General features: G+C 60.7%; 58 protein-coding genes and 1 pseudogene (2 of these 59 running past the window's edge). 32 read left to right on the top strand and 27 right to left on the bottom strand.

Annotation, left to right across the window (positions count from 1 at the left end; genetic code table 11):
• The 3 genes from rluB to arfB form a co-directional block, all read left to right on the top strand.
• Positions 1–14: the end of a 23S rRNA pseudouridine(2605) synthase RluB gene (gene rluB / locus ACO77H_RS21215; RefSeq protein WP_057960500.1), read on the top strand. Its footprint begins 1,225 nt before the window's first position; 14 of the gene's 1,239 nt are visible here — the last part of the coding sequence; its start codon lies off the left edge, out of view; the stop codon is at positions 12–14.
• 937 nt (positions 15–951) lie between these two features.
• Positions 952–2,373 (top strand): amino acid permease, encoded by a 1,422-nt coding sequence (locus ACO77H_RS21210; RefSeq protein WP_170041911.1) that lies wholly within the window; start codon positions 952–954, stop codon positions 2,371–2,373.
• 57 nt (positions 2,374–2,430) lie between these two features.
• On the top strand, positions 2,431–2,844 hold the full coding sequence (gene arfB / locus ACO77H_RS21205) for an alternative ribosome rescue aminoacyl-tRNA hydrolase ArfB (protein WP_057439984.1): 414 nt from the start codon (positions 2,431–2,433) through the stop codon (positions 2,842–2,844).
• Here the strand turns inward: arfB and ACO77H_RS21200 are convergent.
• From ACO77H_RS21200 to ACO77H_RS21180, 5 genes are all read right to left on the bottom strand, one after another.
• Positions 2,841–4,040 (bottom strand): MFS transporter, encoded by a 1,200-nt coding sequence (locus ACO77H_RS21200; RefSeq protein ID WP_169955368.1) that lies wholly within the window; start codon positions 4,038–4,040, stop codon positions 2,841–2,843. The genes arfB and ACO77H_RS21200 overlap by 4 nt on opposite strands.
• Before the next feature lie 118 nt (positions 4,041–4,158).
• Positions 4,159–4,341 carry a hypothetical protein gene (locus tag ACO77H_RS21195; RefSeq protein ID WP_169955367.1) on the bottom strand — a complete coding sequence of 61 codons (183 nt, stop codon included), beginning with the start codon at positions 4,339–4,341 and terminating at the stop codon, positions 4,159–4,161.
• Positions 4,342–4,415: 74 nt separating this feature from the next.
• Positions 4,416–4,544 (bottom strand): hypothetical protein, encoded by a 129-nt coding sequence (locus ACO77H_RS21190; protein WP_262376940.1) that lies wholly within the window; start codon positions 4,542–4,544, stop codon positions 4,416–4,418.
• Between the two features lie 151 nt (positions 4,545–4,695).
• Positions 4,696–5,286 (bottom strand): HD domain-containing protein, encoded by a 591-nt coding sequence (locus tag ACO77H_RS21185; protein WP_169955366.1) that lies wholly within the window; start codon positions 5,284–5,286, stop codon positions 4,696–4,698.
• Positions 5,287–5,313: 27 nt separating this feature from the next.
• Complete coding sequence (locus ACO77H_RS21180; protein ID WP_169955365.1) at positions 5,314–5,625, bottom strand: Mpo1-like protein; 312 nt, start codon at positions 5,623–5,625, stop codon at positions 5,314–5,316.
• A 172-nt stretch (positions 5,626–5,797) separates the two neighbouring features.
• On the opposite strand from ACO77H_RS21180, the gene ACO77H_RS21175 reads away from it, so the two are divergent.
• On the top strand, positions 5,798–6,859 hold the full coding sequence (locus ACO77H_RS21175; protein WP_169955364.1) for an AraC family transcriptional regulator: 1,062 nt from the start codon (positions 5,798–5,800) through the stop codon (positions 6,857–6,859).
• Here ACO77H_RS21175 and ACO77H_RS21170 read toward each other — a convergent pair.
• From ACO77H_RS21170 to ACO77H_RS21140, 7 genes are all read right to left on the bottom strand, one after another.
• Positions 6,816–8,270 (bottom strand): TrkH family potassium uptake protein, encoded by a 1,455-nt coding sequence (locus ACO77H_RS21170; RefSeq protein WP_169955363.1) that lies wholly within the window; start codon positions 8,268–8,270, stop codon positions 6,816–6,818. The genes ACO77H_RS21175 and ACO77H_RS21170 overlap by 44 nt on opposite strands.
• Before the next feature lie 262 nt (positions 8,271–8,532).
• Positions 8,533–9,876, bottom strand: coding sequence for an imelysin family protein (locus tag ACO77H_RS21165; protein ID WP_169955362.1), 1,344 nt, complete (start codon positions 9,874–9,876; stop codon positions 8,533–8,535).
• A gap of 161 nt (positions 9,877–10,037) precedes the next feature.
• A complete protein-coding gene (locus ACO77H_RS21160; RefSeq protein ID WP_169955361.1) occupies positions 10,038–12,089 on the bottom strand; it encodes a putative bifunctional diguanylate cyclase/phosphodiesterase in 2,052 nt (683 codons plus the stop codon).
• Positions 12,090–12,313: 224 nt separating this feature from the next.
• Positions 12,314–12,505, bottom strand: a complete 192-nt coding sequence (locus ACO77H_RS21155) for a hypothetical protein (protein WP_169955360.1) — start codon at positions 12,503–12,505, stop codon at positions 12,314–12,316.
• 154 nt (positions 12,506–12,659) lie between these two features.
• Positions 12,660–13,256, bottom strand: coding sequence for a superoxide dismutase (locus tag ACO77H_RS21150; protein WP_017125974.1), 597 nt, complete (start codon positions 13,254–13,256; stop codon positions 12,660–12,662).
• Positions 13,257–13,434: 178 nt separating this feature from the next.
• Entirely contained in the window at positions 13,435–14,034 is a 600-nt protein-coding gene (locus ACO77H_RS21145; RefSeq protein WP_432754532.1) for a LysE/ArgO family amino acid transporter, read from the bottom strand.
• Between the two features lie 5 nt (positions 14,035–14,039).
• Positions 14,040–14,438 carry an ACT domain-containing protein gene (locus ACO77H_RS21140; RefSeq protein ID WP_169955358.1) on the bottom strand — a complete coding sequence of 133 codons (399 nt, stop codon included), beginning with the start codon at positions 14,436–14,438 and terminating at the stop codon, positions 14,040–14,042.
• Positions 14,439–14,540: 102 nt separating this feature from the next.
• On the opposite strand from ACO77H_RS21140, the gene ACO77H_RS21135 reads away from it, so the two are divergent.
• The 10 genes from ACO77H_RS21135 to ACO77H_RS21090 all read left to right on the top strand — a co-directional run bounded on the left by ACO77H_RS21135 (position 14,541) and on the right by ACO77H_RS21090 (position 25,833).
• Positions 14,541–15,434, top strand: coding sequence for a LysR family transcriptional regulator ArgP (locus ACO77H_RS21135; RefSeq protein ID WP_170041915.1), 894 nt, complete (start codon positions 14,541–14,543; stop codon positions 15,432–15,434).
• A gap of 52 nt (positions 15,435–15,486) precedes the next feature.
• Positions 15,487–16,485, top strand: coding sequence for an NAD-dependent epimerase/dehydratase family protein (locus ACO77H_RS21130; RefSeq protein ID WP_169955356.1), 999 nt, complete (start codon positions 15,487–15,489; stop codon positions 16,483–16,485).
• Positions 16,486–16,590: 105 nt separating this feature from the next.
• The gene (locus ACO77H_RS21125; protein ID WP_169955355.1) at positions 16,591–17,433 is read left to right on the top strand and encodes an ATPase; all 843 of its coding nucleotides are present in this window, start codon (positions 16,591–16,593) and stop codon (positions 17,431–17,433) included.
• 141 nt (positions 17,434–17,574) lie between these two features.
• Positions 17,575–18,834, top strand: a complete 1,260-nt coding sequence (locus ACO77H_RS21120) for an AGE family epimerase/isomerase (protein WP_432754531.1) — start codon at positions 17,575–17,577, stop codon at positions 18,832–18,834.
• Between the two features lie 106 nt (positions 18,835–18,940).
• Positions 18,941–20,227, top strand: a complete 1,287-nt coding sequence (locus tag ACO77H_RS21115; RefSeq protein ID WP_169955353.1) for an ABC transporter substrate-binding protein — start codon at positions 18,941–18,943, stop codon at positions 20,225–20,227.
• A gap of 170 nt (positions 20,228–20,397) precedes the next feature.
• Positions 20,398–21,306 (top strand): carbohydrate ABC transporter permease, encoded by a 909-nt coding sequence (locus tag ACO77H_RS21110; RefSeq protein WP_029296391.1) that lies wholly within the window; start codon positions 20,398–20,400, stop codon positions 21,304–21,306.
• Positions 21,299–22,141 carry a carbohydrate ABC transporter permease gene (locus ACO77H_RS21105; RefSeq protein WP_432754530.1) on the top strand — a complete coding sequence of 281 codons (843 nt, stop codon included), beginning with the start codon at positions 21,299–21,301 and terminating at the stop codon, positions 22,139–22,141. The genes ACO77H_RS21110 and ACO77H_RS21105 overlap by 8 nt, the downstream gene beginning before the upstream one ends.
• A gap of 2 nt (positions 22,142–22,143) precedes the next feature.
• Complete coding sequence (locus tag ACO77H_RS21100) at positions 22,144–23,301, top strand: ABC transporter ATP-binding protein (protein WP_432754529.1); 1,158 nt, start codon at positions 22,144–22,146, stop codon at positions 23,299–23,301.
• Between the two features lie 178 nt (positions 23,302–23,479).
• On the top strand, positions 23,480–24,826 hold the full coding sequence (locus ACO77H_RS21095; protein ID WP_170041918.1) for a carbohydrate porin: 1,347 nt from the start codon (positions 23,480–23,482) through the stop codon (positions 24,824–24,826).
• A gap of 161 nt (positions 24,827–24,987) precedes the next feature.
• On the top strand, positions 24,988–25,833 hold the full coding sequence (locus tag ACO77H_RS21090) for a D-hexose-6-phosphate mutarotase (protein ID WP_170041919.1): 846 nt from the start codon (positions 24,988–24,990) through the stop codon (positions 25,831–25,833).
• A 132-nt stretch (positions 25,834–25,965) separates the two neighbouring features.
• On the opposite strand, the gene ACO77H_RS21085 is transcribed toward ACO77H_RS21090, so the two are convergent.
• The gene (locus tag ACO77H_RS21085) at positions 25,966–26,826 is read right to left on the bottom strand and encodes a MurR/RpiR family transcriptional regulator (protein WP_169851198.1); all 861 of its coding nucleotides are present in this window, start codon (positions 26,824–26,826) and stop codon (positions 25,966–25,968) included.
• 219 nt (positions 26,827–27,045) lie between these two features.
• Here ACO77H_RS21085 and zwf point away from each other — a divergent pair, with 219 nt between their 5' ends.
• The 3 genes from zwf to ACO77H_RS21070 are packed head-to-tail and all read left to right on the top strand — an operon-like array spanning position 27,046 to position 29,895.
• The gene (gene zwf, locus ACO77H_RS21080) at positions 27,046–28,512 is read left to right on the top strand and encodes a glucose-6-phosphate dehydrogenase (RefSeq protein WP_432754528.1); all 1,467 of its coding nucleotides are present in this window, start codon (positions 27,046–27,048) and stop codon (positions 28,510–28,512) included.
• Positions 28,499–29,212: a 6-phosphogluconolactonase gene (pgl, locus tag ACO77H_RS21075; protein WP_432754527.1), complete on the top strand. Its 714-nt coding sequence runs from the start codon at positions 28,499–28,501 to the stop codon at positions 29,210–29,212. Before zwf ends, pgl begins: the two co-directional genes overlap by 14 nt.
• Positions 29,213–29,229: 17 nt before the next feature.
• Positions 29,230–29,895 (top strand): bifunctional 4-hydroxy-2-oxoglutarate aldolase/2-dehydro-3-deoxy-phosphogluconate aldolase, encoded by a 666-nt coding sequence (locus ACO77H_RS21070; RefSeq protein ID WP_169955346.1) that lies wholly within the window; start codon positions 29,230–29,232, stop codon positions 29,893–29,895.
• Positions 29,896–30,499: 604 nt separating this feature from the next.
• On the opposite strand, the gene ACO77H_RS21065 is transcribed toward ACO77H_RS21070, so the two are convergent.
• Both ACO77H_RS21065 and ACO77H_RS21060 read right to left on the bottom strand, forming a co-directional pair.
• A complete protein-coding gene (locus tag ACO77H_RS21065; protein ID WP_170056873.1) occupies positions 30,500–31,672 on the bottom strand; it encodes an aminotransferase class V-fold PLP-dependent enzyme in 1,173 nt (390 codons plus the stop codon).
• A 12-nt stretch (positions 31,673–31,684) separates the two neighbouring features.
• Positions 31,685–31,921 (bottom strand): DUF3820 family protein, encoded by a 237-nt coding sequence (locus ACO77H_RS21060; RefSeq protein WP_170056874.1) that lies wholly within the window; start codon positions 31,919–31,921, stop codon positions 31,685–31,687.
• A 206-nt stretch (positions 31,922–32,127) separates the two neighbouring features.
• On the opposite strand from ACO77H_RS21060, the gene ACO77H_RS21055 reads away from it, so the two are divergent.
• Positions 32,128–32,595 carry a ferritin-like domain-containing protein gene (locus ACO77H_RS21055; RefSeq protein ID WP_170056875.1) on the top strand — a complete coding sequence of 156 codons (468 nt, stop codon included), beginning with the start codon at positions 32,128–32,130 and terminating at the stop codon, positions 32,593–32,595.
• A gap of 202 nt (positions 32,596–32,797) precedes the next feature.
• On the opposite strand, the gene ACO77H_RS21050 is transcribed toward ACO77H_RS21055, so the two are convergent.
• Together ACO77H_RS21050 and ACO77H_RS21045 are read right to left on the bottom strand one after the other, a co-directional pair.
• Positions 32,798–33,268, bottom strand: a complete 471-nt coding sequence (locus ACO77H_RS21050; protein ID WP_169955344.1) for a MaoC family dehydratase — start codon at positions 33,266–33,268, stop codon at positions 32,798–32,800.
• 68 nt (positions 33,269–33,336) lie between these two features.
• Positions 33,337–34,281: an alpha/beta hydrolase gene (locus ACO77H_RS21045; RefSeq protein ID WP_170056876.1), complete on the bottom strand. Its 945-nt coding sequence runs from the start codon at positions 34,279–34,281 to the stop codon at positions 33,337–33,339.
• Positions 34,282–34,491: 210 nt separating this feature from the next.
• On the opposite strand from ACO77H_RS21045, the gene fadD2 reads away from it, so the two are divergent.
• Together fadD2 and fadD1 are read left to right on the top strand one after the other, a co-directional pair.
• Complete coding sequence (gene fadD2, locus ACO77H_RS21040; RefSeq protein ID WP_170056877.1) at positions 34,492–36,180, top strand: long-chain-fatty-acid--CoA ligase FadD2; 1,689 nt, start codon at positions 34,492–34,494, stop codon at positions 36,178–36,180.
• Between the two features lie 378 nt (positions 36,181–36,558).
• On the top strand, positions 36,559–38,250 hold the full coding sequence (gene fadD1, locus ACO77H_RS21035) for a long-chain-fatty-acid--CoA ligase FadD1 (protein ID WP_170041926.1): 1,692 nt from the start codon (positions 36,559–36,561) through the stop codon (positions 38,248–38,250).
• Positions 38,251–38,554: 304 nt separating this feature from the next.
• On the opposite strand, the gene ACO77H_RS21030 is transcribed toward fadD1, so the two are convergent.
• Complete coding sequence (locus ACO77H_RS21030) at positions 38,555–38,932, bottom strand: hypothetical protein (RefSeq protein WP_169955340.1); 378 nt, start codon at positions 38,930–38,932, stop codon at positions 38,555–38,557.
• Positions 38,933–39,131: 199 nt separating this feature from the next.
• Between ACO77H_RS21030 and ACO77H_RS21025 the strand changes: the two genes are divergently transcribed.
• From ACO77H_RS21025 to def, 3 genes are all read left to right on the top strand, one after another.
• A complete protein-coding gene (locus ACO77H_RS21025; RefSeq protein WP_029296443.1) occupies positions 39,132–39,323 on the top strand; it encodes a CsbD family protein in 192 nt (63 codons plus the stop codon).
• Positions 39,324–39,497: 174 nt separating this feature from the next.
• A complete protein-coding gene (locus ACO77H_RS21020; protein ID WP_029296445.1) occupies positions 39,498–40,451 on the top strand; it encodes a YihY/virulence factor BrkB family protein in 954 nt (317 codons plus the stop codon).
• 3 nt (positions 40,452–40,454) lie between these two features.
• Positions 40,455–40,994 carry a peptide deformylase gene (def, locus tag ACO77H_RS21015; protein ID WP_432754526.1) on the top strand — a complete coding sequence of 180 codons (540 nt, stop codon included), beginning with the start codon at positions 40,455–40,457 and terminating at the stop codon, positions 40,992–40,994.
• Here def and ACO77H_RS21010 read toward each other — a convergent pair.
• Complete coding sequence (locus ACO77H_RS21010; RefSeq protein ID WP_169955339.1) at positions 40,991–41,407, bottom strand: GNAT family N-acetyltransferase; 417 nt, start codon at positions 41,405–41,407, stop codon at positions 40,991–40,993. The two genes, def and ACO77H_RS21010, sit on opposite strands and share 4 nt — an antisense overlap.
• Before the next feature lie 739 nt (positions 41,408–42,146).
• Between ACO77H_RS21010 and ACO77H_RS21005 the strand changes: the two are divergent.
• Both ACO77H_RS21005 and ACO77H_RS21000 read left to right on the top strand, forming a co-directional pair.
• Positions 42,147–42,875 (top strand): annotated as a pseudogene (locus ACO77H_RS21005) (PAS domain-containing protein); the annotation flags it as partial.
• A gap of 21 nt (positions 42,876–42,896) precedes the next feature.
• Positions 42,897–43,466, top strand: coding sequence for a methyl-accepting chemotaxis protein (locus tag ACO77H_RS21000; protein WP_407073433.1), 570 nt, complete (start codon positions 42,897–42,899; stop codon positions 43,464–43,466).
• 37 nt (positions 43,467–43,503) lie between these two features.
• Here the strand turns inward: ACO77H_RS21000 and ACO77H_RS20995 are convergent, their stop codons facing one another.
• From ACO77H_RS20995 to ACO77H_RS20975, 5 genes are all read right to left on the bottom strand, one after another.
• Positions 43,504–44,004, bottom strand: a complete 501-nt coding sequence (locus ACO77H_RS20995; RefSeq protein ID WP_169955337.1) for a hypothetical protein — start codon at positions 44,002–44,004, stop codon at positions 43,504–43,506.
• Positions 44,005–44,153: 149 nt separating this feature from the next.
• Positions 44,154–44,891: an NAD-dependent epimerase/dehydratase family protein gene (locus tag ACO77H_RS20990; RefSeq protein ID WP_432754525.1), complete on the bottom strand. Its 738-nt coding sequence runs from the start codon at positions 44,889–44,891 to the stop codon at positions 44,154–44,156.
• Between the two features lie 10 nt (positions 44,892–44,901).
• Complete coding sequence (locus ACO77H_RS20985) at positions 44,902–45,534, bottom strand: glutathione S-transferase family protein (protein ID WP_432754524.1); 633 nt, start codon at positions 45,532–45,534, stop codon at positions 44,902–44,904.
• Positions 45,535–45,646: 112 nt separating this feature from the next.
• On the bottom strand, positions 45,647–45,970 hold the full coding sequence (locus ACO77H_RS20980) for a DUF6124 family protein (protein WP_432754523.1): 324 nt from the start codon (positions 45,968–45,970) through the stop codon (positions 45,647–45,649).
• Between the two features lie 337 nt (positions 45,971–46,307).
• Complete coding sequence (locus ACO77H_RS20975) at positions 46,308–47,339, bottom strand: LacI family DNA-binding transcriptional regulator (RefSeq protein WP_169955372.1); 1,032 nt, start codon at positions 47,337–47,339, stop codon at positions 46,308–46,310.
• Between the two features lie 213 nt (positions 47,340–47,552).
• On the opposite strand from ACO77H_RS20975, the gene ACO77H_RS20970 reads away from it, so the two are divergent.
• On the top strand, positions 47,553–48,086 hold the full coding sequence (locus ACO77H_RS20970; RefSeq protein WP_432754522.1) for a gluconokinase: 534 nt from the start codon (positions 47,553–47,555) through the stop codon (positions 48,084–48,086).
• An 84-nt stretch (positions 48,087–48,170) separates the two neighbouring features.
• Positions 48,171–49,523, top strand: a complete 1,353-nt coding sequence (locus tag ACO77H_RS20965; RefSeq protein ID WP_169955332.1) for a GntP family permease — start codon at positions 48,171–48,173, stop codon at positions 49,521–49,523.
• A 128-nt stretch (positions 49,524–49,651) separates the two neighbouring features.
• On the opposite strand, the gene alaC is transcribed toward ACO77H_RS20965, so the two are convergent.
• A complete protein-coding gene (gene alaC / locus ACO77H_RS20960) occupies positions 49,652–50,863 on the bottom strand; it encodes an alanine transaminase (protein WP_029296464.1) in 1,212 nt (403 codons plus the stop codon).
• Between the two features lie 195 nt (positions 50,864–51,058).
• Here alaC and ACO77H_RS20955 point away from each other — a divergent pair, with 195 nt between their 5' ends.
• On the top strand, positions 51,059–51,541 hold the full coding sequence (locus ACO77H_RS20955; RefSeq protein WP_170041932.1) for a GyrI-like domain-containing protein: 483 nt from the start codon (positions 51,059–51,061) through the stop codon (positions 51,539–51,541).
• 150 nt (positions 51,542–51,691) lie between these two features.
• Here ACO77H_RS20955 and ACO77H_RS20950 read toward each other — a convergent pair whose 3' ends face one another.
• Positions 51,692–52,297, bottom strand: a complete 606-nt coding sequence (locus tag ACO77H_RS20950; RefSeq protein WP_170041933.1) for a pyridoxamine 5'-phosphate oxidase family protein — start codon at positions 52,295–52,297, stop codon at positions 51,692–51,694.
• A 20-nt stretch (positions 52,298–52,317) separates the two neighbouring features.
• A complete protein-coding gene (locus ACO77H_RS20945; RefSeq protein WP_432754521.1) occupies positions 52,318–52,803 on the bottom strand; it encodes a GNAT family N-acetyltransferase in 486 nt (161 codons plus the stop codon).
• Between the two features lie 148 nt (positions 52,804–52,951).
• On the opposite strand from ACO77H_RS20945, the gene ACO77H_RS20940 reads away from it, so the two are divergent.
• The 4 genes in view from ACO77H_RS20940 to ACO77H_RS20925 are tightly spaced (at most 42 nt apart) and all read left to right on the top strand, a layout consistent with a single transcriptional unit that may run on beyond the window.
• Positions 52,952–53,371: a YybH family protein gene (locus ACO77H_RS20940; protein ID WP_170056880.1), complete on the top strand. Its 420-nt coding sequence runs from the start codon at positions 52,952–52,954 to the stop codon at positions 53,369–53,371.
• A 42-nt stretch (positions 53,372–53,413) separates the two neighbouring features.
• Entirely contained in the window at positions 53,414–53,758 is a 345-nt protein-coding gene (locus tag ACO77H_RS20935) for a YciI family protein (RefSeq protein WP_169955326.1), read from the top strand.
• A gap of 33 nt (positions 53,759–53,791) precedes the next feature.
• Positions 53,792–54,268: an SRPBCC family protein gene (locus ACO77H_RS20930; RefSeq protein ID WP_169955325.1), complete on the top strand. Its 477-nt coding sequence runs from the start codon at positions 53,792–53,794 to the stop codon at positions 54,266–54,268.
• Positions 54,265–54,960: the 5' portion of an RNA polymerase sigma factor gene (locus ACO77H_RS20925; RefSeq protein ID WP_432754520.1), read on the top strand. Its footprint extends 534 nt past the window's final position; 696 of the gene's 1,230 nt are visible here — the first part of the coding sequence; its start codon is at positions 54,265–54,267; its stop codon lies beyond the right edge, outside the window. The genes ACO77H_RS20930 and ACO77H_RS20925 overlap by 4 nt, the downstream gene beginning before the upstream one ends.

Genomic DNA, 54,960 nt, shown 5'->3' with positions numbered 1-54,960 from the left:
GTAAGAAGCCCTAAGAGCAGCAGCAAGTTTTAAGCTTCAAGCTGTAAGAAAAAGCGCCAACCTGCGGGTTGGCGTTTTTTTTTGCACGCGGTGTGGCGAGCGGGCTTGCCCTAATGCCAGTCAGTTAAGCGCAGCCCCCCTGTAGGAGCGGGCTTGCCCGCGAAAGCAGTGGGTCAGTCAACATCAATGTTTGCTGGGTCGACGTCTTCGCGGCGATGCGGCGATCCGACAAGCCCGCTCCCACACGTGATCTGTGGTGGTGCCAACATTCTCTGCCCCAGTGAGATCCCCTGTGGGAGCGGGCTTGCCCGCGAAAGCAGTGGGGCAGTCAACATCAATGTTTGCTGGGTCGACGTCTTCGCGAGCAAGCCCGCTCCCACACGTGATCTGTGGTGGTGCCAACATTCTCTGCCCCAGTGAGATCCCCTGTGGGAGCGGGCTTGCCCGCGAAAGCAATGGGTCAGTCAACATCAATGTTCACTGGGCCGACGTCTTCGCGGCGATCCGACAAGCCCGCTCGCCACGTGGGAGTCGGTGGAGCGTCAGAAATAGCTTCCAGTCTGTAACGATTGTTTTACGGAATGGATGGGCCTAGGCGGGGCGTGCCCTCGATGGGCTTTTTCTGTAAAGAAAATTTTACGGCTGGCCAACAATCTCCCCCACAACCCTCCCTAACGGATCGAGCGGTGTACAATGCGCCGCGTTTTACTGTGACCCCCCTTGCGTATCCACGCAAAAGGCTTTCAAGGCTAGCTGCCTTGTTAACTCCGCCTGGCCATAAGCCGGACGGGTTCGATTTCGTCACAGATAAAAACAAACAGGTGACGCATGACCGTTAGAAAGACGCTGAACTCCTGGTGCCTGCGCTGGGGTTTGATCGGCGCTGCTTGAGTCGGTTTCAAAGCAGCATCGTGTATTGAACATCATCAAACCTTGCGTGAGACCCTTTTCATGAGTGGACCCAACTCGCATTCAGGCGAACTGAAGCGCGGCCTGAAAAATCGTCATATTCAATTGATCGCCCTCGGTGGCGCGATCGGTACCGGCCTGTTCCTGGGCTCGGCGGGGGTGCTGAAGTCAGCCGGTCCGTCGATGATCCTTGGTTATGCCATCTGCGGTTTCATTGCCTTTATGATCATGCGCCAGCTGGGCGAAATGATCGTCGAAGAGCCAGTGGCCGGCTCCTTCAGCCATTTTGCCCACAAGTATTGGGGCGGTTTCGCAGGCTTTCTGTCGGGCTGGAACTGCTGGATCCTCTACATTCTGGTGGGCATGTCCGAGCTGACCGCCGTCGGCAAGTACGTGCACTACTGGTGGCCGGAGATTCCGACCTGGGTCTCGGCGGCGGCGTTTTTCGTGCTGATCAATGTGATCAACCTGGCCAACGTCAAGGTGTTTGGCGAGGCCGAGTTCTGGTTTGCGATTATCAAGGTGGTGGCGATTGTCGGCATGATCGCCCTGGGCAGCTACCTGCTGGTCAGCGGTACCGGCGGGCCCCAGGCGTCGGTGAGCAACCTGTGGGAGCACGGCGGGTTCTTCCCCCATGGCGTTGGCGGCTTGGTGATGGCCATGGCGATCATCATGTTCTCGTTTGGCGGCCTGGAAATGCTCGGCTTTACCGCCGCGGAAGCGGACCAGCCACGCACCGTGATCCCCAAGGCGATCAATCAGGTGATCTACCGCATCCTGATCTTCTACATCGGCGCCCTGGTGGTGCTGTTGTCGCTGACGCCGTGGGACAGCCTGCTGGTGACCTTGAACGCTTCCGGCGATGCCTATAGCGGCAGCCCGTTCGTGCAGGTGTTCTCGATGCTGGGCAGCAACACTGCCGCGCATATCCTCAACTTTGTGGTACTGACGGCGGCGCTGTCGGTGTACAACAGCGGCACTTACTGCAACAGCCGCATGCTGCTGGGCATGGCCGAGCAGGGCGACGCCCCGGCGGCGCTGGCGAAAATCGACAAGCGCGGCGTGCCGGTGCGTTCGATCCTGGCCTCGGCGGCTGTCACCCTGGTGGCGGTGTTGATGAACTACTGGATCCCGCAGCACGCCCTGGAACTGCTGATGTCCCTGGTGGTGGCCACGTTGGTGATCAACTGGGCGATGATCAGCTTCTCGCACTTCAAGTTCCGCCAGCACATGGACCGCACCGCTCAGGTGCCTTTGTTCAAGGCGCTGTGGTACCCCTACGGTAACTATGTGTGCCTGGCGTTCGTGGTGTTTATCCTGGGAGTCATGCTGCTGATTCCGGGGATCCAGGTCTCGGTGTACGCGATTCCGGTCTGGGTGGCCTTTATGTGGGTGTGCTACGTGCTCAAGAACAAGCGCAAGGCGCTGGCCGACTTGAGTGCTGTATCCTCGCTGAACAACTAGCCCACCCTGTAGGAGCCGGCAAGCCGGCTCCTACAGGTGTCAACGGACCCGCTTTCCATGTTGGTGATCTCCAGTAACGTGCACCTGCCCGATGCCGAAATCGAGTTGACGGCCATCCGCGCCCAGGGCGCAGGCGGGCAGAACGTCAATAAGGTCTCCAGCGCCGTGCACTTGCGTTTTGATATCGGCGCGTCGTCGTTGCCGCCGTTCTACAAGGAACGCTTGCTGGCGCTGCGTGACAGTCGGATTACCAGCGACGGCGTGCTGATCCTCAAGGCCCAGCAGTACCGGACCCAGGAACAGAACCGCGCCGACGCCCTGGAACGCCTGGTGGAGTTAATCCTCAGCGCGACTAAGGTCGAGAAAAAACGCCGCCCGACCAAACCCACCCTGGGCTCGAAAAAACGGCGCCTGGAATCCAAGACCAAGCGCGGCAGCATCAAGGCCGGGCGCGGCAAGGTAGATTTCTAGCCGGCGTTACGTTCGTCGCGGTATTTGGGGGCCTGGCGATACAGGTACAGGCTCAGCAGCAGCCCGGCGCAGGCTGCCAGCGCGGCAAACAAGAAGATCGAGGCAAAGCCGAAACCCGCCGCAATCGCCCCGGCCAGCGGCCCGGTGATCCCCAGTGACAAATCGATAAACAACGAATAGGCACCCACCGCCGCGCCACGGCTGGAGGCGGGTACCAGGTTGACCGCTTCAACTCCCAGCGCCGGAAACACCAGGGAAAACCCGAAGCCGCTCAAGGCCGCGCCCGCCAGGGCCAGCTCGGCATTCGGCGCCAGCCACAACAGCAACAGGCCAAGGGTTTCCACCGACAGGCAGGCAATCGCCACGCGAAACCCGCCGATCCGGTTGATCAAGTTACCGAACAGCAAGCGCGCGCCGATAAAACTGGCGCCGAACAGGCTCAGGCACAGCACCGCGTTATCCCAGTTCTGGGTCGCGTAATACAGGGTGATAAACGTGGCGATGGTGCCAAAGCCGATGGAGCCCAGGGCCAGCCCGCAGCCGTGGGGCAGCACGCGGCCGAGCACATGCATGAACGGCAGGCGTTCGCCCACCACGATGGGCGCCGCGACTTTCGGCCAGGCCAGCAACAGGCCCAGTACTGCCAGGGCAATGATGCTTGCGCCCATGCTCCACAGCCCGAACTGGCGGACCAGCAGCACCCCCAAAGGTGCGCCAATCGCCAGGGCGCCGTAGCTGGCGATACCGTTCCAGGAGATGACCTTGGCGGTATTCGTCGCGCCGACCCGGCCGATGCCCCAGCCAATGGAGCCCGATCCCACCAGGCTTTCGGCACTGCCTAGCACCAGCCGGCCAATCAGCAGGCTGGCCAGGCTCAGGGCCGGCAGATGGGTCAGGGCGGCGGATGCCAGCATGAACACCCCACTCAAGCCGCAGCCGGCCAGGCCGTACATCACCGCGCGCTTGCTGCCGCGGTTGTCGATGATACGCCCGGCGTAGGGCCGGCTCAGCAGGGTGGCCAGGTACTGCACACTGATCACCAGGCCCGCGATCACGGCGCCAAAGCCCAGGTCGCTATGGACATAGCCCGGCAATACGGCCAGGGGAATGCCGATGTTCAGGTAGCCGATAAAGGTGAACAGCACGATGGAAACGACTTGCAGCGTGACCGCCATGGGGCGCTGGGTATCTGGCATGGGAAGGGTCCACTGTCGCGGCAGGAAAAGATAGGCTGCTTATGATACCGATGCTTTGCGCTGCACAGGGCATAAAACCTTTGGCGGCTGCATGACTGCGATCGCCGGCAAGCGGCTCCTACAGGGGGGCGGGGTTGAGCATGCGCGTGGTGACCAGCGCGGCCAGGGCGTTTTCCTGGGTGCCGAAGCGCTTGAGCAGCAGCGCCTGCTTTTCCGGGCTGAGGCGGCTCCACACATCGACCATTTGCAGGGCGGCGCCGAGTATCGCTTCATCGGGGGAATGCTTGGGAGTGTCGGGCATGTGGCGTGTCTCTTGATTCAGGCGGTGTGGAAAGCGCGCAGTGTCACGCTTTCCACACGGTCTGGGTACTGCGGTCAGTCGTCGCTATCGCTGTCGACCGGTGTTGCCTGTGCCGGTACTGGCTTGTCGCTGCCGGCCTGTTGCGGGGTTGGCTGCTCGGTCTCGTGCAGGCTTGGGAAGGGGAGATTGGGAATCTCGTGCATCGTCGTCGCTCCTCGCAAGGTCTGTTGTGGAATTGCAGATGTGCCGCGCTTTTCACAAAGCCTGGGCAGGATACAGCACTGCAAATGACAAAAAGACTTTTATCTCGGCAAATCCACGAACCATTTGCGCCAACACGCAAGTGACAAGAGGTCACACGCTGGCCTGGCGCTCCATGGCGGCCTTGTAGATCGAAGTCTTGGGCTGGGCGAAGACCCGCGCCAGCATTGGTTCGAAAAAGCTCAGGGGCAGGGTGGCATAGGCCGGGTCGAACGCGGCCGCGTCATAGCGGGCACAGAACTCAATGGTTTGCTCGTACTGCGGGTGTTCGCCAAATTGCTCGCGCAGGTGGCGATCCATGCCCAGGTGATGAAAAAAGTAGTAGCCCTGGAAAATCCCGTGCTTTTCCACCATCCACAGGTTCTGTGGGCTGACGAACGGTTTGAGGATAGCGGCGGCAATGTCCGGGTGATTGTAGGAGCCCAGGGTATCGCCGATGTCGTGGAGCAGCGCGCAGACCACATATTCTTCGTCGCGGCCATCGGCCCAGGCGCGGCTGGCGGTTTGCAGGGAATGGGTCAGGCGGTCCACCGGGAAGCCACCGAAGTCACCTTCCAGCAGCCGCAGGTGCGCGAGGATGCGCCCCGGCAATTGGCGGGCGTAGGCACTGAAGTCGGCGGCGATGATCGCCCAGTCTTCCTGGGTGCCGTCCTGCATATGGGTAAAGCGGGCCTGCTGGCTCATCGGCGGGTCTCTTATTGTTTGGGTAGGTTAGAACGGCACCTTGCCCAGGATCATGTCGCGATACATCACGAAATCTCCCAGCAGGCTGTAGAACGGATGCTGGAAAGTGGCCGGGCGGTTCTTTTCAAAGAAGAAGTGCCCGACCCAGGCAAAGCTGTAGCCGGCCACCGGCAGTACCCACAGCAGCCACCAGGCGCCTTTGCCGATGGCGAGCGCGAGAATAAAAATCACCAGGCTGGTGCCGATAAAATGCAGGCGCCGGCAGGTGCTGTTGCCGTGTTCGCTCAGGTAATACGCATAGAACTCGGCGAAGCTATTGAATTGTCTGACATTTTCCACGTTGGCCGGCCCTCTGGTTTTTGTTGTGCCCGACGGATGTTCGGCGGGGAGCTTATTTGAGTCTAGAGTCATCACAGGCAAGGGCCAGTGACAATAGACGCCACTTTAGTATCCTTGGGTTCCTGGCTGCGGTTTCAGCCGTCCCTTCATAGAAAGCGTGCAAGAAAACGCCATGAACGAACGAACGACTTCTGCAAGTTGGGCGATGGGGATTGTCAAGGCGCTGGAGCTCGAGGGCCTGGATTGCCGCGCCCTGTTCAAACAGCTGGGCCTGGATTACCGCGCCCTGGACGACCCCGACGCGCGGTTCCCCCAGGACTCCATGACCCGGCTCTGGCAGCGGGCGGTGGAGGTGTCGGGCAATCCGGCCATCGGCCTGAACATGGGCAAGGTGGTGCGCCCGGCGTCGTTCCATGTGGCCGGTTACGCCTTGATGTCCAGCAGCACTCTGGCTGAAGGCTTTACCCGGTTGGTGCGCTACCAGCGGATCATTGCCGAAAGCGCCGACCTGAGTTTCCGTCTGTTGCCCGAAGGCTATGCCTTGATCCTCACGGTGCACGGCGACCACCTGCCGCCCACCCGGCAAAGCGCCGAGGCCTCGCTGGCCTGCGCGCTGGCGTTATGTGGCTGGCTGACCGGGCGCACGTTGCAGCCGCGCAAAGTGCTGGTGCAAGGCGCTCAGCCTGCCGACCTGGAACCCTATAGACAGGCCTTTCATGCACCGCTGGTGTTCAACGCACCGTATGACGCGCTGATCTTCGAGCGGGCGGACATGGAAGCGCCGCTGCCCACTGCCAATGAAGCGATGGCGCTGTTGCACGATCGGTTTGCCGGGGAATACCTGGCCAGGTTTTCCGAGAGCCGCGTGACCCACAAGGCCCGCCAGGTGCTATGCCGGCTGCTGCCCCAGGGCGAACCCAAGCGTGAGGTGGTGGCGCAGACCTTGCACCTGTCCCAGCGCACTTTGCAGCGGCGTTTGCAGGAGGAGGGCACCAGCTTCCAGACCCTGCTCGACGACACCCGCCGCGAGCTGGCCGAGCAGTACCTGGCGCAGCCGAGCATGACCCTGCTGGAAATCGCCTACCTGCTGGGGTTTGCCGACCCGAGTAACTTCTTTCGCGCGTTTCGCCGCTGGTTCGATGCCACGCCCGGCGAATACCGGGCGCGGCTACTGGAAACTTCAGCGAATGTCAGTGCCGCCAGAACGCTGGCATACACAGCACAAACACCGTAATGATTTCCAGCCGGCCGAGCAGCATGCCCAGGGACAGGATCCACTTGGCGGCGTCCGGCAGGGTCGCGAAGTTGCCGGCCGGGCCGATGGTCTCGCCCAGCCCCGGGCCCACGCCGGAGACGGTACTGGCAGCGCCGGTCAAGGCAGTCATCCAGTCCACGCCCAGCAGCGACAGGGCCAGGGCGATCATGCAGATGGTGATGGCAAAGAAGAACGAGAAGGTCAGGATCGACCGCACGATTTCTTCGTCCAGGCGGTGGCCGTTGTATTTCTGCTTGATCACCGCCCTTGGGTGAATCAGTTGGTTCAAGTTGGCCTTGAGCAGGATATAGGCGACCTGGAAGCGGAAAATCTTGATCCCGCCGGCGGTGGAGCCCGAGCAACCGCCGACAAAGCCCAGATAGAAGAACAGCATCAGTGAGAAATTGCCCCACAGGCTGTAGTCGCCGAGGGCAAAGCCGGTGGTGGTCACCACGGACGTGACGTTCAGCGCCACATGGCGCAGCGCATCCAGCCAGTGCAGGTCGGTGGTCCACCAGTACCAGGTGCCGAGCACGACCCAGGTCACCAGCAGCATCCCGAGCAGGCCCTGTACCTGCTGGTCCTTGATCAGCGCCTTGCGGTTGCCGCGCAAGGTGGCGACATACAAGGCAAACGGCAGGCTGCCCATGATCATCACGACGACCGCCACCCAATGCACGGCAGGTTGTTTCCAGTGCGCCAATGACTCGTCGGACGTCGAGAAACCGCCCGTGGAAATGGCTGACATCGCATGGTTGATCGCGTCGAACAGGCCCATGCCGGCCCACCAGAAGCCGAGGCTGCCGAGGATGGTGATACCGACATAGGCCGCCACGATCAGCCGCGCCACCATATGCGAGCGCGGCATGACCTTCTCGGAGCGGTCCGAGGATTCAGTCTGGAACAGGCGCATGCCACCGATGCGCAGCAGCGGCAGGATCGCCACCGCCATGCCGATAAAGCCGATGCCGCCAAGCCAGTGCAGCATCGAGCGCCACATCAGAATGCCCGGCGACATGGTGTCCAGGCCACTGAGTACGGTGGCGCCAGTGGCGGTGATGCCGGACATGCTTTCAAAGAACGAGTCGGTGTAGCTGATGTGCTGGGTCAGCAAAAACGGCAGCGCGGCAAAGATACACACCACCACCCAACTGCTGACGGTCAGCAGGTACATGTCCCGGGGGCGCAGTTGCACCTGTTCCGGGCGCCCGGGGATCACCAGCGCCAGGCCGGCGATAAAGGTGATCATGCTTGCCCAGAGAAAGGACGGCAGGTCGCTGGTGCGGTCGAAAAACACCAGGGTCGCCATGGGCACGACCATGGCGACCGCGAGGGTAATCAGGAAGATGCCGATGATGAAACCAATGATCCGCAGGGTCGGCATTGCCATGAATTGCGCTCGGGTGACGGTTGGAGGCGCCATTCTACCTGCGGTGCAGGGCTTGTAAACCGGGGGCTGCAAAGGGCGGCGGATCTGATGTAGGACTTGGCTTAACAGGGGCGCTGGCTTGTGTGGGAGCTGGCTTGCCTGCGATAGCGGTGGGTCAGCCACCGCCATCGCAGGCAAGCCAGCTCCTACAGGGAAGAGGGCGACTGCAAACGATGAATACAAAAAAGGCGACCCGAAGGCCGCCTCATTCAAACCGCGCGGATCAGAACTCGTGATCAGCGTTGTCCGGGTTCAGGTCGCCGATGCCCAGTTTGCCAGCAGCTTGCTCGATAGAGCCGGTCTGCTTGACCAGGGCCGCGATGGCGTCGCGCACGATCTGGTTGCCCGCGGTGTTGCCGGCGGCGATCAACTGGTCGTAGTGCTCACCCTTGTTGGCGTGGTCGACAATGACCTGGATCTTCGCTTCGGTAGCCGCCAGGTCAGCCTTGAGGGCTTCATCGGCAGCCGGGTCGACCTTGGCCACCAGGGATGACAGGCTGGCGCCGGTCAGCTTGGTGCCGTCGGTGCGGGTGTACTCGCCCAGGTAGACGTTGCGGATGCCCTTGGCGTCGTAGAAGTGCGAGTAGTGCGTGTTGTCGCTGAAGCAGTCGTGCTCGTCTTCCGGCGAGTTGGCTTCCAGGGACACTTTCATGCGCTCGCCCGCCAGTTCACCCAGGGACAGGCTGCCCATGCCGAACAGCATCTTGCGCAGGCCGTCGGTGCCAGGCTCTGCTTCCAGGGTGGCGCGGTAGTTGTCTTCGACGTTGGGTTTCCAGTTGCCGACCATTTCTTCAAGGTCGCTGACCAGCAGTTGAGTCACGGCGCGCAGGTAAGTGCGGCGACGCTCGTTATGCCCACCGGTGGCGCCGTCGCCTTGCAGGTAGTCCGACGCTGGACGGTTGCCGGCGCCAGGGCCGGTGCCGTTCAGGTCCTGGCCCCAGAGCAGGAATTCGATGGCGTGGTAGCCAGTGGCGACGTTGGCTTCGGAACCGCCCAGCTCATTGAGGCTGGCGAGTTTCTCCGCAGTGATTTCCTTGACGTCGATCTTGTCTTCGCCGACCTGGATCTCGGTGTTGGCGATGATGTTGGCGGTGGCGCCTGGGTTGCCGAGAGCGTGTTCGTAGGATTTGTCGACATAGTCGATCAGGCCTTCGTCCAGCGGCCAGGCGTTCACCTGGCCTTCCCAATCGTCAATGATGGTGTTGCCGAAGCGGAACACTTCGCTCTGCAGGTACGGTACGCGCGCGGCGATCCAGGCGGTACGGGCGGCCTTCAGGGTTTCGTCGTTGGGGTTGGCAAGGAAGGTGTCGATGGCGGTCTGCAGGGTTTTAGCAGTGGACTCGGAGTCGCTGTATACCGCGAATACGATGTCTGCGTAGTGCGCGACGACCGCCTTGGCGGCAGCCTCGTCAACCTGGCCGGCGGTAGCGGCAGCCGTTGGAGCGGGAGTGCTGGCAGCTGGCGTTGGCGCCTGGGGAGCGGCGGCCTTGTCTTTACCCTCGCCGCAGCCGGCGAGAGAAATGGCGATGGCCAGCAGACTGGCGGTGGCCAGGGGCATACGAATCATGGCGAACATCCTGCTTCGGTAGTTGATCGGGGCGCAGTGCGGCGCGCAAAACTGCGACATAATGCGAAAGATTTGCATTTTCTGTAAAGAGTTAACGCAGTAAAAATTTAACATTCCAGCGCCAGCCGCCCAAGGCCGCGCCTTGGGTGGCCATCATGGCTTTACAGGATGGCAGCGTTATTGCGCTCGGCCTGTTTGAGATAGGCCGCCAACTCACGGGCCGGCAGGGGCTTGCTGTAGTGATAGCCCTGACCTTCGTGGCAGCCTTCGCTGATGATGTAGGCTTCCTGCTCGGGCGTCTCCACGCCTTCGGCGATGACTTGCATGCCCAGGCTTTTGCCCAGTTGGATGATTGCCCGCACGATGGTGGCATCGTCGTCGTCATCCAGCAGGTCCTGGACAAAGCTCTTGTCGATTTTGATTTTGTCCAGCGGCAGGCTTTTCAGGTAGCTCAGTGACGAGTAGCCGGTGCCGAAGTCGTCGATGGCAATCAACGCGCCGGAGCGGCGCAGGCTCAGCAAGTGCTGGGCGGCGGTGCTGATGTCTTCCATCAGGCCGGTCTCGGTCACTTCCAGCTCCAGGCTGCGCGGCGGCAGGCGGTAGATCTGCAACAGGTTGTTGACCACCCGTGGCAGTTCGGCGTGGTGCAGTTGCACCGTGGACAGGTTGACCGCCATGCGCAGCTCGCTGAAGCCCAGGTCATGCCACTCGCGCAATTGCCGGCAGGCCTGGTCCAGCACCCATTCGCCAATGGGGATGATGGTGCCGTTCTGTTCCGCCAGCGGGATAAACAGGTCCGGTGGCACCAGCCCGTGTTCCGGGTGTTGCCAACGAATCAGCGCCTCGACCCCGACCACACGATGGTCGACATAGCTGATCTGCGGTTGGTACACCAGGTGAAACTGGTCGCGGCCCAGGGCTTCACGCAGGTCTTTTTCCAGTTCGCGGCGGCGGCGCATCTCGCTGTCGACACTGGCGATATAGAACTGGTAGCGGTTGCGCGAGCGGCTCTTGGCCAGGGTCATGGTCTGCTCGGCTTTTTGCAGCAGCTTCTCGGTGCTGTCGCCGTCTTCGGGAAACAAGGTGATACCGATGGTGGCGCGCAGGCGAATTTGTTCGTGGTCGAGGGCGAACTCGGCTTCCAGGTCATCGAGAATGCTTTGCGCCAGCTCGGCGGCTTCGTAGGGTTGCTCGATATCGGCCTGGACCAGGGCGAACTGGTCGCCACCCAGGCGGGCGAGGGCGCCGAGGCGACCACTGTGGGCGCGCAGGCGGTCGGCCAGGGCCAGCAGCAATTGGTCGCCGGCCTGGTAGGTGTACTGCTCGTTGACACTTTTGAAGTCATCCAGCCCCACGCACAATACCGCGACCCGGCGTTGCCGGCGTCCGGCGTCGATCAGGATCTTGTCCAGTTGCTCCTGCAGCTTCTGGCGGTTGGGCAGGCCCGTGAGGAAGTCGTACTGGGCCATGCGCAGCAGGCTGTTTTCTGCTTCGTGGCGCAGGTGGGTGTTGCGTTCGATGGACGCCAGCAACTGGTTGGCGGTATTGATCCACAGCCCCAGTTCGTTTTTTTCGTGGCCCTTGAGCTGGGGGATCTTGTGCTCGCTGGGGCGGTCGGGGTTGATCGAACTGAGGTGGCTGATGATCCGCGACAGGGGCTTGGTCAGCAGCCAGTGATAGACCAGATACAACACCAAGCCCATGGCCAGGGCGCGCAGCACCCCGGAGATAAAAATGATCACCGAATTGACGATGAAGCCCTGGCCATAGGTGGCCGTGTCGAGGGTGATGCTCAGGTCGCCGTAATATTCGCTATAGGGCCCGCGCCCCACCAATGGGGTGGTGAAGGTGCGCTCCTGGCCAAGAATCACATCCGTCAGCCAGCGGCTGGGGGAGTGCTGCAAATCCCGGCTCTTTTCGGCGAGCATGGGCTCGTTGGGATGGCCAATGGAGGCCATGCGCACTGCATCATCCTGAAACAGGCCTTCGATGACCTGCATGCCCATCTCACGATCCAGGCTGTAGACGGCCTGGGTCGAGGGGTCGCGAAACATGTCGAGGATGCGCTGGGCATCGCCGGCCACGGCCTGGCGCGTCTTGTAGGCATCAAAGACGATCTGCGCCACGCTCAGTGCTACGCCCACAATCAGTGCCGACAAGAGCACCACCCGGAGCAACTTCACCGACAAGCTGTTTTTGAGTTCCAGCTTCAAAGGGTCATTCCTTGTTCCATGCGGGTAGCCTCAATATGCCATGAGTATTGGCAATCCCGAGATGGCAGTCAAAGGGACAATGCGCTGGGTAGCGTCTGGAGCCTAGTCGATGAAGGGCAGGAAGGCGGCGGGCGGATCTTGTCCGCCGCCCTTTTGCACTACTGGTGGGAGCGCAGGCGTGTGCTTTTTTACCTGCACCGAGAGCTGCTCGGTAGCTTTACCGTTTAGTAAGTAATGCTCACATTGGTTTTTACATGGACATCTTCGGCGACTTTTCCGGAATCCTTCTCCTCGTTTTCACCTGATCCGCCCTTCAACATTTTCGCCGCCGTTTCCGCCATCGCTCCCACGAGTTGCCCAATCCCCGGCAAGGCTGCCGAGGCTGCGCCCATCATCCCGCTTATTAATCCACCCATAGCTGACACTCCTTAGATAGATGAGGAAGTTATTTCTCCCACGGGCTCTGTGGTCGATTCCTGTCGTTGGGTTCCGCTGCTGGAGTGCCATGATTTTCAACCGGGCACAAAAAAGCCCGGCAATCGCCGGGCTCTTTTTTACTGCAAGGATTGCTTAGGCAGTGAAGGTCTTGCCTTCGAACTGCTCAGCCACGAACTTCCAGTTGACCAGGTTCCAGAACGCTTCCACATACTTTGGACGCACGTTGCGGTAGTCGATGTAGTAGGCGTGTTCCCAGACGTCGCAGGTCAGCAGCGGGGTGTCGCCGCTGGTCAGCGGGTTGCCGGCGCCGATGGTGCTGGCCAGGGCCAGGGAACCGTCAGCCTTTTTCACCAGCCAGCCCCAACCGGAACCGAAGGTGCCGACGGAAGTCTTGGTGAACTCTTCCTTGAACTTGTCGAACGAACCGAAAGCGGCGTTGATCGCTTCAGCCAATGCGCCAGTCGGTTGACCGCCGGCGTTTGGCGCCAGGCAGTTCCAGTAGAAGGTGTGGTTCCAGACTTGGGCTGCGTTGTTGAAGATGCCACCCGAAGAGGACTTGACGATCTCTTCCAGGGTCTTGCCTTCGAACTCGGTGCCAGGCACCAGGTTGTTCAGGTTCACGACATAGGTGTTGTGGTGCTTGTCGTGGTGGAACTCCAGGGTTTCCTTGGAGATGTGCGGCTGCAGGGCATCGTGTGCGTACGGCAGCGGCGGCAATTCGAAAGCCATGATAATTCTCCTAATCAGGTCAGTTGCGGTGAGCGCAAGGCCGATCACGGGCGGCCAAACAAGCGCCGGGGAGTTTGTACTCTTTGCGGCGCAGGGGCTGGATCATAGCACTGGGGGTGCGGCAAAACCACGCAACAACTGTGTGGGATAGAGGTTCCAGAGCGTTTTGGAATATTCCTCAGGTACTGATCAATTGATAGGCCACGCTGAACATCATCACCGCCACCAACAGGTCCAGCAGGCGCCAGGTCGCCGGGCGCGCCAGCCACGGGGCCAGCCATGCGGCGCCGAGGGCCAGGGCGGAAAACCACAGCAACGAAGCGCTGGCGGCGCCTGCGACATAAGCGCCCGGCTCGGTTTGCTGGGCGCCGAGGGAGCCGATCAGCAAGACGGTGTCCAGGTACACATGGGGGTTGAGCAGGGTCACGGCCAGGGCGCTGAGCATCACCGCGCGCAGTGAGCGCACCTTCTGCCCTTCGCCTTGGCCCAGGCTTTGCCGCGAACAGGCGCGGCGCAAGGCCAGGGCGCCGTACCACAGGAGGAACGCCGCGCCGCCCCAACGGGCAATCGCCAGCAGCACAGGGTTATGTGCCAGCACCGTCGCCAGGCCAAATACCCCGGCGGCCACCAGCAGCGCATCACACACCACGCACAAGGCCGCAACCGGCAGGTGGTGTTCGCGACGCAGGCTCTGGGCCAGCACAAATGCGTTTTGCGTACCGATCGCCATGATCAGCCCGAGGGCTACCAGCAGGCCGTTAACATAACTCTGCCACATAGGATTTACTCCGCGCCCGCCGCCAGTTGTTGCAACACATCCATTGCCTGCTGCGCATCGCTGCGCCCGACAAACAGGTGATCGTGGTAATAGCCGGCGACCACATTGCAACTGATCCCGGCACGTCCCAGGGCGCTGGCGAAGGCGGCGGTCAGGCCCACGGCTTCCAGGGCCGAATGCACGTTCAAGGTGATCCACGCCGCCACATACTCAAAGGCCAGGCCGGCCTGTTCGGCTTGTTGGCGCTCGACAATCACCGTCAAGCCTTCCTGTTCGCGAAAGCTGCCGATCACTTCGCAGGCGGGCAGGCGGTTATCGGCCAGGGTGCAGAACACGTAGTCGCCGGCATTGAGCTGTGGGCTCATGCTGCGCAGCAGGGTTGCCAGGGCGGTTTCGCCAGCCATTGGGAGATCCTTGAAAGAAAGTAAACACGCGATGCTGGTCATTCTCCGGTGTGGCGCTGTATAAGAAAAACCAATATTGCTCATCGCTCATTAGGAAAACTGATGTTTGACTACAAATTGCTGTCGGCCCTCGCGGCCGTGGTGGAACAGGCCGGTTTCGAGCGCGGTGCCCAAGTACTCGGGGTGTCGCAATCGGCCATCTCCCAGCGCATCAAATTGCTCGAAGCGCGCATCGGCCAGCCGGTACTGGTGCGCGCGACGCCGCCAACCCCCACGGAAATCGGCCGGCGCCTGCTCAACCATGTACAGCAGGTGCGCCTGCTGGAGCGCGACCTGCAAAGCCAGGTGCCAGCCCTGGATGAAGAGGGCATGCCTGAACGCCTGCGGATTGCCATCAACGCCGACAGCCTGGCGACGTGGTGGGCGCAGGCGGTGGGCGACTTTTGCGCCGAGCAACATTTGTTGCTGGACCTGGTGGTTGAAGACCAGACCGTCGGCCTCAAGCGCATGCGCGCCGGCGAAGTGGCGGCCTGCGTCTGCGCCAGCGAGCGCCCGGTGGCCGGGGCCCGCAGCCTGTTGCTGGGGGCCATGCGCTATCGGGCGTTGGCCAGTCCGGCGTTTATCTCCCGGCACTTTCCAGGCGGCGTGCGCGCCGATCAGTTGGCGCGCACGCCGGCGCTGGTGTTTGGCCCGGATGATTTCCTACAACATCGCTACCTCGCATCCCTAGGTGTGGATGGAGGTTTCGAACACCATTTATGCCCGTCGTCCGAAGGTTTTATCCGCCTGACCGAAGCCGGCCTGGGCTGGGGGCTGGTGCCGGAATTGCAGGTGCGCGAGCAATTGCAAAGGGGCGTACTGGTGGAGTTATTGCCAGATAAACCCATCGATGTGCCGTTGTACTGGCATCATTGGCGCAGTGGTGGGCAATTGCTCGGCTTGTTGACCGAGCATCTGGCGCGGGCAACTGGCCAATTGCTGGTGCCGTTGGAGTGACTGTCGGCGTCAACGCAACTGCGATGAAAAATGAAAGAACACGGGGTAACACATGAAAATTCTGGTCACCGGCGCAAGCGGCTTCATTGGCGGGCGCTTTGCGCGTTTTGCCCTGGAGCAGGGCCTGGACGTGCGGGTCAACGGGCGGCGGGCCGAGGGTGTCGAGCACCTGGTACGGCGCGGCGCCGAGTTTATCCAGGGTGATCTGAATGATCCGGACCTGGTACGCAACCTGTGCCGCGACGTCGAGGCCGTGGTGCATTGCGCCGGCGCCGTGGGGTTGTGGGGGCGTTACCAGGATTTCCATCAGGGCAATGTGCAGGTCACCGAAAACGTGGTCGAGGCCTGCCTCAAGCAACGGGTCGGGCGCCTGGTGCACCTGTCGTCGCCGTCGATCTATTTCGATGGCCGCGATCACCTGGGCCTGACCGAGGAGCAAGTGCCCAAGCGCTTCAAGCACCCGTATGCGGCTACCAAGTACCTGGCCGAGCAGAAAGTCTTCGGCGCCCAGGAGTTCGGCCTGGAAGTGCTGGCCCTGCGCCCGCGCTTTGTGACCGGTGCTGGTGATATGAGCATCTTCCCGCGCCTGTTGAAAATGCAGCGCAAGAACCGCCTGGCCATCGTCGGCGACGGCCTGAACAAGGTCGACTTCACCAGCGTGCACAACCTCAACGAGGCGCTGCTCAGCAGCCTGCTGGCCACCGGATCGGCGCTGGGCAAGGCCTATAACATCAGCAATGGCACGCCGGTGCCGGTGTGGGACGTGGTCAACTACGTGATGCGCCAGATGGAAATGCCTCAGGTCACGCGTTACCGTTCCTACGGTTTGTCCTACAGCATTGCGGCGCTCAATGAAGCCTGTTGCGCGATGTGGCCGGGGCGCCCGGAACCGTCGCTGTCACGCCTGGGGATGCAGGTGATGAACAAGGATTTCACCCTCGATATCAGCCGCGCACAGCACTATCTCGACTATCAGCCCAAGGTCAGCCTGTGGACGGCCCTCGATGAGTTTTGCCATTGGTGGAAGGTCCAGGATCCGGGCACCAAGTAGCCTGGGCAACACCGCGAAGCGTTTTTTCGCTGGCCGTTCGACCAAGGCGATGGGCCTGGGGTTTATACTCCCGCCGTTTTTATGTAGTTATTTCAAGGTTGATTCATGCGTAACGATACTAAAGACGACTTTGACAACGTGCCGAGCCTGCGGGCCGACGTTGGCGACGACGATGATTTTGTGCCCACAGCGGCCACCGCCATCCGCTCGCGCCCGGCGCCGGTGGTCAAGGTCAAGAGCGCCAGCACCGGGCCGTTGTGGGCCCTGGTCGGCGCGCTGCTGTTCGCCTTTGCCGGCCTGGCCTGGTGGAGTTTCCAGCAGATTTCCCTGATGGGGCAGCAACTGGTAGCGACCCAGGAAAGCTTTGCGCGCATCAGTGAAGAAGCTGCCGGCCGCTTGCAGGACATTTCCGGCAAGGTGGTGGCCAGCGAGGCCAACGTCAATACCGGCAGTGAAGCACTCAAGCTGCAGATCAAGCAGTTGGAAAGCCAATTGCTGGAACAGGGCAAGCAACAGTTGGGCGTGGCGGGCCAGGCCACCGACCTGGACAAGCGCCTGGCGCAGATGAGTGCCAGCACCACCGAACTGACCACCGCCAATACCCAGTTGCAGGCCCAGGTCCTGGGTCTGGTCACTGAGTTGACCACCCTCAAGGCCGCCCAGGCCGAAACCGCCAAGTTGAATGCCGAAGTCAAGGAACTGGGCACGGAGGTGGCAGCCTTGAAGAAGCAGGGCAATCCGGCCACGGCCATTGCGCGCCTGGAGCAGGACCTGCTGGTGATCAAGAGCGAGCTGGACAACCGCGCCGCCACCGAAGGGCCGTCGAACAAAGAGTTCGACGTGTTCCGTATCCAGACCACCCGCAACATCACGACCTTGCAGACCCAGATGCAGAACCTGCAGCGTGAAGTGAGCGCGCCGGCCAAGGTCACGCCCCTGGGCCAGTGACGCCATTGTGATTGTTGGAGCCGGCTTGCCGGCTCCTGCCAATGTCACCATTCGGTGACATTTTCTCGCCCTTTCGTTACCTGCCCCTTCCTGACCCTTGTTTAGACTGCGGTTATCCCACAAAAACAAAAAGGGCCACCCATGACCATGCAACCACTGCCTGCCAGCAGTTGGCTGAACGCACCTGCCCATCACGCCTGGCTTGCCGCCGAAGGCCAGCGTCTGCTGGGCTTTGCCAAGGCCTCGCGGCTGCCTGAAGGCTTCGGCAACCTCGACGACCACGGTCACCTGCCCGCCGATGCCTGCGCCGAAACCATGAACACCGCCCGCATGACCCACAGCTTCGCCATGGCCCACGCCCAAGGGCTGCCGGGCTATGCCGAGCTGGTGGCGCACGGTGTGGCCAGCCTCGGCGGCGCGTTGCGGGATGCCGAGCATGGCGGCTGGTTCGCTGTTGCCGGCGCGCGTGACGGCAATACGGGCAAGGCCGCCTACCTGCATGCCTTTGTCGCCCTGGCCGCCAGTTCCGCAGTGGTCGCGGGTGCCCCAGGGGCGCAAGCCCTGCTGACGGATGCGATCCAGATCATCGACCAGCATTTCTGGAGTGACGAGGAGGGCGCAATGCTCGAGTCCTTCGCCCAGGACTGGAGCGGCGAAGAAGCCTATCGTGGCGCCAACAGCAATATGCACGCCACCGAAGCCTTTCTTGCCCTGGCCGATGTCACCGGCGATACGTGCTGGCTGGGGCGGGCGCTGCGCATCGTCGAACGAGTGATCCGTCAGCACGCCGGCGCCAATGAGTTTATGGTGATCGAGCACTTCGACCGCCATTGGCAACCTCTGCACAGCTACAACCAAGACAACCCGGCCGATGGCTTTCGCCCCTACGGCATCACCCCCGGTCATGGCTTTGAATGGGCGCGCCTGGTGTTGCACCTGGAGGCCGCCCGCCAGCAGGCGGGGCTGGTCACGCCCGAGTGGTTGCTGGAAGCCGCCAGGGGCTTGTTCGCCAGCGCCTGTGAATACGGCTGGGCGGTGGATGGGGCCCCGGGCCTGGTCTACACCCTGGACTGGCACTACCGCCCGGTGGTGCGTGAGCGCCTGCATTGGACCCACGCCGAAGCCAGCGCGGCGGCCCAGGCCCTGCTCAAGCGCACCGGCGAGTGGCATTACGAGGTCTGGTACCGGCGGTTCTGGGAGTTCTGTGAAACCCACCTGATCGACCGGATCCAGGGCAGTTGGCACCACGAACTCGACCCGCAAAACCTGCCCGCCAGCAAGATCTGGGGCGGCAAGCCGGACCTGTACCATGCCTGGCAGGCCGTATTGCTGCCGGGCCTGGCGTTATCGCCAAGCATGGCCAGTGCGCTGGGGGCCGGTTGCTATGTCACCAAGTGGTGACATTTGCCCGTCCCTTTGTTACGTGCCTGGCAAAAATCCCTGTTTAGAATCCTATGCAGCGCAAGCTCCAGACTTGCATGCATAACAACAAGAAAAAGGTACTCAGATGAACGCGATTAATCGCCTCGCCGTTGCTATTTCCATTGCCTCGTTGTTTCCCCTCAGTGCATTTGCCGCCGACTCGAAAGGGACGGTTGAAGTTGTGCATTGGTGGACCTCGGGCGGTGAGAAGGCGGCGGTGGATGTCCTGAAGGCCCAAGTTGAGAAAGACGGTTTTACCTGGAAAGACGGGGCCGTTGCAGGTGGCGGTGGCGCCACTGCCATGACCGTGCTGAAAAGCCGCGCGGTCGCCGGCAACCCGCCAGGCGTAGCCCAGATCAAGGGCCCCGACATCCAGGAATGGGCGTCCACCGGGCTGCTCGACACCGACGTCCTGAAGGACGTGGCCAAGGCCGAGAAGTGGGACGATCTGCTCGACAAGAAAGTCTCCGACACGGTGAAGTACGAAGGTGATTACGTCGCCGTGCCGGTGAATATCCACCGCGTCAACTGGCTGTGGATCAACCCGGAAGTCTTCAAGAAAGCCGGCATCAGCAAAAACCCTACGACCCTCGAAGAATTCTACGCCGCCGGCGACAAGCTCAAGGCCGCAGGCTTCATCCCGCTCGCCCATGGTGGCCAGCCGTGGCAGGACAGCACGGTATTTGAAGCCGTAGTGCTCTCGGTCATGGGCGTGGATGGCTACAAGAAAGCCCTGGTCGACCTCGACAACGCGACCCTGACCGGCCCCGACATGGTCAAGGCGCTGACCGAGCTGAAAAAAGTCGCCACCTATATGGATGCCGACGGCAAGGGCCAGGACTGGAACCTGGAAGCCGCCAAAGTCATCAACGGCAAGGCCGGCATGCAGATCATGGGTGACTGGGCCAAGAGCGAATGGACCGCTGCCAAGAAAGTCGCCGGCAAGGACTACGAGTGCGTAGCCTTCCCGGGCACCGACAAGGCCTTCACCTACAACATCGACTCCCTGGCGGTGTTCAAGCAGAAAGATGCCGGCACCTCGGCCGGTCAGCAGGACATCGCCAAGGTGGTGCTGGGCGAGAACTTCCAGAAGGTCTTCAGCATCAACAAAGGCTCGATCCCGGTGCGCAACGACATGCTCGGCGATATGGCCAAGTACGGCTTCGACAGCTGCGCCCAGACGGCGGCCAAGGACTTCCTGGTGGATGCCAAGTCCGGTGGCTTGCAGCCGAGCATGGCGCACAACATGGCGACCACGCTGGCGGTACAGGGTGCGTTCTTTGATGTGGTGACCAACTTCATCAACGACCCGAAAGCCGACCCGGCCGACACCGCCAAGAAACTTGGCGCAGCGGTCAAGTCTGCCAAGTAACCCCTGGGTGGGAATCGGTTTCAGTGTGGGAGCGGGCTTGCCCGCGATGCAGGCGCCTCGGTGTAGCAGTGACACCCAGGTGATGCCATCGCAGGCAAGCCAGCGCCCACATGAAGCCGGCCCCCACAAGGTTATCCGTTAGCCCCTTACTCCCTGCCCTGGATTTCCCCATGAGTTCTGTTGCTGTGTTCAGCAAGGCCTCGCCGTTCGATGCATTGCAGCGCTGGCTCCCCAAACTGGTGCTGGCCCCGAGCATGTTCATCGTCCTGGTGGGCTTCTATGGCTACATCCTGTGGACGTTCGTACTGTCGTTCACCAACTCCACCTTCCTGCCCACCTATAAATGGGTGGGCCTTGCGCAATACGCGCGGTTGTTCGACAACGACCGCTGGTGGGTGGCGAGCAAAAACCTGGCGCTGTTCGGCGGCATGTTTATCGGCATCACCCTGGTGATCGGCGTGTTGCTGGCGGTATTTCTCGACCAGCGCATCCGTCGCGAAGGTTTTATCCGCACCATCTACCTGTACCCGATGGCGCTCTCGATGATCGTCACCGGTACCGCCTGGAAATGGCTGCTCAACCCCGGCATGGGCCTGGACAAACTGCTGCGCGACTGGGGCTGGGAAGGCTTTCGCCTGGACTGGCTGATCGATCCGGATCGCGTGGTGTATTGCCTGGTGATTGCGGCGGTATGGCAAGCCTCGGGTTTTATCATGGCGATGTTCCTCGCCGGCCTGCGTGGGGTTGATCAATCGATCATCCGTGCCGCGCAGATCGACGGCGCCAGCCTGCCGCGCATCTACTGGAGCGTGGTGCTGCCCAGCCTGCGCCCGGTGTTTTTCAGTGCGGTAATGATCCTCGCGCACATTGCCATCAAGAGCTTCGACCTGGTGGCCGCGATGACGGCCGGTGGCCCTGGCTACTCGTCCGACCTGCCGGCGATGTTCATGTACTCCTTCACCTTCAGCCGCGGCCAGATGGGCATGGGCTCGGCCAGTGCGATCCTGATGCTCGGCGCGATCCTCGCGATCATCGTGCCTTACCTGTACTCCGAGCTGAGGACCAAGCGCCATGACTAGTCTCGCCAAACCTTCCATCACCTTCAGCCGCCTGGCGATCCATGGGGTGCTGATCCTGGCCGTGGTGCTGTACCTGGTGCCGCTGGTGGTCATGCTGCTGACCAGCTTCAAGACCCCGGAAGACATCAGCACCGGCAACCTGCTGAGCTGGCCGACGGTGATTACCGGGATTGGCTGGGTCAAGGCCTGGGCCACGGTGAACGGGTACTTCTGGAACTCGTTCATGATCACCATCCCCGCGGTGCTGATCTCCACCACCATCGGCGCATTGAACGGCTACGTGCTGTCGATGTGGCGTTTTCGCGGTTCGCAGTTGTTCTTCGGGCTGTTGTTGTTCGGCTGCTTCCTGCCGTTCCAGACCGTCTTGCTGCCGGCCTCGTTCACTCTCGGCAAGATGGGCCTGGCCAGCACCACCACTGGCCTGGTGTTTGTGCACGTGGTCTACGGCCTGGCGTTTACCACGCTGTTCTTCCGTAACTACTACGTGAGCATTCCGGATGCGCTGGTCAAGGCTGCGCGCCTGGATGGCGCGGGATTTTTCACCATCTTCCGTCGGATCATCCTGCCGATGTCGACGCCGATCATCATGGTCTGCCTGATCTGGCAGTTCACCCAGATCTGGAACGACTTCCTGTTTGGCGTGGTGTTCTCCAGTGGTGATTCGCAGCCCATCACGGTGGCGCTGAACAACCTGGTCAATACCAGCACCGGGGCCAAGGAATATAACGTTGATATGGCGGCGGCGATGATCGCCGGGCTGCCGACCCTGCTGGTCTATGTGGTCGCAGGCAAGTATTTCGTGCGCGGCCTCACGGCTGGCGCGGTCAAGGGGTAATCATGGCTACGCTCGAACTTCGCAACGTAAACAAGACCTATGGTGCCGGCCTGCCGGACACCTTGAAGAACATCGAACTGTCGATCAAGGACGGTGAGTTCCTGATCCTCGTCGGGCCTTCGGGCTGCGGCAAGTCCACCTTGATGAACTGCATCGCCGGCCTGGAAAACATCAGCGGCGGCGCGATCATGATCGGTGACCAGGACGTCAGCGGCATGAGCCCCAAGGACCGGGACATCGCCATGGTGTTCCAGTCCTACGCGCTGTACCCGACCATGAGCGTGCGCGAGAACATCGAATTCGGCCTGAAGATCCGCAAGATGAGCCAGGCGGCCATCGACGAGGAAGTGGCGCGGGTGGCCAAGTTGCTGCAGATCGAACACCTGCTCAATCGCAAGCCGGGCCAGCTCTCCGGTGGCCAGCAACAGCGCGTGGCCATGGGCCGGGCGCTGGCGCGGCGGCCGAAGATCTATCTGTTCGACGAGCCGCTGTCCAACCTCGACGCCAAGCTGCGGGTCGAGATGCGCACCGAAATGAAACTGATGCACCAACGCCTGAAAACCACCACGGTCTATGTGACCCACGACCAGATCGAAGCCATGACCCTGGGCGACAAAGTGGCGGTGATGAAGGACGGCATCATCCAGCAGTTCGGCACGCCCAAAGACATCTACAACGATCCGGCCAACCTGTTTGTGGCGAGCTTTATCGGCTCGCCGCCGATGAACTTCATCCCCCTGCGCCTGCAACGCAAGGAAGGCCGCCTGCTGGCCCTGCTCGACAGCGGCCAGGCGCGTTGCGAGTTGCCATTGGGCATGAACGATGCGGGTCTTGAAGACCGCGATGTGATCCTTGGCCTGCGCCCGGAGCAAATTGTCCTGGCCAGCGGCGAGGGCAATGGCCTGCCGAGCATTCGCGCTGAAGTCCAGGTGACCGAGCCGACCGGCCCGGACACCCTGGTGTTCGTGCAGCTCAATGACACCAAGGTCTGCTGCCGCCTGGCGCCGGACGTAGCGCCGCAAGTGGGCGAGAGCCTGACCTTGCAGTTCGATCCGGCCAAGGTGCTGCTGTTCGACGCCAAGACCGGCGAACGCCTGGGCACCGCCGCGTCAGTGCCACTGCAACACGCCGACAACGTCACCCAATTTAAAGGCCGCTGAAAATCAAAATGTGGGAGCGGGCTTGCCCGCGATACAGGCCGCTCGGTCTACCAGGCACACCGCAGTGATGCCATCGCGAGCAAGCCCGCTCCCACACATTCGATGTGGATGTTTCGGAAATAGCTGTAAACCGCGTTAGATAAAAACAGTTAATAACAATAAAGACGAGGATGTAGGGATGAAAAAGCAACATAACAACACTCGCTTGATCTGCCAGTTGTCAGCAGTGGCAGCGCTGGTTTTGTCTGCCAATGCGATGGCAGACGAAGCGTTCAGTGCCGATTCCAAGTGGATGACCGGCGATTGGGGCGGCGAGCGGACCAAGCTGATCGAGCAGGGTATCGACATCAAGGCCGACTACGTTGGGGAAGCGGGCTACAACGCCCACGGCGGCTACAACGATGACAAGACCGGTCGTTATGCTGACCAGTTCGGCCTCGGCGTAGCGCTGGACCTGCAAAAGCTCTGGGGCTGGGACAACACCCAGGCCAAGATCCAGATGACCAGCCGTAACGGCCGCAACATCTCCAATGACCGTATTGGCGACCCACGTGCAAGCACCCTGAGTTCGTCTCAAGAAGTGTACGGCCGTGGCCATATGGTGCGCCTGACCCAGTTCTGGATTCAGCACCAGATGTTCGACAACAAGCTGGATGTGAAACTCGGTTATTTCGGTGAGGGCGAAGACTTCAATACCTTCCCGTGCGACTTCCAGAACCTGTCGTTCTGTGGTTCCCAAGTGGGTAACTACGTCAACACCTGGTACAACTGGCCGGTCAGCCAGGCCGCGATCCGCGTGAAGTACAACATCACGCCAGAGCTGTATGCGCAGATCGGTGCGTACAACCAGAACCCCTCGCAGCTGGAACACGGCAACGGCTTCAAGCTCAGCGGCAGTGGCACCAAAGGTACAGTGATCCCGGTGGAGTTGGTCTGGTCGCCGAAGGTCAATAACCTGCCGGGCGAATACCGTGTGGGTTACTACAAGAGCGCCGCCGATGCTCCCGATGTACGTGAAGACGTCAACGGCGACAACGCGGCCACCACTGGCGCAGACTACCGTACCCGCAGCAGCAAAAAGGGCTACTGGTTCGTTGCGCAACAGCAACTCACCACCCATAACGGCGACGCATCCCGCGGCCTGAACATTGCGGCCAACGCCACCTTCCACGACAAGGAAACCAACACGGTCGACAACTATCAGTCGATCATGCTGGTGTACAAAGGCCCATTCGATGCGCGTCCAAAAGATGACGTGGGCATTGGCGCTGCGCGCCTGCATGTCAACGATGACGTGCGCAAGAACGCCGAGCTGTTGAACGAAGCTGGCGGGTTCACCGATTACAGCCAGGTAGGTTATGCGCCACTGCGCAGCACCGAGTACAACTACGAAATCAACTACGGCTTCCACGTGACCAACTGGTTGACCGTGCGTCCCAACCTGCAATACGTCACCCACCCAGGTGGCGTGGATAAAGTCGACAATGCCTTGGTCGCCGGTCTGAAAATTCAGTCGGTGTTCTAACACGGTTGCGATAAGCTCCTTCTCTCTGTGCGCATTTGCGGGTAGCCATGGCTATCCGCTTTTTTTTGGGTTGGTGCGCATAACTCATGTGGGAGCCGGCCAGCCAGCTTCCACAGGTTCACCCAAGAGGTGAGCGATAGTGATCTACAGGACCGTGGCACATGCATGAGCATCCGCTGCAACGCTTTTTCAAATCCCTGCGCGAGCAGCCGGTATTCGCCTGGGAGCGCTTCCAGATGCGCGACGTGCTGGTGATCGATCATCCGCGGTGCCAGGCGGTGTTCAGCCGTCAGGGTGCGCAGTTGCTGCACTTCCAACCCGCAGGCCAGAAGCCATGGCTGTGGTGCGCGGCAAAGTGGCCGCAAGTCGGGGCGATCCGTGGCGGTGTGCCGGTGTGCTGGCCTTGGTATGGCCGCCATCCCAGCGAAAACGCCTGGCCGTCCCATGGTTGGGCACGCTTGATTGACTGGAAACTGCTGGACAGCAGCACCGACGACGACGGCGTGCGCCTGCACTGGCAATTGCAACTGTGCGATTGGCAGGTGGACCTGCATGCGCACCTGGGCGAAAGCCTGGAGCTGCGTCTGAGCACCGAGCACCAGGACGAGCTGCCGTGCCAATTGAGCCATGCGTTGCATGCTTATTGGCGGATCGGCAACGTTGGCGAGGTAGCGCTGTCTGGGCTCGACGGGGCACAGGGTTACGACCAGTTGAGTCGCCAGGTTTGCCAGCAGGAAGGTGAGTTGCGCGTCGATGGCGGCTGCCAGCGGGTGTTCCAGCATGAGGGCGAATTGCAGCTCAAGGACCACGCCTGGCAGCGCGAACTGTGCATCGACACTGGCGACAGTGCCGACACGGTGGTCTGGCATCCGGGCAGCCGGCCGTTGCTGGGGGTGAGCTTTAACGAGGCGGCGGGGTTTGTGTGTGTCGAGTCGGCCATGGCCGGGGCCAGCCTGGCGCCGGGGGAGAGGGCGCATTTGAGTTTGCAGGCCCGGGCGGGGGTTTAGCGGCGTTGCTGATGCCGTCTTCGCGAGCAAGCCCGCTCCCACAGGTTGACCGAGTCCACCCTTGGAATACGGTCAGCCTGTGGGAGCGGGCTTGCTCGCGATAGGGCCGGTATGGCTGGAAGAAATTCCTACCTAGTTGAATTCATCGCCAACCGGATACCGGCTGTCATTCAAGCTTTCCTTGATCTTGCGCAGATGGGGCTGGAAATCCACGCCACGGCGCAAGGTCATGCCGGTGGCCAGCACATCCAGCACCGTCAACTGAATGATCCGCGAGGTCATCGGCATATAGATGTCGGTGTCTTCCGGCAACGGGATGTTCAGGCTCACCGTACTGGCCTTGGCCAGTGGCGAGTTCTCGGCAGTCACGCCGAGCACCGAGGCGCCGTTTTCCCGGGCGATGCGCGCCACTTCCACCAGCTCGCGGGTGCGGCCGGTGTAGGAAATGATCACGAACAATTCGCCGGTATGCGCCACCGAAGCAATCATCCGTTGCATCAGCACATCCGCATGGGCCGTCACCGACAGGTTGAAACGGAAGAACTTGTGCAGGGCATCCATGGCCACCGGTGCCGAGGCACCGAGGCCGAAGAAGTGGATCTGCCGCGCCTGGATCAGCAGGTCCACGGCCTTGCTGATCAGGTTCGGGTCCAGGGCCTGGCAGGCGCTGTCCAATGAGGCAATGGCGCTGCCAAAAATCTTCTGCGTGTAGGCCTCGGGGTTATCATCAGCCTCCACTGCACGGCTGACATAGGCGGCGCCACTGGCCAGGCTTTGCGCCAGCTGCAGTTTCAGTTCAGGGTAGCCGCTGACGCCGAACGAACGGCAGAAACGGTTGACCGTCGGTTCACTGACCGAGGCGGCTTGGGCGAGGGCGGCGATCGAGAAGCGGGTCGCCTGCTGTGGGTTGAGCAGGATGACCTCGGCGACTTTTTTCTCGGCCTTGTTCAATTCTTCGAGGCGGTTCCGGATCTGTTCCAGAAGATTTCGCACGCGGTCCATTCAGTCTTTCCTTCGGGCGACGATGCAAGTAAGGGCCAGTAAAAGGTCGACGAGCGGCCCTTGGCGGTGGCCTATCCTACTGAGGGTAGTTGAACACCACCACTCGCAATGCGTATTTTGGGAAAATGTTGTGGTTATTACTACATTTTTCCTTGAGTGATGCCTTGAAAAAAGGTATTTGTAGCTTAACTTGATAAAAGAACAAACATCATGCCTTCGATAACCGTGGAACCCTGCACCTTTGCCCTGTTTGGCGCCTTGGGTGATCTGGCGCTGCGCAAGTTATTTCCTGCCCTCTACCAACTCGATGGCGCCGGCCTCTTGCACGCCGACACCCGCATCCTGGCCCTGGCCCGCGAAGCCGGTTCCGAGCAGCAGCACCTGGACCACATCGAGCACGAACTGCGCAAATACGTCGGCCAAGAGCTGGATGAAGCGGTGGCCACGCGCTTCCTGGCGCGCCTGGCGTATGTGCACGTCGATTTCATGAATGCCGATGACTACGTGGCCCTGGCCGCCAAGGCCGGCGCCGAACAACGCTTGATCGCCTACTTCGCCACCCCGGCGGCGGTGTATGGCGCGATCTGCGAGAACCTGTCCAAGGTCGGCCTGGCGGAAAATACCCGCGTGGTCCTGGAAAAACCTATCGGCTCGGACCTGGAATCCTCGCGCAAGGTCAACGACGCCGTGGCGCAGTTTTTCCCGGAAAACCGCACCTACCGCATCGACCACTACCTGGGCAAAGAGACGGTTCAAAACCTGATCGCCCTGCGTTTTGCCAACAGCCTGTTTGAAACCCAGTGGAACCAGCACTACATCTCCCACGTGGAAATCACTGTGGCCGAGCAAGTGGGGATCGAAGGCCGCTGGGGTTATTTCGACAAGGCCGGGCAACTGCGGGACATGATCCAGAATCATTTGTTGCAACTGCTCTGCCTGATCGCCATGGACCCGCCGGCCGACTTGTCCGCCGACAGCATCCGTGACGAGAAGGTCAAGGTGCTCAAGGCCCTGGCGCCGATCAGCCCGGAAGGCCTGACCACCCAGGTGGTACGCGGCCAGTACATCGCTGGCTACAGCGCCGGCAAGCCGGTGCCGGGTTACCTGGAAGAAGAGAACTCCAACACCCAGAGCGACACCGAGACCTTCGTTGCCCTGCGTGCCGATATCCGCAACTGGCGTTGGGCCGGGGTGCCGTTCTACCTGCGTACCGGCAAGCGCATGCCGCAAAAACTGTCGCAGATCGTCATCCACTTCAAGGAACCGTCCCACTATATCTTCGCCCCCGAGCAGCGCCTGCAGATCAGCAACAAGCTGATCATCCGCCTGCAACCGGACGAAGGGATTTCCTTGCGCGTGATGACCAAGGAGCAGGGCCTGGACAAGGGCATGCAACTGCGCAGCGGGCCACTGCAACTGAATTTTTCCGACACCTACCGTAGCACGCGGATTCCCGATGCCTACGAGCGGTTGTTACTGGAAGTGATGCGCGGCAATCAGAACCTGTTTGTGCGTAAAGATGAAATCGAAGCCGCGTGGAAGTGGTGTGACCAGTTGATCGCCGGGTGGAAAAAGTCCGGTGATGCACCCAAGCCGTACGCGGCGGGTTCCTGGGGGCCGATGAGCTCCATTGCACTGATCACGCGGGATGGGAGGTCGTGGTATGGCGATATCTGATTTGAAACTGCCCCAGGGCGTAACACCTCATGAGTTCCGCACGCCAGTGCTGCTGGCCGAAGGCTTGGCCAATGACGTGGCTGAACAACTGCGCGCGGCCATCAGCGCCCGTGGCGCAGCCACCCTGGTGGTGTCCGGTGGCCGCAGCCCGGTGGCGTTTTTCCAGAATCTGGCCAAGCAGGGCCTGGACTGGTCCAAGGTGACTATCACCCTGGCCGACGAGCGCTGGGTGCCGGTGGAACATGCCGACAGCAACGCCGGCCTGCTGAAGAAACATCTGCTGCAAGGCCCGGCGGCCAAGGCCAGATTTTTGAGCCTCTACAGTGCCGCGGCGAACCTCGACGGCGCCGCCGAACAAGCCGATCGCCTGCTGGCCGAACTGCCGGCGATCGATGTGCTGGTGCTGGGCATGGGCGATGACGGGCACACCGCGTCGTTGTTCCCCAACAGCCCGAACCTGGCCCAAGCGCTGCAGCCCGATGGCACGCGCCGGTGCTGGCCGATGCTGGCGCCGAGCGTGCCCCATCAGCGCCTGACCATGAGTCGTGCGCTGTTGGCCAGTGCCCGTTACACCGTGTTGTCGATTGCCGGCGACTCGAAACTCCACACCCTGAGCGAAGCGCTGGCCGGCGACGATGTTGCCGGCATGCCGATTCGCGCGTTTTTGCAACCTACTCTAGAGATTTACTGGTGCCCATGAGCCAAGGATCAGCCGCTATGAAAAGCCCTCACCCGACCGTGTCCATGGCGGATAAAGTTGCCCTGATCGACAGCCTCTGCGCCAAGGCGCGGATCCTGCCGGTGATCACCATTGCCCGCGAACAGGACATTCTGCCCCTGGCCGATGCCCTGGCGGCGGGTGGCTTGACCGCGCTGGAAGTGACCCTGCGTTCGCAGTTCGGGCTCAAGGCCATCCAGGTCCTGCGTGAGCAGCGTCCGGAGTTGGTGACGGGCGCGGGCACGGTGCTCGATCGCACCATGCTGGCGGCGGCCGAGGCGGCGGGCTCGCAGTTTATCGTCACCCCCGGCATTACCCGCGACCTGCTTGAAGCCAGTGTCGACAGCCCGATCCCGCTGCTGCCCGGCATCAGCAATGCCTCCGGCATCATGGAAGGCTATGGCCTGGGTTATCGCCGCTTCAAGCTGTTCCCGGCGGAAGTCAGCGGCGGCGTAGCGGCCATCAAGGCCCTGGGCGGCCCGTTTGGCGAAGTGAAATTCTGCCCCACTGGCGGCGTTGGCCCGGCCAACATCAAACACTACATGGCGTTGAAAAACGTGATGTGCGTGGGCGGTAGCTGGATGCTTGATCCGGAGTGGATCAAGAACGGCGACTGGGCGCGCATCCAGGAAGTCACCGCCCAGGCGCTGGCGCTGCTGGATTGATCTGATTTACTGAATCGTTGTTGCTGTGCTTCACGGCATGTTTGCGGCGCACTTGGTCGGTGCGCCGCTTTTTTTTGCCTATAGAAAAGCGAAATATCACCGCAATTCAAATGAGGGTGGCTTGTGTGGGAACTGGCTTGCCTGCGATGGCCATAGGTATCTACACAACTCTCTTCTCGGTTTGTGTACATATCCATTGCTGCGGTAACGGCCACTTAGGGTTCCGCCCTTACGGCGGCTCACTTTGGAGAAGCGCCAAAGTAAGCAAAACGCTCTTGCCCCACCACTCGGTGCCTCGCCTAGGCTCGGCATGCCCGCAGGCAGGTATTGCTCCGTGGGCCCGCCGCGATCGGCCATCCATGGCCGTGTCGCGGCTACCCCGGCATCCTGCCGGGGTGCCCACTGCGCAATACCTGCCTGCGGCCATCGTGGTTTGACGGGGCGCCTAAGATCAAAACCAGGGCAACAGCAGAGCCAGAGCGCGAAGCTGCATTCCCCTGTAGGAGCTGGCTTGCCTGCGATGACGCCCGAAAGAACACATCAGAGTATCTGGTATTCATTCGTCATCGTTAACGACCATCGCAGGCAAGCCAGCTCCCACATTTTAATCAGTGTTCAGCTCGGTAATCGCATTGACCAGCACGCCGATGTCCGCCGCGGACGTCACCAACCCCGGCGTCACCCGTATGCAGGTACCAAACGCCGCGCCACTGCGCAGGGTGGTAAACAGGTTGTGCTCAGCTAGCAATCGATCCGCCATCACTTGCTGATCGCGCCCGCTGAACTTGAACGCGGTAATCGCGCAATACAGCCGTGGATCATCCGGGGTCACTACCTCGATCCCCGGCAATGGCCGCACCTGGCTCACCCACAGGTCACGCAGGTAACTCAACCGCGCGCCCTTGGCCTGCGCACCGCCCAGGGCCCGATGTTCTTCGAACACCAGCGGCAAGGTCATCAGCGCCGGAAAGTTCGGTGTGCTGTAGGGCGTACGGGCGCGCACATCGGTTGCCGGGTAATGGAACTCGCCCATGTCCGGATCAATTTCCGCCAGACGCCCAGGGGCTATATACACAAAACCCAGGGTCAGCGGCGCACCGATCCACTTGTGCAGGTTGAAGCCGGCGAACGAGATGCCCAGCCGGTCCAGGTCGAAGTCGATCAGGCCCAACGCGTGGGCGCCATCGAGGATGATCTCGACGCCATACTCCCGTGCCGCGTGGGCGATGGCCTCGACCGGCATCACCAGGCCGGTACGGTGGGTGACATAGGTCAGGGCCATCAGTTTCAGGCGTGGGTAACGGCTGAAAGTGTCGCGATAGGTCTGCACCAGGCTGTCGAAACTGGCCGGGTGGGCGTGGGACACTTCGATCACCTCCACCCCACGGTAGCCGGCGAGCCAGCGCATGGCGCCCTTGACCGTGTCGTATTCCAGGTCGCTGATCAGCACCTGGTCACCCGGTTGCAGGCGGTTGTAGTTGCGGATCAGCGACTGCAGGGCTTCGGTGGCATTGCGGGTGAAGGCGACGGCTTCTGGATCGACGTTGATCAACTCGGCCAACTGCCGGCGAATCTCGACATCTTGCCCTTGCTCGAAGCGCTGGCGCACATGCACCGAGTTGCTGCGATTGATAAACGCCACGTGCTCCTGATACTGCACCAGCACCGCGCGGCTCATGCGGGCGAAGTAGCCGTTTTCCAGATTGATGGGGCCGGGCTCCAGCTCATAGCGCTGGGCAATGGCCTGCCAATAGGCCTCGTCGCGGGTGTGGGGCATGGTCAGGCTCGATTAGTGGCGGGGGGCGGGTTTGCCATGTTTGGCGCGCAACGGTTCCAGCAGTTCGGCGAGGCCGTTGTGGTCGATTTCCTGCATCAACGCCAGCAGGCCGCCCAACTCGCCGTGGGGGAATCCTTCGCGGGCAAACCAGTTCAGGTAAGGGCCGGGCAGGTCAGCAATGATCGTGCCTTTGTACTTGCCGAATGGCATTTGGCGGGTGATCAGCAGTTCGAGTTTTTCGGGGTTCATACGGGCTTCAGGCAATCAGGAGGGTGCCTTGGAAAATACAGGCATTCTGCATGAAGGCCAAATGACAGATCATGCAAATAAAGCGGATACAGATTTGCCTTTTATTTATAAGTCATTGAAAACAAAAGATTAAATATTAATTCAAGACCTGGCACGGGCGCTGCAACTATCCCAATACGTTTCTAAACCCGCGAAGGAATTGAAAAATGACTGACATCAACAAAGAATCGATCTCCGTACTCAATGACCTGATCGAAACCAGTAAAGACGGCCAGGAAGGCTTCAAGACCTGCGCAGAAGACATCAAGCATCCAGAGCTCAAGGCGCTGTTCACCAAGCGTTCAGCAGACTGCGCGACGGCGGCTGCCGAACTGCAAACGGCCGTGCGCGCCTTGGGTGGTGACCCGGAAGATTCCGGCAGCGTTGCCGGTGCACTGCACCGTGGTTGGGTGGACGTGAAGTCGATGGTGACAGGCAAGGACGAAGAGGCCGTGCTCAACGAAGCCGAGCGCGGTGAAGACCACGCATTGAAGGCTTATAAAGAAGCCATCGAGAAAATCACCAAGCACAACCTGGTGGGTATTCGTGACCTGGTTGAGCGTCAGTACCACGGTGCGCAGCGCAATCACGACCAGGTCAAAGCCTTGCGTAACCAGGCTCGCGCCCAGTCCTGAACCGCGGTGCAGTAACAAATGTGGGAGCGGGCAAGCCTGCTCTCACAGGTAATTGCGCCGTACCGGTTTTTTGAGTACACCCCGATACAAATGTGGGAGCTGGCTTGCCTGCGATAGCGGTTGATCAGTCGATGTACGTATCGACTGAAATGACGCCATCGCGTGCAAGCCCGCTCCCATATTTTTTATTTCACATGCCTGATCAGCCGATGCTGATTGCCGGCAACTCGGTCAAGGTCACAACCTGCTGTTTGCGTGGCGCGAGGATCTCGGCTTCGCCATCCACCACCAACTCATCACGCTGGTTGAACACCTGAGTGGCAATCCGCACGCGGAACTTGGGCAGCTTCTCGAGGATTTCCAGACGTACGGTCAGGGTGTCGCCGATTTTCACCGGCTTCTGGAAGCTCATCTGCTGGCCGATATAGATAGTGCCCGGCCCAGGCAACTCACAGGCGACTGCCGCGCTGATCAAAGCGCCGCTGAACATGCCGTGGGCGATACGCTCCTTGAACATGGTCGCCTTGGCGAATTCGGCATCCAGGTGTACCGGGTTATGGTCGCCGGACATTGCCGCGAACAGCTGGATATCGCGCTCTTCCACGGTTTTGCTGTAGGTGGCTTTCTGGCCAACTTCGAGGGCGTCGTACGGAGTGTTGGTAACCTGGGTCATCTAATCGTGCATCCTGTGGCTAATCGATAATCTTAATTCGTTGATTTTAAACGAAAATATTTGTGCGTTCACTCGCAGCGCGCAGGCCTTCGATGGTCCACGGCCTGTGCCATCCATGCCAGCACATCGGCGGTGACCGCATCACGGTTGGTTTCATTGAAGAGTTCGTGGCGTGCTTGCGGGTAAATGTTCACTTGCAGGTTCTGGCAGCCTGCATGCCGCAGCGCGTTAGCCAGACGGGTGAGACGCTTGCCCTCACTGACCGGATCACATTCGCCGCCCATCACCAGAATCGGCAGGCCCGGATCAATCTGTTTGAGATTGGACGCTTTGCTGATTTGCTGCAAGCCGCCGAGCAGGTCGATCCACAGCTGGTTGGTGCAGCGAAAGCCGCACAGGGGGTCGCTGACGTACTTGTCCACCTCGTCCGGGTCGCGGCTCAGCCAGTCGAATGCCGTGCGGTTAGGCTTGAAGGCCTTGTTGAATGAGCCAAACGATAGAAACTCGATCAACGCGCTACGGCCCCGCAGGCCCTGGCGCAGGCGTTCGGCGCGGGCGATCAGTTGGGCTGCGCGGTACAGGGCCACCGGCTGGAAATTCGAACCACTGAGAATCGCCCCATGCAGGCTGGCGCTGTGATGCAGCAAATAGGCCTGGGCGATGTAGCTGCCCATGCTGTGGCCCAGCAGGATGATCGGCACACCGGGGGCCTGCTGGCCGATGTGCTGGTTGAGCGCGGCCAGGTCACCTACCACTTTGTTCCAGCCATCGCGTTCGGCGAACAGGCCCAGGGTGCCTTCATCGGCCGTACGGCCGTGGCCGCGCTGGTCTGGGGCATACACACCGTAGCCTGCGTCACACAGGGCCTGGGCCAGGCGTCCATAGCGGCCGCTGTGCTCGGCCATGCCATGGGCCAACATCACCAGCGCCGTGGGCGGCCCGTCCGGTAGCCATTGGTTGACGTACAGGCGGCTGCGGTCGTTCGCGGTCAGCCAGAAAGTGGTGTGGTTCATGGCGCTTCCTTTGCTCAGGGTCGTTGCAGTGTATAGCTCATCCGGGGGCGGGCGTCTGATCACCCTTGGCCTCAGGGGCAAGATTCATACAATCAATGACACGTTTTAGTGTATTTGCCTGTTTGGCCATAGCTGCTAACGTCCCCGAAGCTCCGCTTCCCATAAACAGCCGGAAGCGGTCGGGCACACTCGGGTAAGAGGACAAGAATAATGCAACCTGATTTCTGGAATGACAAACGCGCGGCCGGTGTGCCCAACGAGCTTGACCTGTCGGCGTACAAGTCAGTAATCGAAGTCTTCGAGCGTTCCTGCAAGGCCTTTGCCGACCGTCCGGCATTCAGCAACATGGGGATCACCCTGACCTACGCCGACCTGGAGCGCCAGAGCGCGGCGTTCGCCGGCTACTTGCAGCACCACACCGATCTCAAGCCGGGCGACCGCATCGCGGTGCAGATGCCCAACGTCCTGCATTATCCGATTGCCGTGTTCGGCGCCTTGCGCGCCGGGCTGGTGGTGGTCAACACCAACCCGTTGTACACCCCGCGGGAAATGCGCCATCAGTTCAAGGACGCGGGCATTCGTGGGCTGGTCTACCTCAACCTGTTCGGCTCCAGGGTCCAGGAAGTGGCGGCCGACACCGAGATCGAATACCTGATCGAAGCAAAAATGGGCGACTTCATGCCTGCCGCCAAGGGTTGGCTGATCAACACCGTGGTCGACAAGGTGAAGAAAATGGTCCCGGCCTACAGCCTGCCTCGGGCGGTGTCGTTCAAGCGCGCCTTGCGCATGGGCGCGGGCCTGGCCGTGACCCGTCATCCGATGACTCTCGATGACATCGCCGTGCTGCAATACACCGGCGGCACCACCGGCCTGGCCAAGGGCGCGATGCTCACCCACGGCAACCTGGTGGCGAATATGCAGCAGGTGCGGGCGTGCATGTCCCAGTTGCGTGAAGACGGGCATCCGCTGGTCAAGGAAGGGCAGGAGGTGATGATTGCGCCGCTGCCGCTGTACCACATCTATGCCTTCACCGCGAACTGCATGTGCATGATGGTCACCGGCAACCACAACGTGCTGATCACCAATCCACGGGACATCGGCGGCTTTATCAAGGAACTGAAGAAGTGGCGGTTCACCGGGCTGCTGGGGCTCAACACGCTGTTTGTCGCGCTGATGGAACACCCGGACTTCAAGACCCTGGACTTCTCCCACCTGAAGATCACCAACTCCGGCGGCACCGCCCTGGTCAAGGCCACGGCCGAGCGCTGGAAGCAGATCACCGGTTGTTCCATCGGCGAAGGCTACGGCCTGACCGAGACATCGCCGGTGGCCAGCACCAACCCCTACGGTGATCAATCGCGCCTGGGCACCGTGGGTATTCCGGTGCCGGGCACGGCGATGAAGGTCATCGATGACGCCGGCGAGGAGTTGCCGCTGGGTGAGCGGGGCGAGCTGTGCATCAAGGGCCCGCAGGTCATGAAGGGCTACTGGCAGCAACCGGCGGCCACCGCCGAGACCCTGGACGCCGAAGGTTGGCTCAAGACTGGCGATATTGCGGTGATCGACCCGGACGGGTTTGTGCGCATTGTCGATCGCAAGAAGGACCTGATCATCGTCTCGGGCTTCAATGTGTACCCCAACGAGATCGAGGATGTGGTGATGGCCCACCCCAACGTCGCCAACTGCGCAGTGATCGGCGTGCCGGACGAGCGTACCGGCGAGGCGGTGAAACTGTTCGTGGTGGCGCGGGCCCAGGGCGTCAGCCTTGAGGAGCTGAAGACTTACTGCAAGGCCAACTTCACCGGCTACAAAGTGCCCAAGCACATTGTGTTGCGGGACTCGCTGCCAATGACGCCGGTGGGAAAAATCCTACGGCGCGAGCTTCGCGACATCGCCTGACATGAACTGAAACACGATTCAGATGTGGGAGCGGGCTTGCCTGCGATGGCGGTGTATCAGTCGAAGGATGCATCGACTGGCCCGCCGCCATCGCAGGCAAGCCAGCTCCCACATTTACTGCGTACGCCCTTAAAGTAGAGCTGTTCCGTGGCTTATAGAATTTTTGCTCTAAAAGTGACTACTGGATATTCTTGAGTCATGTTTATGACTGTAGGACCTTCTTTTGGCTCTAGGCGGCCCTTTGCAAAGCTGCTACTCTCGGCGCGCTTTGTGACCTCTCGGCCTGCTTGAAACAGCCAGAATCACCTAAAAACACACACAAATAATAATCGCATCAAATGCGGTGAATGAATTCGCGTCGCTGAGGAGTGGGCTTCCATGATCGAAGACTTTTGGAAGGATAAGTACCCCGCCGGGATTGCTGCAGACATCAATCCAGACGAGTATCAAAATATTCAGGCGGTACTGAAACAGTCCTGCCAGCGCTTCGCCAACAAACCGGCTTTCAGCAACCTGGGCAAGACAATCACCTACGGTGAGCTGTACGAATTGTCCGGTGCCTTTGCCGCGTACCTGCAACAGCATACCGACTTGCAGCCCGGTGATCGAATCGCCGTGCAACTGCCCAACCTCTTGCAATACCCGGTCGCCGTGTTCGGTGCCATCCGTGCCGGCCTGATCGTGGTCAACACCAACCCGCTGTACACCGCGCGGGAAATGGAACACCAGTTCAACGACTCCGGGGCCAAGGCCCTGATCTGCCTGGCCAACATGGCGCACCTGGCAGAAAAGGTCGTGCCCAAGACTGGCGTCAAGCACGTGATCGTCACCGAAGTGGCTGACCTGTTGCCGCCGCTCAAGCGGCTACTGATCAACAGCGTCATCAAGTACGTGAAGAAAATGGTCCCGGCCTATCACTTGCCCCAGGCGATCAAGTTCAACGACGTCCTGGCCAAGGGCCATGGCCAACCTGTCACCGACGCCAGCCCTGCCAGCGAAGACGTGGCCGTGCTGCAATACACCGGTGGCACCACCGGCGTAGCCAAGGGCGCGATGCTGACCCATCGCAACCTGGTAGCCAACATGCTGCAATGCAAGGCGCTGATGGGCTCCAACCTCAATGAAGGTTGCGAAATCCTGATCACGCCGCTGCCGCTTTACCATATCTATGCCTTCACCTTTCATTGCATGGCGATGATGCTGATCGGCAACCACAACATCCTGATCAGCAACCCGCGCGACCTGCCGGCGATGGTCAAGGAGTTGTCGAAGTGGAAGTTCAGCGGTTTTGTCGGCCTGAACACCTTGTTCGTGGCCCTGTGCAACAACGAAGGCTTTCGCAAGCTGGATTTCTCTGCGCTCAAGGTCACCCTGTCGGGCGGCATGGCCCTGCAACTGGCGGCCGCCGAGCGTTGGAAAGCCGTGACCGGCTGCAATATCTGCGAAGGCTACGGCATGACCGAAACCAGCCCGGTGGCCACGGTCAACCCAATCCAGAATATCCAGATCGGCACCATTGGCATCCCGGTGCCTTCGACCCTGTGCAAAGTCATCTCGGATGAGGGCGTCGAGTTGCCCCTGGGTGAAATCGGCGAACTATGCGTCAAGGGCCCGCAAGTGATGAAGGGCTATTGGCAGCGTGAAGACGCCACCGCCGAAGTACTCGACAGCGAAGGCTGGTTGAAAACCGGTGATATCGCGATCATCCAGCCAGACGGCTACATGCGCATCGTCGACCGCAAGAAAGACATGATTCTGGTCTCCGGCTTCAACGTCTACCCCAACGAGCTGGAGGACGTGCTGGCAAGCCTGCCAGGCGTACTGCAATGCGCGGCCATTGGTGTACCGGACGAAAAGTCGGGCGAGCACATCAAGCTGTTCATCGTGGTCAAACCGGGCGCGACCCTGACCAAGGAGCAGGTGATGGAGCACATGCGCGCCAACGTCACCGGCTACAAAGTACCCAAGGCTGTCGAGTTCCGCGAGGCACTGCCGACCACCAACGTGGGCAAGATCCTGCGTCGCGAGTTGCGTGATGAAGAGCTCAAGAAGCTTGGCCTGAAGAAGTAAACAAAAAGCCCCGCGCATGCGGGGCTTTTTATTGGGCGCTGAGTCTCGACTGACCCACCGCTATCGCTGCGATGCGGCGACCCGACAAGCCATTTTTCCTGGGCCACACTCAAAACTCCTGTACAGCACAACCCCCTGTGGGAGCGGGCTTGCTCGCGAAAGCAGTGGGTCAGCCAACATCGTTTGCTGGGCCGACGTCTTCGCGAGCAAGCCCGCTCCCACAGGGGGGGCTGCGCTTAACTGACTGGCATTAGGGCTTGCCCGCGATGGCGTCATGTCAGCCCGCACATTTGTGATCGGGTATTTACAGGGCGAACTGCGCGAAGCTCACGCCAACGCCTGCCGGGCGTACATCTTTCAGGAACGAATCCTTGTCCGCGCTCAGCTCCAGGGTAATCTCCGGCTTGCGCTTGCCCGCGTTGCGCACCACCAACCCTTCAAGCTTTTCACGCAGGTACACGGTCGGTACTTTCAGGTGCAGCAACTGGTCGGTCTCGGCGTTGTGCATCAACAAATGAATCCACTCGTACTGGCCGATGGCGATGCGTGCCACTGGCAGGTCGAACCACCAGATGTTGCGCTTGCGGTCCAGGTCGGTGAAGTGGCAGTTGTTGACGCCGAGCACGGCACCGCCCAGTTCCAGGTTTCTGCGGGCGATGGCCTGTGATTTATTGAGTTTCATAACCTTCCTACGGGATCTGTTATTCAGCGGTTGAGCCTGAATCTGCCGGGCATTCTCGGGGGTTGGCCGCAAAACATAAAGCCAAACCTGTGCTGGGTGATGAAATGCCTTACGCAAATAATTGAAACTCTGCGCAGAGGCCCAGGGTCAACCCTTACGTAATGACCAAAACCCTTGATTGTTCTTACGGAGAAATACCATGGGCAGCACAGCGGATAAGGCAAAAGGTTTAGCAAACGAAGCCATCGGCAACATCAAGCAAGGTGTCGGCAAAGCCACTGACAACACCAAGCTTGAGACCGAAGGCAAGATCCAAGAGAAGAAGGGCGAAGCCCAGCAAGCGGTCGGCAAGGTCAAGGACGCGGTAAAGAATACCGTCGACAAAGCCTGATTCCAGCGTTTGCACCATGCAGCATAACGGCCATCCACGGATGGCCGTTTTTGTGTCACACCCGATGTTTAAAGTTTCGAAATTGTTTCAAGGTCGCCAAATAGGCTACCTTGATGTAGAAAACGGCCCCTGAGTCGCCCACGAACTCAACCTTTTGCGGCGAAAGGAGACGCTATGATTTTTCCGGTATTAAAAGATCTGCCGCTGCACCGCGTATTGATGCGCACCGTCACAGAGTTCATCGACGACGAGATGCCTACCTACGCCTCGGCACTGGCCTACCAGATGCTGTTTTCGCTGTTCCCCTTCCTGCTGTTCCTGATTGCCCTGATCGGTTTCCTGCATCTGCCGGACTTCTTCAGCTGGTTGCGCCTGCAGTCGGAACTGGTGTTGCCGCCCCAGGCCCTGGAGCAGGTCAACCCGGTGATCGACCAGTTGCAGCAATCCAAGGGTGGGCTGCTGTCGGTGGGTATCGTCATTGCGCTGTGGACCGCCTCGGCGGGCGTGCGCCTGATGATGAGTGCGATGAACGCCGCCTACGACGTGGTGGAAGGCCGGCCGATCTGGAAACGTTTCCCGCTGTCGATTCTCTACACCGTGGGCATTGCTGGCATGTTGCTGGCCGCCGCCGCGTTGATGGTCCTGGGGCCGCAAGTGATGGAATGGCTGGCCGGGCAGATCGGCATGCAGGAATTCGTCGTGACCCTGTGGACCATCTTGCGCTGGCCGTTGATCGTGATCCTGCTGATGTTCGCCGTGGCCTTGATGTACTACGTGATGCCGGACGTGAAGCAGAAATTTCGCTTTATCACGCCAGGCTCGGTGCTGGCGGTGGTGGTCTGGATCGTGGCTTCACTGGGCTTTGGCTATTACGTCAAGACCTTCGCTGACTACAACGCCATGTACGGCAGCATCGGCGCGATCATCGTCCTACTGTTGTACTTCTATATTTCCGCCGCCGTGTTGCTGCTGGGCGCGGAGATGAACGCAGTGATCGAGCATATGTCTGCCGAAGGCAAGGACCCCGGTGAGAAGGATTTTGGCGAGCATCACCCCGATGAAAAACAGCATGTCTCGGGCCTTGGCCGGGACCATTCGATTCCCAAGCCCACCACTGATGAAACCTGACCGATGATTCGTGAAATCCTGAAAATGGGCGATGAGCGCCTGCTGCGTATCGCGCCAACGGTGCCACCGGAAATGTTCGACAGCCCCGAGCTGTGGCAGTTGATCGATGACATGTTCCAGACCATGGAACACGTGGGCGGCGTCGGCCTGGCCGCGCCGCAGATCGGTGTCGACCTGCAACTGGTGATTTTCGGCTTCGAGAGCAGCGAGCGCTACCCGGATGCGCCGGCGGTGCCCCAGACCATCCTGATCAACCCGCTGATTACCCCGCTGAGCCCGGTGCTGGAGGAGGGCTATGAAGGCTGCCTATCGGTACCTGGGTTGCGCGGTGCGGTGGATCGCTACCAGCAGATTCGCTACGAGGGGTTTGATCCCAAGGGCGAGCCGATTGTGCGGATTGCCGACGGTTTCCACGCTCGGGTGGTGCAGCATGAGTGCGACCACCTGATCGGCCGCCTGTACCCCTCGCGGATTACAGACTTCAGCAAGTTCGGGTTTATCGAGGTGATGTTCCCGGAGCTGGATCCCGCCGCCGACGCTTAACCTTGGCGGCACAGGCCCATGGCAATCATCGGCTTGTTGCGTTTATAGCGCACCAGGCGCTCGGCCAACGACTGTGGCAACACGGTCTGCTGGCTGAAGCCCTGGGCGGCATAAAATTCTTCCAGGTCGGGGTGGCACAGTAACCACACGGTGCCTTCAACAGGCGCGATGGCTTTGGCGATCAGCCGCGCTGCCAGCCCTTGCCCGCGCAATGTCGGATCGACAAACAACCCGGTTAGCCACTGGCCGCCGACCACAGGGCTCAGGCACAGCCCGGCGACAATCTCGCTATTGCGCGCCACCCACAACTGGCCGCCCTTGAGGGCTTTCATCGAGGAATTGTGGCTGCGGTAGAACTTGTTCAGCAGCGGCCACAGGGGCTCTGCCAGTAGATCAATGTGCAACTCGGGCATGGTAGTTCGACAGGCGTGATCAAGAGCCGGGGATTATAAGTCGGGCAAAGCGCCTTCTGTTGGGCAATAGGTGTTATACCCCTTGTTACTTCCTCTGTTAGTGGAGCATGCATCATGGCCAAAGGTATGGATTCAAAGAAAGCCGCGAAGAAGAAACCGGCAAAGACCGCCGATGAAAAACGCGCGGACAAAAAAGCCAAGAAAACCGAGACAGGCCTGTTCGGTCACTGAGTGCCTGACTATAGGAGCGAGCTTGCTCGCTCCTATACGGTATCGATACACACTGACATCCCCCCGCACGTCCCCCTCCAATACCTGTTCATCAATACTGGCTGATTACTGGCCTTGCATAGCGCCAAGCCCTGTCTATGCTCACCCATAACCACTTATGTCGCTTGCCATATGAAGCGTTTTGGGTGGCCGATTGCATAGTGATTGATGAGCACTATACAAACCGTGAATAGATGAGTGCGTATGTCAAAGCGCCGGGAAAAAAGGAGCATCAGGTTAAATGGATTTACGTGTGTCGGTTAAAGCGGACCCCTGAGGGGGTCATCAAGAAAAGGATGCCTTGAAACGAGCGTTGCCCCATGGACTCTCCGATTGGCCATCATTTATCTATCGCCTGACACTTGTCCTGTCTCTGGACGGATGCGTTTGCCTGTTTTGTGGAAAGTTGTACTGGGTCAAATCCAAGAACTAACCGTCATTCAAAGACAGCGCTGAAGGTGATCCGATCATGTTTAACCTCCACCACAAATCCGACCTGCTGGAAATCGAGCGTTTTTCCTGTGCGCTGACCCAGGCCCAAGCCAAGCTCGCGGCCATCAGTCGTTCGATGGCGATGATCGAGTTCGATCGCGACGGCGTGGTACTGGATGCCAACGAAAACTTCTGTAGGACCATGGGCTACAGCGCCGAGGAAGTACGCGGCAAACACCATCGAATCTTCTGTGAAGAGTCCTACTACCGCAGCGACGCCTACGCCAAGTTGTGGCGCGACCTGGCCCAGGGCGAGCCCATCAGCGGCACGTTCATGCGCTTGACCAAGAGCGGTCAGGAAGTGTGGCTGGAGGCCAGCTACATGCCAGTGTTCGGCCCGGATAAACAGGTGCAGAGCGTGATCAAGGTGGCGTCGGATATTTCCGAGCGGATCCACCGTGAACATGAAAACCAAAGCCTGATCGACGCCATCGGCCGTTCCATGGCCGTCATTGAGTTCACGCCCCAGGGGCAGATCCTCAATGCCAACCAGAATTTCCTGAAGACGGTGCAGTATTCCCTCGGCGAAATCGTTGGCCAGCACCACAGCATGTTTTGCCACCGCGCCGAGGTGGAGTCGCCGGCTTACAAAGCATTCTGGGCCTCCCTCAACCGCGGCGAATTCCACTCCCACCGTTTTGAACGGCGCAACAAGCAGGGTCAGACACTTTTTCTGGAAGCCTCCTACAACCCAATCTTCGATACCAACGGCCGCCTGTACAAAGTAGTGAAGTTCGCCAGTGACATCACCGAACAGGTCACCACCTTGCGTAACGCTGCCGACTCGGCCCACGCCACTTCGGTACAGAACGACGCCTGCGCCCGCAAGGGCTCGCAAGTGGTGCAGCAGACGGTGCAGATCATCGAAGAAATCTCCCGTGACCTGAATGAAGCGGCGTTGAGCATCGATGCGGTGAGCAAGCAGTCGGACATTATCGGCACCATCGTGCAGACCATTCGCGGGATTGCCGATCAAACCAACCTGTTGGCACTCAACGCGGCGATTGAAGCCGCCCGCGCGGGTGAGCACGGCCGTGGTTTTGCAGTGGTGGCGGACGAGGTGCGCAGCCTGGCGGCGCGTACCAGCCAGGCGACGATCGAGATTGTCGACGTGGTGCGCAAAAACCACGATTTGTCCCTGAGCGCGGTATCGAGCATGCAGTCGAGCCTGAGCCGTACCGGGCTGGGGGTGGAGTTGGCCAATGAAGCGGGGCAGGTGATCCTGGAGATCCAGGAAGGCTCGCGGCATGTGGTGGATGCCATCGGTCAGTTCAACTCCACCCTGCAACTGCAATAGCCCCCCAACGGAGCCGGCTTGCCGGCTCCTACACGGGTCAGATCGCCGCCAGGGTGTCTTTCACGGCCTTGATCTGCGGGTCGGCAGTCTTCTCGGCAAACTGCTGCGCCGCCTGCATTTTCAGGCGCTCAGTCACTTCCAGGGCAATGGCATTCTGCTGTTCGATAGGCATCGCTTTCACTTCTTCTTCGGTCAGGCCCTTTTCCTTGAGGATCTGATCGCGAATGCGCTCGGCCGGCGTCTTGGTCATGTACTCATTGAATTCTGTGCGAGCCTGGGTATTGGCTGAGGTGGCCGGCGTGGCGCTGGTCGGCGGCGTTGCTTGCAGTTGCAGGCGGGTCTTGGCAAACGCGGCATCCACATTGCTGGCCGTGGTGTCGGTAGCCTTTTGCGTTGCTTGCACCTGGGTTGCGGCAACGGCGTTCTGCACGTTCTGCATCACGCCGCTGTACAGCGCGCTGGCGGCGGCGTTGGCCGGGTCCAGGTCGGGGCGTTTGGACTGTTGGATCACGGACGAGACTTGGGTATTGACCAACATGATCGGGCACCTGTGGTTTTGAACGGTCCATAGGGTTTAGCAATTAGCGTGCCGGGACCTGAACCCCTGTGTTCATTGGCTGTGAGGGCAGTCTTTAGGCTGCAAGCGGGTTGCCGACGGCCAATGTTTGCCGTCGGCGGCCATTGCCTTCAGTAGGTGATGGGAATCTCGAAGACCTGGAAGGCATCGTCCTGCGGCTGATACCCAAGAACCCGTGTGGTCTCGCTCAAGTCCAGGCGCTTGAAGCGGTTATTGGAAATGCCATGGGCGATCAGGTGCTTTACCCCCTCGGCCTCCACCGAGCGTTGCAACAACTGCACGGCATCCCGAGGGCTGAGCCAGGCGCTGAGGTCGCGGGCGTTGTTCAGGTCGTGGGTTTCGGCAAATTCAAACGCGCCAATGCGTAACGCGATGGTGGAGAGTGGGGTTTTGGCAGCGTAATAGCCGCACAGCGCTTCGCCGTAGCATTTGCTCACGCCATACAGGTTGGCGGGCAGCACCGGCATGCCTGGGGTGATTTGCCGATCCACCGGGTAGCCTTCGATGGTCTGGGCGCTGCTGGCGAAGACCAGGCGCTTGACGTTGGCGGCCACGGCCGCTTCGAACAGATAGGTGGTGGCGAGGATATTGTTGGGGAGCAGTTCGTCGAAGGTGGCGCTGGCGTGGGGAATGCCCGACAGGTGCACAACCACGTCGATGCCGTCGAGCAGCGCGGTGAGGGCCGTTTTGTCACTCAAGTCGGCCTGCACGAAGCGATGGCCGTCGAGGGCGAAGCCCGGTGCGACGCGGTCGGTGAGGGTAAAGCGGTAGCGATCTTTCGACGCTTCGAAAAATGTCTTGCCGATCCTGCCGCAGGCGCCGGTGAGCAGTACGTTGAGTCCTTTCATCGTGTAATCCTTAGTTGTGACCGTCGAGGGCAAAGGCCTGGAAACCTGGGCGCTGGCTGAGCAGGGCGTAGTACGCATCGACAGCCGGGTAGGACGGGTGCTCCATGGGTGTCATCCGCCAGCGGTGCACCGACAGGCCGATCAGGATATCGGCGAGGCTGAAGGTGTCGCCAGCCACATAGGCGCCGGTTTTGCTCAGTTGCTGCTCCAGCAACCCCATCTTGTCGTTCCAACCGCGCACACCGCCAGCAATGCGCTGCGGCTCCTGGAAGTCCGGATTCTGGCGCACCAGGGCGTGGAAGGCATAGCCCCAGGACGGGTTGAGTTCGGTGGCTTGCCAGTCCATCCATTGCTCGACCCTGGCCCGTGGCGCGGGGGCGGTGGGCAGCAAGTCATGGCGCTGGTGCAAGCCCACCAGGTAGCGGCAGATGGTATTGGACTCCCACAGCACGCCGTTGTCGTCGATGATCACCGGGATCTGGGCGTTGGGGTTCAGGGCGAGGAAGGCGGGTGATTGGGTGGGGGTGAAGCCGATGCCCCAGTCTTCGCGCTCGTAGGGGATGTTCAGTTCCTGGCAGGTCCACAGGACTTTTCGTACGTTGATGGACGAAGTGCGACCCAAGATTTTCAGCGCGTGTCCCATGGTGCTTCCCTGGCAGGTGTGAGTTGGGCAATTTAGCAGGGGCCAGGTGGGCACGGTAAAAAAAGTGGGGGCTGGCAAGCCAGCTCCCACCTTTTTGATCGCGTCTGGGCTTTTAGTTGTGCGGTGTTTGCTGGTCCATCAGTGTGCCCATCAGCAACACGCCCAACTCGCTCAACTGGTGAATCGCCAGGGCCCTGTCACGGTCTTTGCCGGTCAGGTCTTCGGACAGGTCCAGCAGCAACGTGGTAACGGAGGAAAAGGTTTCATAGCTGTTGGCAATCAGGCTTTCGCTGCTGGCGCCGGAAGTGACGGTGAACAGGGTGGAAGGTTCGGGCGCCGGGGCGGTCGGGGGATTGAGGTAGTGATCAATGGCGCGGTGGGCGGCCTGGTTGAGTTTTGCGTCGTGAAGCGGGGGGTTGGGAGTAATTTTGAACATAAGGGTGTTCCTAATTCGGGCCGCTACCTCATCGCTACTAAACGAATTAGGGTGGCGGCTGCACGCAGGTTAGTAGACCGGTGAACACCCAAAGCCGGCGCGCCCGAAGGCGCCCTGCGCGCAGCCACCATCAAGCACAGACAAGGACGTCTGACAGGGGAAGCTCATGCACTTAGGTTGTTCAAGCTCAGGCTACTAAACCCGATCACCGAGAAGTTCAGCGACCGGGCCACCTTAGAGAGCCCCACCCAGGCGCACAAGCCGGCGGATTCTGACGCAACCGTAGGTAACGGAGCAAGGCGCTGCCAAAGAGTCAGTCTATTCCTACAGCTAATACCTAGGTGCTCTCGCGCACCTTCAACTCAAACCCCATATCCACCACCGGCCGGGCGATCTTGTTGCCGGCCATCACCGTCAGCAAATGCTCTGCCGCGCGTCGGCCAATGGCTTCGCGTGGGGTGCTGATGCTGCTCAGGCGCGGCACCATGAAGCTGGAGGCGGGCAGGTCGTTGAAGCCCAGCACCGCCACCTGCTGTGGCACTTTGATCCCGTGGCGCAGGGCTTCGAGCAGGGCGCCCTGGGCCAGGTCGTCGTTGCCGAAGAAGATCGCGTCCACGTCCGGGTGGCTGGCCAACAGTTGCAGGAACAACTCGCCACCCAGGCCCACCGACGAGGGGCGCGGGGTCAACAGTTCGAGGGCCGGGTCATACAGGCCGGCCTGTTGCAGGCCACGACGGAAACCCTCACCGCGCAGCAGTGTGCGCTGGTCCAGTTGCGCGCCGACATAGGCCAGGCGTTTGCGGCCCCGGGAGATCAGGTGCGCCGCAGCGGTTTCACCGGCACTGATCTGCGAGAAACCGACGCAGTTGAGGCCGGCCGTCGGGTCCAGGTCCATCATGTACACGCAGGGCACATTGCTCGACTCCACCATGCGCCGGGCGCTTTCGGTGCGGTCAAAGCCGGTCAGCAGCAGGCCCCGAGGCTGGTAGGCCATGTAGTTGCGCAACAGGTTTTCTTCTTCGTCCCGGGAATAGTGGGTGTTGCCGATCAGCACTTCGAAGCCCTTGGGCCGCAGCACCTGGTGGATGGCTTCCAGGGTTTCGATAAACAGCAGGTTAGACAGCGAGGGCACCAGCACCACCACCGACTGGCTGCGGGCCGAGGCCAGGGCGCGGGCGGCGGGGTTGACCACGTAGTTCAGCTCGGCGGCGGCTTTCTGTACTTTTTCCACCAGTTCGGTGGCCACGGTACTGATCCCGCGCAGGGCCCGGGAGGCGGTAATCGGGCTGACCCCCGCCAGGCGGGCAACTTCGTTAAGGGTAGGGCGACCCGTCGTGCGGGTATTTTTATCGTTCTTGGAGGTCATCAGGCGGCTTGCCAAACAAAAATCGAGGCACTAAGGTAGCGCTGTCTCCAAAGGCCTGCAAATACTTGCGCAAAGGGTTGCCTGATCCTTGCGCAAACAGTTGGAGAGGATGCACGCGTCACTCCATAAAAATGACAATTAGGCGCGGGAAAAGCCTGTTTTTGCACTAGCCTTAGGGCGTGCAAAGGTAGCGCTATCTGCGTCCTGAGGTGTTTCATGAGTCAACCTGTTACCGCCCTGGTCATCATGGGTGTTTCCGGCTGTGGCAAGTCCAGTGTCAGCGAGGCCCTGTGCCTGTTGAGCGGCGCCACCGCCATTGAAGGCGACAGCTTTCACCCGACTGCCAACATCGAAAAGATGAGCGCAGGCCATCCTCTCAACGACGACGACCGTGCCGGCTGGCTCGATATCCTCTGCGATGAGCTGCGCCGTGCGCTCAAGGCCGGCGAGCATCCGGTGCTGACCTGTTCGGCGCTGAAGAAAAAATACCGCGATCACCTGCGCGAAGCCGCGCCGGGCCTGGGCTTTGTCTTCCTCGAACTGACCCGCGAGGTGGCCGCCGACCGTGTGTCCCATCGCCCCGGCCATTTCATGCCGGCCAGCCTGATCGACAGCCAGTTCGCCACCCTCGAGTCGCCCATTGGCGAGCCGCTGACCCTGGCCCTCAATGCCAGTGAAGACAGCATCGAGGCGTTGGCCGCGCAGACCCACGCGTGGTGGCTGACCCACGGCTTTGAACCTTCCCGATGATTTTTTGGCTGAAAGATAGCGCTATCCGACGGCACGAAACTCAACACCCGCTTTAATAACAACAACAAACAGGAGACGACCCCCATGTTTGGCATGTCCCACGAGTCTTACCTGCTGCTCGATGCAGTGGTCACCATCATCGGGTTGATCGTGTTGATCACCCGGTTCAAGGTTCACCCCTTTATCGCCCTGATCATCGCCTCAGGTTTTCTGGGCCTGACCTCGGGCATGCCCGTGGACAAGATCATCAAGGCCTTCCAGGACGGTTTCGGCGGCGTGCTCGGGTTTGTCGGGATAATCCTGGCGCTGGGTACGATGCTCGGCAAGATGATGGCCGAATCCGGCGGTGCCGATCAGATCGCCCAAACCCTGATCCGCGCCTTCGGCAAGGACAAGGTGCAGTGGGCAATGATGTTCGCCGCCTTCCTGGTGGGCATCCCGCTGTTCTTCGAGATCGGCTTTGTGTTGCTGATCCCGCTGGTGTTTATCGTTGCGCGGCGCACCGGTGTGTCGCTGATCAAGATCGGCATCCCGCTGCTCGCCGGCCTCTCGGCGGTGCATGGCCTGGTGCCGCCGCACCCGGGGCCGTTGCTGGCCATCGGCGTGTTTGGCGCGGATATCGGCAAGACCATCCTTTACGGCCTGATCGTCGCCTTGCCCACCGCCATCATCGCCGGGCCGATCTTCGGTACGTTCATTGCCAAGTACATCCCCGGCAACCCGTCCCAGGAGCTGGTGGACCAACTGGCCCGCGAGTCCGACGGGAAAAACCTGCCGAGCTTCAGCATCACCCTGATCACCGTGCTGCTGCCGGTATTCCTGATGCTGCTCAAAACCTTCGCCGACATCGCCCTGCCAGACGGGCACATCGTGCGTAACTGGATGGACATGATCGGCCACCCGATCAGCGCCTTGCTCCTGGCGTTGCTGCTGTCGCTGTACACCTTTGGCCATCGCCAGGGCATCCATTCCAAACAGATCCTCAAGCTGCTGGATGCCAGCCTTGCGCCGACCGCCGCGATCATCCTGATCATCGGTGCCGGTGGCGGTTTCAAGCAGATGCTGGTGACCAGCGGCGTGGGTGACGTGATCGGCCATATGGCGGTGACGGCGCAGATCAACCCGATCCTGCTGGCCTGGCTGGTGGCCGCGGTGATTCGGATTGCCACGGGCTCGGCGACCGTTGCCACCATTACTGGCGCAGGCATTGTGGTGCCGGTGGTGGGGATGGTGCCGGGGGTCAACCTGGAGTTGCTGGTGCTGGCGACGGGGGCGGGGTCGTTGATTCTGTCGCACGTCAACGATGCAGGGTTCTGGCTGGTCAAGCAGTACTTCAACATGACCGTGGCCGAGACGTTCAAGACCTGGACGGCCATGGAGACCATCCTGTCCATCGTGGCGCTGGGCTTCATCATGTTGCTGTCGTTGGTGGTTTAAACCTTCACTGACATCACTGTAGGAGCCGGCTTGCCGGCGATAGCATCACCTCGGTATGCCTGGCACCCCGAGGTGTGTGCATCGCCGGCAAGCCAGCTCCTACATTGACCGTTGGATCGGGTTAGGCATCAGGCCTTGGTGACCAGGCCGTCGGCCCGGAACATGGCGCGGATCCCGCGCACCGCCTGGCGAATGCGGTCCTGGTTCTCGATCAGCGCAAAGCGCACATGGTCATCGCCATACTCGCCAAAGCCGATCCCCGGCGACACACACACCTTGGCTTCGAGTAGCAACTTCTTGGCAAATTCCAGCGAACCCATGGCAGCATACGCCTCGGGGATTTTCGCCCAGACGTACATCGACGCCTTCGGGTTCTCCACCATCCAGCCCAGCTCATGCAGGCCCTTGACCAGCACGTTGCGGCGCTGGCGGTACTGCTCGGCAATATCCTTCACACATTGCTGGTCGCCTTCCAGCGCGGCAATCGCCGCCACTTGCAGCGGGGTGAAGGTGCCGTAGTCGTGGTAACTCTTGATGCGCGCCAGGGCGTTGACCAGTTCTGCGTTGCCCACCATAAAGCCAATGCGCCAGCCGGCCATGTTGTAGCTCTTGGACAGGGTGAAAAACTCCACCGCAATGTCCTTGGCGCCCGGCACCTGCATGATCGACGGGGCTTTCCAGCCGTCGTAGACGATATCGGCGTAGGCCAGGTCGTGGATCACCAGCACGTCGTACTGCTTGGCCAGGGCGATCACCCGCTCGAAGAAATCCAGCTCCACGCACTGCGCGGTCGGGTTGGACGGAAAACCCAGGATCATCATTTTCGGCTTGGGGATCGAACCGCGAATCGCCCGTTCCAGCTCGGCAAAGAAGTCCACGCCGGGAATCAGCGGCACCGAACGCACCTGGGCGCCGGCAATCACCGCACCGTAGATATGAATCGGGTAGCTGGGGTTGGGCACCAGCACGGTATCGCCCTGGTCCAGGGTGGCCAGCATCAAGTGCGCCAGGCCTTCCTTGGAGCCGATGGTCACGATAGCCTCGGTTTCCGGGTCGATATCCACCTCATAGCGGTCCTTGTACCAGCGCGAAATAGCGCGGCGCAGGCGCGGGATGCCTTTGGAGGTGGAGTAGCCGTGGGTGTCTTCACGCTGGGCGACGGTCACCAGTTTCTCCACGATATGTGGTGGGGTCGGGCCGTCGGGGTTACCCATGCTCAAGTCGATGATGTCTTCGCCGCGCCGACGCGCAGCCATCTTCAGCTCGGCAGTGATATTGAAAACATAAGGGGGGAGTCGATCTATGCGCGCAAAGCGGCGCGGCGAACCTTGGTCTGCCATTGTTGCCTCGGAATACGTAAGCGCCCGGAACCGTCCGAGCGACGTCGGCCACTGCGGTGGCCTGCGGGGCAGACAATACGGGCGATGACAGCCGTTTGTCCAGATGGCGTAGGAAATTTTTCGGTCTGGAGTATGAAGCGAGTATGCCCCTATACTCGGTATGGTTTTGGTCACTCACCCATGGAGATTGTGCAGATGAACCAACAGGCAACGCTACCCCTGGAACCCCGCATGGAAGAGGGCAAGGCCATGGTGATCGCCGGGGTCGGCGGCCATTACGGCAAGGCTACCCTGGGGGACATTCCGAAGTTGTGGGAGCTGTTCGACACGTGCATCAAGGACATCAAGAAGCGCATTGGCGGCGTGACCTACGGCGTTTGCTACAACGCCACGCAAGAAGAATTCGATTACATCGCCGGCGTCGAAGTACCGGCCAAGCACGATGTGCCGGGCAACTTTGTATCCATTGAAGTGCCGGCCAATCGTTATGCCGTCTTCGCGCACTACGGGCCGGTGTATGCGCTGTCGCAGACCTATGAGCGGATCATGTTCGAGTGGTTGCCGACGTCGGGCTACAAGGTCGCCGGGCCGGATTTTGAGCGTTACAGCGCCGATTTCGATGTGGTTAAGGGCACCGGTACTGTGGAAATCTGGCTGCCTGTCGAAAAGTCCGCATAACCTGTACATCGCCTGATCCACCGCCATCGCAGGCAAGCCAGCTCCCACATTTGTATCGGGGTGTACTCAAAACCTGGTACCGCGCAATTACCTGTGGGAGCGGGCTTGCCCGCGATGGCGATCTCAGGGGCGCCCGAGCCGGCCAGGGCCTCAATACAACGTGGCCTTGACCCGCTCCGGCATCTCCCGATCATAGGCTTCGGCATCAAACTGCCCATCATTCAAACGCTTGTGGATGGCCCCCGCTGACGGCAGCGTTGAACGCTCTACATGCTTGTCCGGGTTCCAGCAATCGGAGCGCACAAAGGCTTTCGAGCAGTGGAAATACGCCGCCTCTACCTGCACCACAATCACCGAGCGTGCCGGCTTGCCATTGACCGCAAAGCTTTGCAGCAACTCAGGCTCGATGGAAATCTGCGCCCGCCCGTTGACCCGCAGGGTCTCGCCGATCCCCGGAATGATAAACAGCAGGGCAATCCGTGGATCCACAATCAGGTTACGCAAGGTATCGAGGCGGTTGTTGCCCGGCCGATCCGGGATCGCCAGCGTGCGTTCATCGATGATCCGCACAAACCCCGGCACATCGCCCCGAGGCGAGCCGTCGAGGCCATCGGCGCCTGAAGAGCTGACAATCACCAGCGGCGAGGCGTTGACCATCGCCTGGTAATCCTCATTGAGAAACGCGATTTCCTTGCGCAGGGCACGCTCGTGGGGCAGGCCGTAGAGGGTTTCGAGTTGGTCCAGGGTGGTTAGCATGGGAGTCTCCTTGCCGGTAATCAAAACAGTAGCGCCAACCGCCGCTCATAACCCACCCGCCCTTTATATGCTTCGCCCCGGTCTACCCAGCCCTGCTGCAAATACAAGCCCAGCGCCGCCACATTGTCGCTGTCCACCGACAACTCCAAGGCGCTGATCTGCGGCCAGGCCAGGCGGGCGGCGGCGGGTAGGGCTTGTAGGCAGGCCTTGCCAAAGCCTCGGCCCTGTTGGTGGCGATCGACTTGCAAGGCATGCAGTGTGGCGCTGTGTGCGTCGGCCCAATGGGGCAGGCAGGGCGGGCGCTTGAGCAGCAGGAAGGCCACGGGAACGTCGTCGGCCAGCAGGGCGAAGCCCTTGATGCCGGGGCTTGGGTTGACCTGCAGGCTGTTCAGCGCGCAGTAGATATCACCGCTATAGGCCAGTTGCTCGGGGTGGACTTCGAGGCTGGCGAGTTGCTGTTGCTGGGTAGCAGTCAGCGTCTCATAGGGCGCGAGGCGGGTTTCCATCGAGCAGATATCCGAAGTCCTACAGGGAAGTCGCAAATTCTAGCGGCTTTATCCTTGGCGAAATTATTTTTTGTAGGCTTGTCGATTCAAAGGCGGGTCATTCGACTAAGGGTGTCTTCCGTGATTTTCCACCCCGAGGAGTATCGCCATGAGCAACCCAATCAACACCCTGATCGAGCAATGGAAACACGCGGTGGTCGCCAAGGATGTCGAGCAGATTGTCAGCTTTTACGCCGACGATATCGTCGCGTTCGACGCCGTCAATGCCCTGCAGTTCAAAGGCAAGGCGGCCTACCGCGCCCATTGGCAGGCCTGCATGGAGTTTTGCCCAGGCCCAGGGGTTTTTGACTTCCATGAACTGCATATCGTCGCCGCCGATAACAGCGCCTTTGCCCACTGGCTCGCGCACTGTGGTGGCTCTGGGCCAGATGGCGTGCTGAAAACCTGCTGGATGCGCGTCACCGCCGGTTATCAACGTATCGACGGCCAATGGAAGGTGGTGCATGAGCACTGGTCTGCGCCTTTCGATATGGAAACCGGCGCCGGTCTGTTCGACCTGAAACCTTGAGCGCTGCCAACTATAGTCAGTAGTCCGAAAACGGAGAACACCATGAAATACCTGTGCCTGGTCTACAGCGCCGAAGCCTTGCTGCACAGCCTGCCCGACAGCCCCAAGGACCCGGAATGCCACGCCTATGCCGAGGCGGTCCACGGCAGTGGCCGCATGCTCGCGGCCGAGGCCCTGGAGCCGGTGAGCACGGCCACCACCGTGCGCATGCGCAACGGCAAGTTATCGATCACCGATGGGCCGTTTGCCGAAACCAAGGAGCAGCTTGCCGGCTTCTATCTGATTGAAGCCCGGGACTTGAATGAGGCGCTGCAAGTGGCCGGCGGCATCCCGGCGGCACGGGTCGGCAGTGTGGAAGTACGTCCCGTGCGTGATTTGAATCTCTGAACCCAACAATCACAAGACTCAGGAGGTTTATCCATGAACACTCAACCCGCTGCATTCGAACTGTCCATCAGCCGCATGATCGACGCCCCGCCGAGCCGGGTGTTCCGTGCCTGGACCGAGCCTGCGTTGTTGCAGCAATGGTGGGGCCCACACGGCATGACCACGCCGGAGTGCGAAATGAACCTGTGGGTCGGTGGTCTGTTTCGCACCCTGATGCGCGCGCCCGACGGCAGCGAGTATCCGACCCAGGGCGTGTTCCTGGAGATCGACGCGCCGCGCCGCCTGGTGTTTACCGATGCGTTCCTGCCCGGCTGGATCCCATCGGGCAAGCCGTTCATGAGCGCCGAAGTGACCTTCGAGGACGTTGCCGGCAAGACCCGCTACACCGCGCGCGCCATGCATTGGACTGAAGCCGACAAACAGGCCCACGAAGCCATGGGCTTTCACCAGGGGTGGGGCGAGAGCCTGGACCGGCTGGTGGCGCTGGTGACCCAGGGCATGCCCGATTGACCGTCAAGGCCCGGGTCGAGGCGGTCTACCGCAGTGACTCGCGGCGCGTCCTGGCGACCTTGATTCGCCTGCTGGGGGATTTCGATCTCGCCGAAGAAGCCTTGCACGAGGCGTTCTTCGTCGCGGTCGAGCGCTGGCAGCAGGATGGCGTGCCCGACAACCCTGGGGCGTGGCTGGTGTCGACCGGGCGCTTCAAGGCCATCGACCGCTTGCGCCGCCAGGCCCGTTTCACCCCGTTGCTGCAGGAGCAGGCCGATGCGCTGGAAGCGGCTGACTGGAGTGCCGAAGACGTGGAAGACGACCGCCTGCGCCTGATCTTCACCTGCTGCCATCCGGCGCTGGCGGCCGATGCGCAAGTGCCGCTTACCCTGCGTGAGATTTGTGACCTTAGTACCGAGGAAATTGCCCGGGCCTTCCTGGTTACGCCGGCCACCATTGCCCAACGCATCGTGCGCGCCAAGGGCAAGATCCGCGAGGCGAAAATCCCCTACCAAGTTCCAGGGCTGGCGGAGTTGCCTGAGCGCCTGGACAGCGTACTGCGCGTGATCTACCTGGTATTCAACGAGGGTTATTCGGCGTCCATGGGCGCCGACCTGACCCGTGACGACTTGACCCGCGAGGCCATACGCCTGGGCCACCTGCTCCTGGAGTTGCTGCCGGAGCCGGAAGTCATGGGCCTGCTGGCGTTGATG

Origin of the sequence: Pseudomonas sp. WMBT8 (assembly GCF_050916005.1) — a bacterium.
Lineage (GTDB): Bacteria > Pseudomonadota > Gammaproteobacteria > Pseudomonadales > Pseudomonadaceae > Aquipseudomonas.
The sequence above is the reverse complement of the archived record's forward strand: the minus strand, read 5'-3'. Positions and strand labels throughout refer to the sequence as shown.

Excerpts from the sequence above, each read along its gene's own strand:
- ACO77H_RS21210 (WP_170041911.1), top strand. The coding sequence starts at position 952 with ATGAGTGGACCCAACTCGCATTCAGGCGAACTGAAGCGCGGCCTGAAA.
- ACO77H_RS21105 (WP_432754530.1), top strand. The coding sequence starts at position 21,299 with ATGACTAGTCTCGCCAAACCTTCCATCACCTTCAGCCGCCTGGCGATC.
- ACO77H_RS20970 (WP_432754522.1), top strand. The coding sequence starts at position 47,553 with ATGAGTCAACCTGTTACCGCCCTGGTCATCATGGGTGTTTCCGGCTGT.
- alaC (WP_029296464.1), bottom strand. The coding sequence starts at position 50,863 with ATGGCAGACCAAGGTTCGCCGCGCCGCTTTGCGCGCATAGATCGACTC.
- ACO77H_RS20965 (WP_169955332.1), top strand. The coding sequence starts at position 48,171 with ATGTTTGGCATGTCCCACGAGTCTTACCTGCTGCTCGATGCAGTGGTC.
- ACO77H_RS21195 (WP_169955367.1), bottom strand. The coding sequence starts at position 4,341 with ATGCCCGACACTCCCAAGCATTCCCCCGATGAAGCGATACTCGGCGCC.
- ACO77H_RS20950 (WP_170041933.1), bottom strand. The coding sequence starts at position 52,297 with ATGCTAACCACCCTGGACCAACTCGAAACCCTCTACGGCCTGCCCCAC.
- ACO77H_RS21100 (WP_432754529.1), top strand. The coding sequence starts at position 22,144 with ATGGCTACGCTCGAACTTCGCAACGTAAACAAGACCTATGGTGCCGGC.
- ACO77H_RS21130 (WP_169955356.1), top strand. The coding sequence starts at position 15,487 with ATGAAAATTCTGGTCACCGGCGCAAGCGGCTTCATTGGCGGGCGCTTT.
- ACO77H_RS21125 (WP_169955355.1), top strand. The coding sequence starts at position 16,591 with ATGCGTAACGATACTAAAGACGACTTTGACAACGTGCCGAGCCTGCGG.
- ACO77H_RS21030 (WP_169955340.1), bottom strand. The coding sequence starts at position 38,932 with ATGAAACTCAATAAATCACAGGCCATCGCCCGCAGAAACCTGGAACTG.
- zwf (WP_432754528.1), top strand. The coding sequence starts at position 27,046 with ATGCCTTCGATAACCGTGGAACCCTGCACCTTTGCCCTGTTTGGCGCC.
- ACO77H_RS21025 (WP_029296443.1), top strand. The coding sequence starts at position 39,132 with ATGGGCAGCACAGCGGATAAGGCAAAAGGTTTAGCAAACGAAGCCATC.
- fadD1 (WP_170041926.1), top strand. The coding sequence starts at position 36,559 with ATGATCGAAGACTTTTGGAAGGATAAGTACCCCGCCGGGATTGCTGCA.
- ACO77H_RS21065 (WP_170056873.1), bottom strand. The coding sequence starts at position 31,672 with ATGCCCCACACCCGCGACGAGGCCTATTGGCAGGCCATTGCCCAGCGC.
- ACO77H_RS20990 (WP_432754525.1), bottom strand. The coding sequence starts at position 44,891 with ATGAAAGGACTCAACGTACTGCTCACCGGCGCCTGCGGCAGGATCGGC.
- ACO77H_RS21070 (WP_169955346.1), top strand. The coding sequence starts at position 29,230 with ATGAAAAGCCCTCACCCGACCGTGTCCATGGCGGATAAAGTTGCCCTG.
- pgl (WP_432754527.1), top strand. The coding sequence starts at position 28,499 with ATGGCGATATCTGATTTGAAACTGCCCCAGGGCGTAACACCTCATGAG.
- ACO77H_RS21200 (WP_169955368.1), bottom strand. The coding sequence starts at position 4,040 with ATGCCAGATACCCAGCGCCCCATGGCGGTCACGCTGCAAGTCGTTTCC.
- def (WP_432754526.1), top strand. The coding sequence starts at position 40,455 with ATGATTCGTGAAATCCTGAAAATGGGCGATGAGCGCCTGCTGCGTATC.
- ACO77H_RS20995 (WP_169955337.1), bottom strand. The coding sequence starts at position 44,004 with ATGTTGGTCAATACCCAAGTCTCGTCCGTGATCCAACAGTCCAAACGC.
- ACO77H_RS21190 (WP_262376940.1), bottom strand. The coding sequence starts at position 4,544 with ATGCACGAGATTCCCAATCTCCCCTTCCCAAGCCTGCACGAGACCGAG.
- ACO77H_RS21140 (WP_169955358.1), bottom strand. The coding sequence starts at position 14,438 with ATGGCTGGCGAAACCGCCCTGGCAACCCTGCTGCGCAGCATGAGCCCA.
- ACO77H_RS21060 (WP_170056874.1), bottom strand. The coding sequence starts at position 31,921 with ATGAACCCCGAAAAACTCGAACTGCTGATCACCCGCCAAATGCCATTC.
- ACO77H_RS21165 (WP_169955362.1), bottom strand. The coding sequence starts at position 9,876 with ATGATTCGTATGCCCCTGGCCACCGCCAGTCTGCTGGCCATCGCCATT.
- ACO77H_RS21090 (WP_170041919.1), top strand. The coding sequence starts at position 24,988 with ATGCATGAGCATCCGCTGCAACGCTTTTTCAAATCCCTGCGCGAGCAG.
- ACO77H_RS21150 (WP_017125974.1), bottom strand. The coding sequence starts at position 13,256 with ATGGCTTTCGAATTGCCGCCGCTGCCGTACGCACACGATGCCCTGCAG.
- ACO77H_RS21055 (WP_170056875.1), top strand. The coding sequence starts at position 32,128 with ATGACTGACATCAACAAAGAATCGATCTCCGTACTCAATGACCTGATC.
- ACO77H_RS21050 (WP_169955344.1), bottom strand. The coding sequence starts at position 33,268 with ATGACCCAGGTTACCAACACTCCGTACGACGCCCTCGAAGTTGGCCAG.
- ACO77H_RS20940 (WP_170056880.1), top strand. The coding sequence starts at position 52,952 with ATGAGCAACCCAATCAACACCCTGATCGAGCAATGGAAACACGCGGTG.
- ACO77H_RS21135 (WP_170041915.1), top strand. The coding sequence starts at position 14,541 with ATGTTTGACTACAAATTGCTGTCGGCCCTCGCGGCCGTGGTGGAACAG.
- ACO77H_RS20930 (WP_169955325.1), top strand. The coding sequence starts at position 53,792 with ATGAACACTCAACCCGCTGCATTCGAACTGTCCATCAGCCGCATGATC.
- ACO77H_RS20935 (WP_169955326.1), top strand. The coding sequence starts at position 53,414 with ATGAAATACCTGTGCCTGGTCTACAGCGCCGAAGCCTTGCTGCACAGC.
- ACO77H_RS20955 (WP_170041932.1), top strand. The coding sequence starts at position 51,059 with ATGAACCAACAGGCAACGCTACCCCTGGAACCCCGCATGGAAGAGGGC.
- ACO77H_RS21020 (WP_029296445.1), top strand. The coding sequence starts at position 39,498 with ATGATTTTTCCGGTATTAAAAGATCTGCCGCTGCACCGCGTATTGATG.
- ACO77H_RS21145 (WP_432754532.1), bottom strand. The coding sequence starts at position 14,034 with ATGTGGCAGAGTTATGTTAACGGCCTGCTGGTAGCCCTCGGGCTGATC.
- ACO77H_RS21010 (WP_169955339.1), bottom strand. The coding sequence starts at position 41,407 with ATGCCCGAGTTGCACATTGATCTACTGGCAGAGCCCCTGTGGCCGCTG.
- ACO77H_RS21110 (WP_029296391.1), top strand. The coding sequence starts at position 20,398 with ATGAGTTCTGTTGCTGTGTTCAGCAAGGCCTCGCCGTTCGATGCATTG.
- ACO77H_RS21120 (WP_432754531.1), top strand. The coding sequence starts at position 17,575 with ATGACCATGCAACCACTGCCTGCCAGCAGTTGGCTGAACGCACCTGCC.
- ACO77H_RS21185 (WP_169955366.1), bottom strand. The coding sequence starts at position 5,286 with ATGAGCCAGCAGGCCCGCTTTACCCATATGCAGGACGGCACCCAGGAA.
- ACO77H_RS21095 (WP_170041918.1), top strand. The coding sequence starts at position 23,480 with ATGAAAAAGCAACATAACAACACTCGCTTGATCTGCCAGTTGTCAGCA.
- fadD2 (WP_170056877.1), top strand. The coding sequence starts at position 34,492 with ATGCAACCTGATTTCTGGAATGACAAACGCGCGGCCGGTGTGCCCAAC.
- ACO77H_RS20985 (WP_432754524.1), bottom strand. The coding sequence starts at position 45,534 with ATGGGACACGCGCTGAAAATCTTGGGTCGCACTTCGTCCATCAACGTA.
- ACO77H_RS21045 (WP_170056876.1), bottom strand. The coding sequence starts at position 34,281 with ATGAACCACACCACTTTCTGGCTGACCGCGAACGACCGCAGCCGCCTG.
- ACO77H_RS21155 (WP_169955360.1), bottom strand. The coding sequence starts at position 12,505 with ATGGGTGGATTAATAAGCGGGATGATGGGCGCAGCCTCGGCAGCCTTG.
- ACO77H_RS21175 (WP_169955364.1), top strand. The coding sequence starts at position 5,798 with ATGAACGAACGAACGACTTCTGCAAGTTGGGCGATGGGGATTGTCAAG.
- ACO77H_RS20945 (WP_432754521.1), bottom strand. The coding sequence starts at position 52,803 with ATGGAAACCCGCCTCGCGCCCTATGAGACGCTGACTGCTACCCAGCAA.
- ACO77H_RS20980 (WP_432754523.1), bottom strand. The coding sequence starts at position 45,970 with ATGTTCAAAATTACTCCCAACCCCCCGCTTCACGACGCAAAACTCAAC.
- ACO77H_RS21115 (WP_169955353.1), top strand. The coding sequence starts at position 18,941 with ATGAACGCGATTAATCGCCTCGCCGTTGCTATTTCCATTGCCTCGTTG.
- ACO77H_RS21170 (WP_169955363.1), bottom strand. The coding sequence starts at position 8,270 with ATGGCAATGCCGACCCTGCGGATCATTGGTTTCATCATCGGCATCTTC.
- arfB (WP_057439984.1), top strand. The coding sequence starts at position 2,431 with ATGTTGGTGATCTCCAGTAACGTGCACCTGCCCGATGCCGAAATCGAG.